This is a genomic window from Rhodoferax sp. (assembly GCF_018780565.1).
In the GTDB taxonomy this organism is placed as follows: domain Bacteria; phylum Pseudomonadota; class Gammaproteobacteria; order Burkholderiales; family Burkholderiaceae_C; genus Rhodoferax.
Genome location: NZ_JADMJN010000015.1, coordinates 1 through 56020, shown reverse-complemented (window position 1 = coordinate 56020; position 56020 = coordinate 1). Strand labels below are relative to the sequence as shown.

General features: G+C 59.4%; 58 protein-coding genes (1 of these 58 cut by a window edge). 33 read left to right on the top strand and 25 right to left on the bottom strand.

Features of this window, described 5'->3' with window-relative positions; all coding sequences use genetic code 11:
• The 3 genes from IV109_RS18105 to IV109_RS18095 form a co-directional block, all read right to left on the bottom strand.
• Window positions 1–282, bottom strand: partial view of an amino acid ABC transporter permease gene (locus IV109_RS18105; protein ID WP_296700143.1) — the beginning only. Its footprint begins 405 nt before the window's first position; 282 of the gene's 687 nt are visible here — the first part of the coding sequence; the start codon lies at window positions 280–282; the stop codon falls past the left edge of the window.
• 1 nt (window position 283) lies between these two features.
• Complete coding sequence (locus IV109_RS18100) at window positions 284–1006, bottom strand: amino acid ABC transporter permease (protein WP_296700141.1); 723 nt, start codon at window positions 1004–1006, stop codon at window positions 284–286.
• 126 nt (window positions 1007–1132) lie between these two features.
• Window positions 1133–2032, bottom strand: a complete 900-nt coding sequence (locus IV109_RS18095) for an amino acid ABC transporter substrate-binding protein (RefSeq protein WP_296700140.1) — start codon at window positions 2030–2032, stop codon at window positions 1133–1135.
• Between the two features lie 292 nt (window positions 2033–2324).
• Between IV109_RS18095 and IV109_RS18090 the strand changes: the two genes are divergently transcribed.
• Together IV109_RS18090 and IV109_RS18085 are read left to right on the top strand one after the other, a co-directional pair.
• Window positions 2325–3923, top strand: a complete 1599-nt coding sequence (locus tag IV109_RS18090; RefSeq protein WP_296700135.1) for a thymidine phosphorylase family protein — start codon at window positions 2325–2327, stop codon at window positions 3921–3923.
• Window positions 3923–4831 (top strand): ribose-phosphate diphosphokinase, encoded by a 909-nt coding sequence (locus IV109_RS18085; protein ID WP_296700133.1) that lies wholly within the window; start codon window positions 3923–3925, stop codon window positions 4829–4831. The genes IV109_RS18090 and IV109_RS18085 overlap by 1 nt, the downstream gene beginning before the upstream one ends.
• Here IV109_RS18085 and IV109_RS18080 read toward each other — a convergent pair.
• The gene (locus IV109_RS18080; RefSeq protein WP_296700130.1) at window positions 4815–6206 is read right to left on the bottom strand and encodes a phenylacetate--CoA ligase family protein; all 1392 of its coding nucleotides are present in this window, start codon (window positions 6204–6206) and stop codon (window positions 4815–4817) included. The genes IV109_RS18085 and IV109_RS18080 overlap by 17 nt on opposite strands.
• A complete protein-coding gene (locus IV109_RS18075; protein ID WP_296700128.1) occupies window positions 6203–6862 on the bottom strand; it encodes a SagB/ThcOx family dehydrogenase in 660 nt (219 codons plus the stop codon). The genes IV109_RS18080 and IV109_RS18075 overlap by 4 nt, the downstream gene beginning before the upstream one ends.
• 169 nt (window positions 6863–7031) lie before the next feature.
• Here IV109_RS18075 and IV109_RS18070 point away from each other — a divergent pair, with 169 nt between their 5' ends.
• The 5 genes from IV109_RS18070 to IV109_RS18050 all read left to right on the top strand — a co-directional run bounded on the left by IV109_RS18070 (window position 7032) and on the right by IV109_RS18050 (window position 10780).
• Window positions 7032–7343: a DUF883 family protein gene (locus tag IV109_RS18070; protein WP_296700126.1), complete on the top strand. Its 312-nt coding sequence runs from the start codon at window positions 7032–7034 to the stop codon at window positions 7341–7343.
• 13 nt (window positions 7344–7356) lie between these two features.
• On the top strand, window positions 7357–7758 hold the full coding sequence (locus IV109_RS18065; protein WP_296700123.1) for a phage holin family protein: 402 nt from the start codon (window positions 7357–7359) through the stop codon (window positions 7756–7758).
• The gene (locus IV109_RS18060; RefSeq protein WP_296700120.1) at window positions 7745–8044 is read left to right on the top strand and encodes a YqjK-like family protein; all 300 of its coding nucleotides are present in this window, start codon (window positions 7745–7747) and stop codon (window positions 8042–8044) included. The genes IV109_RS18065 and IV109_RS18060 overlap by 14 nt, the downstream gene beginning before the upstream one ends.
• Before the next feature lie 61 nt (window positions 8045–8105).
• Window positions 8106–9884 carry an alpha/beta fold hydrolase gene (locus tag IV109_RS18055; RefSeq protein WP_296700116.1) on the top strand — a complete coding sequence of 593 codons (1779 nt, stop codon included), beginning with the start codon at window positions 8106–8108 and terminating at the stop codon, window positions 9882–9884.
• Between the two features lie 20 nt (window positions 9885–9904).
• Window positions 9905–10780, top strand: coding sequence for a TIGR00730 family Rossman fold protein (locus IV109_RS18050; protein ID WP_296700112.1), 876 nt, complete (start codon window positions 9905–9907; stop codon window positions 10778–10780).
• Between the two features lie 9 nt (window positions 10781–10789).
• Here IV109_RS18050 and rmuC read toward each other — a convergent pair whose 3' ends face one another.
• Both rmuC and IV109_RS18040 read right to left on the bottom strand, forming a co-directional pair.
• Window positions 10790–12166 carry a DNA recombination protein RmuC gene (gene rmuC / locus IV109_RS18045; protein ID WP_296700379.1) on the bottom strand — a complete coding sequence of 459 codons (1377 nt, stop codon included), beginning with the start codon at window positions 12164–12166 and terminating at the stop codon, window positions 10790–10792.
• Between the two features lie 28 nt (window positions 12167–12194).
• On the bottom strand, window positions 12195–13097 hold the full coding sequence (locus IV109_RS18040) for a rhodanese-like domain-containing protein (RefSeq protein WP_296700108.1): 903 nt from the start codon (window positions 13095–13097) through the stop codon (window positions 12195–12197).
• Window positions 13098–13245: 148 nt separating this feature from the next.
• Here IV109_RS18040 and IV109_RS18035 point away from each other — a divergent pair, with 148 nt between their 5' ends.
• The 6 genes from IV109_RS18035 to IV109_RS18010 all read left to right on the top strand — a co-directional run bounded on the left by IV109_RS18035 (window position 13246) and on the right by IV109_RS18010 (window position 17460).
• Window positions 13246–13785 carry a cysteine hydrolase family protein gene (locus tag IV109_RS18035; RefSeq protein ID WP_296700103.1) on the top strand — a complete coding sequence of 180 codons (540 nt, stop codon included), beginning with the start codon at window positions 13246–13248 and terminating at the stop codon, window positions 13783–13785.
• Window positions 13786–13922: 137 nt separating this feature from the next.
• On the top strand, window positions 13923–14393 hold the full coding sequence (locus tag IV109_RS18030) for an OsmC family protein (RefSeq protein ID WP_296700097.1): 471 nt from the start codon (window positions 13923–13925) through the stop codon (window positions 14391–14393).
• A gap of 16 nt (window positions 14394–14409) precedes the next feature.
• Window positions 14410–14643, top strand: coding sequence for an HNH endonuclease signature motif containing protein (locus tag IV109_RS18025; RefSeq protein ID WP_296700092.1), 234 nt, complete (start codon window positions 14410–14412; stop codon window positions 14641–14643).
• The gene (locus tag IV109_RS18020; RefSeq protein WP_296700089.1) at window positions 14640–14870 is read left to right on the top strand and encodes a hypothetical protein; all 231 of its coding nucleotides are present in this window, start codon (window positions 14640–14642) and stop codon (window positions 14868–14870) included. Before IV109_RS18025 ends, IV109_RS18020 begins: the two co-directional genes overlap by 4 nt.
• Before the next feature lie 52 nt (window positions 14871–14922).
• Window positions 14923–15903: an alpha/beta hydrolase fold domain-containing protein gene (locus tag IV109_RS18015; protein WP_296700085.1), complete on the top strand. Its 981-nt coding sequence runs from the start codon at window positions 14923–14925 to the stop codon at window positions 15901–15903.
• A 117-nt stretch (window positions 15904–16020) separates the two neighbouring features.
• On the top strand, window positions 16021–17460 hold the full coding sequence (locus IV109_RS18010; protein WP_296700081.1) for an NAD-dependent succinate-semialdehyde dehydrogenase: 1440 nt from the start codon (window positions 16021–16023) through the stop codon (window positions 17458–17460).
• A gap of 16 nt (window positions 17461–17476) precedes the next feature.
• On the opposite strand, the gene IV109_RS18005 is transcribed toward IV109_RS18010, so the two are convergent.
• The 9 genes from IV109_RS18005 to IV109_RS17965 all read right to left on the bottom strand — a co-directional run bounded on the left by IV109_RS18005 (window position 17477) and on the right by IV109_RS17965 (window position 28308).
• Window positions 17477–20107, bottom strand: coding sequence for a cation-translocating P-type ATPase (locus IV109_RS18005; protein ID WP_296700079.1), 2631 nt, complete (start codon window positions 20105–20107; stop codon window positions 17477–17479).
• A 64-nt stretch (window positions 20108–20171) separates the two neighbouring features.
• Window positions 20172–21158 carry a D-glycerate dehydrogenase gene (locus IV109_RS18000; protein ID WP_296700075.1) on the bottom strand — a complete coding sequence of 329 codons (987 nt, stop codon included), beginning with the start codon at window positions 21156–21158 and terminating at the stop codon, window positions 20172–20174.
• A 10-nt stretch (window positions 21159–21168) separates the two neighbouring features.
• Window positions 21169–22578 carry a sodium:proton antiporter gene (locus IV109_RS17995; RefSeq protein ID WP_296700071.1) on the bottom strand — a complete coding sequence of 470 codons (1410 nt, stop codon included), beginning with the start codon at window positions 22576–22578 and terminating at the stop codon, window positions 21169–21171.
• Window positions 22579–22619: 41 nt separating this feature from the next.
• Window positions 22620–23855: a nicotinate phosphoribosyltransferase gene (gene pncB, locus IV109_RS17990; RefSeq protein WP_296700068.1), complete on the bottom strand. Its 1236-nt coding sequence runs from the start codon at window positions 23853–23855 to the stop codon at window positions 22620–22622.
• A gap of 9 nt (window positions 23856–23864) precedes the next feature.
• Window positions 23865–24491 (bottom strand): ABC transporter ATP-binding protein, encoded by a 627-nt coding sequence (locus IV109_RS17985; RefSeq protein WP_296700065.1) that lies wholly within the window; start codon window positions 24489–24491, stop codon window positions 23865–23867.
• Window positions 24491–25303, bottom strand: coding sequence for an ABC transporter ATP-binding protein (locus IV109_RS17980; RefSeq protein ID WP_296700062.1), 813 nt, complete (start codon window positions 25301–25303; stop codon window positions 24491–24493). Before IV109_RS17980 ends, IV109_RS17985 begins: the two co-directional genes overlap by 1 nt.
• Complete coding sequence (locus IV109_RS17975; RefSeq protein ID WP_296700059.1) at window positions 25300–27138, bottom strand: ABC transporter permease; 1839 nt, start codon at window positions 27136–27138, stop codon at window positions 25300–25302. Before IV109_RS17975 ends, IV109_RS17980 begins: the two co-directional genes overlap by 4 nt.
• 31 nt (window positions 27139–27169) lie before the next feature.
• Window positions 27170–27865, bottom strand: a complete 696-nt coding sequence (locus IV109_RS17970; protein ID WP_296700055.1) for a nitroreductase — start codon at window positions 27863–27865, stop codon at window positions 27170–27172.
• Window positions 27862–28308 (bottom strand): thioesterase family protein, encoded by a 447-nt coding sequence (locus IV109_RS17965; RefSeq protein ID WP_296700052.1) that lies wholly within the window; start codon window positions 28306–28308, stop codon window positions 27862–27864. Before IV109_RS17965 ends, IV109_RS17970 begins: the two co-directional genes overlap by 4 nt.
• Before the next feature lie 218 nt (window positions 28309–28526).
• On the opposite strand from IV109_RS17965, the gene IV109_RS17960 reads away from it, so the two are divergent.
• Entirely contained in the window at window positions 28527–29069 is a 543-nt protein-coding gene (locus tag IV109_RS17960) for a phasin family protein (protein ID WP_296700049.1), read from the top strand.
• A gap of 249 nt (window positions 29070–29318) precedes the next feature.
• On the opposite strand, the gene IV109_RS17955 is transcribed toward IV109_RS17960, so the two are convergent.
• A complete protein-coding gene (locus IV109_RS17955) occupies window positions 29319–30233 on the bottom strand; it encodes a patatin-like phospholipase family protein (RefSeq protein ID WP_296700045.1) in 915 nt (304 codons plus the stop codon).
• Window positions 30234–30295: 62 nt separating this feature from the next.
• On the opposite strand from IV109_RS17955, the gene IV109_RS17950 reads away from it, so the two are divergent.
• A complete protein-coding gene (locus IV109_RS17950) occupies window positions 30296–31351 on the top strand; it encodes an extracellular solute-binding protein (protein WP_296700042.1) in 1056 nt (351 codons plus the stop codon).
• Window positions 31352–31387: 36 nt separating this feature from the next.
• Window positions 31388–31873, top strand: coding sequence for a DUF1499 domain-containing protein (locus IV109_RS17945; RefSeq protein ID WP_296700040.1), 486 nt, complete (start codon window positions 31388–31390; stop codon window positions 31871–31873).
• Here IV109_RS17945 and clpA read toward each other — a convergent pair.
• From clpA to icd, 3 genes are all read right to left on the bottom strand, one after another.
• Window positions 31870–34197: an ATP-dependent Clp protease ATP-binding subunit ClpA gene (gene clpA / locus IV109_RS17940; RefSeq protein ID WP_296700036.1), complete on the bottom strand. Its 2328-nt coding sequence runs from the start codon at window positions 34195–34197 to the stop codon at window positions 31870–31872. The genes IV109_RS17945 and clpA overlap by 4 nt on opposite strands.
• Before the next feature lie 81 nt (window positions 34198–34278).
• Window positions 34279–34641, bottom strand: coding sequence for an ATP-dependent Clp protease adapter ClpS (gene clpS, locus IV109_RS17935; protein ID WP_296700031.1), 363 nt, complete (start codon window positions 34639–34641; stop codon window positions 34279–34281).
• A 169-nt stretch (window positions 34642–34810) separates the two neighbouring features.
• Window positions 34811–36064: an NADP-dependent isocitrate dehydrogenase gene (icd, locus tag IV109_RS17930; protein ID WP_296700028.1), complete on the bottom strand. Its 1254-nt coding sequence runs from the start codon at window positions 36062–36064 to the stop codon at window positions 34811–34813.
• A 220-nt stretch (window positions 36065–36284) separates the two neighbouring features.
• Here icd and IV109_RS17925 point away from each other — a divergent pair, with 220 nt between their 5' ends.
• Together IV109_RS17925 and IV109_RS17920 are read left to right on the top strand one after the other, a co-directional pair.
• The gene (locus tag IV109_RS17925) at window positions 36285–36677 is read left to right on the top strand and encodes a hypothetical protein (RefSeq protein ID WP_296700024.1); all 393 of its coding nucleotides are present in this window, start codon (window positions 36285–36287) and stop codon (window positions 36675–36677) included.
• An 80-nt stretch (window positions 36678–36757) separates the two neighbouring features.
• Entirely contained in the window at window positions 36758–37219 is a 462-nt protein-coding gene (locus IV109_RS17920) for a DUF192 domain-containing protein (RefSeq protein ID WP_296700020.1), read from the top strand.
• An 88-nt stretch (window positions 37220–37307) separates the two neighbouring features.
• Here IV109_RS17920 and IV109_RS17915 read toward each other — a convergent pair whose 3' ends face one another.
• Window positions 37308–37889 carry a Fe-Mn family superoxide dismutase gene (locus tag IV109_RS17915; protein WP_296700017.1) on the bottom strand — a complete coding sequence of 194 codons (582 nt, stop codon included), beginning with the start codon at window positions 37887–37889 and terminating at the stop codon, window positions 37308–37310.
• A 50-nt stretch (window positions 37890–37939) separates the two neighbouring features.
• On the bottom strand, window positions 37940–39286 hold the full coding sequence (gene xseA, locus IV109_RS17910) for an exodeoxyribonuclease VII large subunit (protein ID WP_296700014.1): 1347 nt from the start codon (window positions 39284–39286) through the stop codon (window positions 37940–37942).
• A 354-nt stretch (window positions 39287–39640) separates the two neighbouring features.
• On the opposite strand from xseA, the gene IV109_RS17905 reads away from it, so the two are divergent.
• The 6 genes from IV109_RS17905 (at window position 39641) to adk (ending at window position 43462) form a co-directional block, all read left to right on the top strand.
• Window positions 39641–40270 (top strand): MotA/TolQ/ExbB proton channel family protein, encoded by a 630-nt coding sequence (locus IV109_RS17905; RefSeq protein ID WP_296700011.1) that lies wholly within the window; start codon window positions 39641–39643, stop codon window positions 40268–40270.
• A 12-nt stretch (window positions 40271–40282) separates the two neighbouring features.
• Window positions 40283–40711 carry a biopolymer transporter ExbD gene (locus IV109_RS17900; RefSeq protein WP_296700007.1) on the top strand — a complete coding sequence of 143 codons (429 nt, stop codon included), beginning with the start codon at window positions 40283–40285 and terminating at the stop codon, window positions 40709–40711.
• A 4-nt stretch (window positions 40712–40715) separates the two neighbouring features.
• Window positions 40716–41762, top strand: a complete 1047-nt coding sequence (gene lpxK, locus IV109_RS17895; RefSeq protein ID WP_296700002.1) for a tetraacyldisaccharide 4'-kinase — start codon at window positions 40716–40718, stop codon at window positions 41760–41762.
• Window positions 41743–41925 carry a Trm112 family protein gene (locus IV109_RS17890; protein ID WP_296700000.1) on the top strand — a complete coding sequence of 61 codons (183 nt, stop codon included), beginning with the start codon at window positions 41743–41745 and terminating at the stop codon, window positions 41923–41925. The genes lpxK and IV109_RS17890 overlap by 20 nt, the downstream gene beginning before the upstream one ends.
• On the top strand, window positions 41922–42677 hold the full coding sequence (gene kdsB, locus IV109_RS17885) for a 3-deoxy-manno-octulosonate cytidylyltransferase (protein ID WP_296699998.1): 756 nt from the start codon (window positions 41922–41924) through the stop codon (window positions 42675–42677). Before IV109_RS17890 ends, kdsB begins: the two co-directional genes overlap by 4 nt.
• Window positions 42678–42805: 128 nt before the next feature.
• A complete protein-coding gene (adk, locus tag IV109_RS17880; RefSeq protein WP_296699995.1) occupies window positions 42806–43462 on the top strand; it encodes an adenylate kinase in 657 nt (218 codons plus the stop codon).
• Here the strand turns inward: adk and IV109_RS17875 are convergent.
• Window positions 43428–44444, bottom strand: coding sequence for an asparaginase (locus IV109_RS17875; protein ID WP_296699992.1), 1017 nt, complete (start codon window positions 44442–44444; stop codon window positions 43428–43430). The genes adk and IV109_RS17875 overlap by 35 nt on opposite strands.
• 105 nt (window positions 44445–44549) lie before the next feature.
• Between IV109_RS17875 and lexA the strand changes: the two genes are divergently transcribed.
• The 4 genes from lexA to IV109_RS17855 all read left to right on the top strand — a co-directional run bounded on the left by lexA (window position 44550) and on the right by IV109_RS17855 (window position 47967).
• Complete coding sequence (gene lexA, locus IV109_RS17870) at window positions 44550–45224, top strand: transcriptional repressor LexA (protein ID WP_296699987.1); 675 nt, start codon at window positions 44550–44552, stop codon at window positions 45222–45224.
• Between the two features lie 21 nt (window positions 45225–45245).
• Window positions 45246–45560: a hypothetical protein gene (locus IV109_RS17865; protein WP_296699984.1), complete on the top strand. Its 315-nt coding sequence runs from the start codon at window positions 45246–45248 to the stop codon at window positions 45558–45560.
• Between the two features lie 188 nt (window positions 45561–45748).
• Window positions 45749–46756, top strand: a complete 1008-nt coding sequence (locus IV109_RS17860) for a D-2-hydroxyacid dehydrogenase family protein (protein WP_296699981.1) — start codon at window positions 45749–45751, stop codon at window positions 46754–46756.
• Window positions 46753–47967, top strand: coding sequence for an MFS transporter (locus tag IV109_RS17855; protein ID WP_296699977.1), 1215 nt, complete (start codon window positions 46753–46755; stop codon window positions 47965–47967). The genes IV109_RS17860 and IV109_RS17855 overlap by 4 nt, the downstream gene beginning before the upstream one ends.
• Here IV109_RS17855 and IV109_RS17850 read toward each other — a convergent pair.
• Window positions 47942–49762, bottom strand: coding sequence for a hypothetical protein (locus IV109_RS17850; RefSeq protein ID WP_296699974.1), 1821 nt, complete (start codon window positions 49760–49762; stop codon window positions 47942–47944). The genes IV109_RS17855 and IV109_RS17850 overlap by 26 nt on opposite strands.
• Window positions 49763–49830: 68 nt before the next feature.
• Here IV109_RS17850 and IV109_RS17845 point away from each other — a divergent pair, with 68 nt between their 5' ends.
• The 5 genes from IV109_RS17845 to IV109_RS17825 all read left to right on the top strand — a co-directional run bounded on the left by IV109_RS17845 (window position 49831) and on the right by IV109_RS17825 (window position 55399).
• The gene (locus tag IV109_RS17845) at window positions 49831–51351 is read left to right on the top strand and encodes a 3-hydroxyacyl-CoA dehydrogenase (protein ID WP_296699971.1); all 1521 of its coding nucleotides are present in this window, start codon (window positions 49831–49833) and stop codon (window positions 51349–51351) included.
• A gap of 9 nt (window positions 51352–51360) precedes the next feature.
• Window positions 51361–52140 carry an oxepin-CoA hydrolase, alternative type gene (locus tag IV109_RS17840; RefSeq protein ID WP_296699967.1) on the top strand — a complete coding sequence of 260 codons (780 nt, stop codon included), beginning with the start codon at window positions 51361–51363 and terminating at the stop codon, window positions 52138–52140.
• 116 nt (window positions 52141–52256) lie between these two features.
• Entirely contained in the window at window positions 52257–52976 is a 720-nt protein-coding gene (locus IV109_RS17835; RefSeq protein WP_296699963.1) for a Crp/Fnr family transcriptional regulator, read from the top strand.
• Between the two features lie 16 nt (window positions 52977–52992).
• The gene (locus IV109_RS17830) at window positions 52993–54078 is read left to right on the top strand and encodes a phosphotransferase (protein WP_296699958.1); all 1086 of its coding nucleotides are present in this window, start codon (window positions 52993–52995) and stop codon (window positions 54076–54078) included.
• A gap of 46 nt (window positions 54079–54124) precedes the next feature.
• Window positions 54125–55399: an acyl-CoA dehydrogenase family protein gene (locus IV109_RS17825; protein WP_296699954.1), complete on the top strand. Its 1275-nt coding sequence runs from the start codon at window positions 54125–54127 to the stop codon at window positions 55397–55399.
• Between the two features lie 123 nt (window positions 55400–55522).
• Here IV109_RS17825 and IV109_RS17820 read toward each other — a convergent pair.
• Window positions 55523–56020, bottom strand: a 498-nt coding sequence (locus tag IV109_RS17820) for an HD domain-containing phosphohydrolase (protein WP_366834253.1), incomplete at its 5' end; no start/stop codon positions are given.

Here is a 56020-nt window from a genome sequence, read left to right as displayed (position 1 = left end):
GTTCGCCCCATTGGGCAGGTAGCTGTAAACCCAGCCCGGCACCAACAGGAAGAACCACAGGATCACCATCACCAGCGGCACCGAGCGCATGCCATCGACATAGATCGTTGCGGGCAACATCAGAATGCGTTTTCCAGACAAGCGCATGAGTGCCAGCACGGTGCCAAAAACAATACCGCCCAGGGTGGCAATGATCGTCAGTTGCACGCTGAAGCGCAGCCCACCCAGCACAAACTTGCTGATGATGTCCCAATTGAGAAAAGTGAGGTCCAAGCCCAGCATATCAGTGCCCCCCACCCGTTGCGCCCGCGACAATGAAGCCGGGTATTCGGACTCTTTTTTCAACCAGGCTGAATATGCGGTTCACGGCAAAGGCAGACAGCGCATAGAGCGCGGTAACCGCCAGGTAGACCTCGATGCCGCGAGAGGTCTCCTCCTGAGCCTGCATTGCGAACATGGTCAGCTCGGCGATTGACACCGCGAACGCCACGGAAGAATTTTTCAGCAGGTTCATGGATTCGCTGGTCAAGGGCGGAAAGATGATGCGAAACGCCATGGGCAGAATTACATAGCGGTAAGTCTGCGCCGTGGTGAAGCCCATGGCCATGCCAGCATAGCGCTGGCCTTTGGGCAAGGCCTGGATGCCTGCACGCACTTGTTCGGCGATACGCGCCGAAGTAAAAAATCCCAGAGCAAACACAACCAGGACAAAACCCGGCACTTGCTGGAACGCGGGAAACATCTTGGGCACGACAAAGTACCAGAGGAAGACCTGCACCAGAAGCGGAATATTGCGAAAGAGTTCAACCCACACATTGGCCAGGCGCACCAGCCACGGGCTGTTTGGCAGCGTGCGCAAGGTGCCCATCAAGGCGCCAATCACCATGGCCACGATCCAGGAGCTGCCGGCCACCGCCAATGTCCAACCCCAGGCGTCCATCATCCACTGAAGGTAGGTACGGCCGCTACCGTCGTCATTCAGAAATACCTGCCAATCCCACGTCATATTGTTCTCCGCAAGGCTTGTGCTGCCACTTGGCAACTGGTGCCTGAGCCCGGGGCATCAGGAAACACACAAAAAAAACCCGCCACCAGATCCATTGCCGGGGCGGGCTCCTGTCAAACTGCCGGCTTACTTCTTGGCGTAGGCTTCCATCGGGTTGTCGTTGGGAGTAGCCCAGGCGGCCTTGATGCTCTCGCTCACCGCCAACCCCACCTTGGTATTCTTGGGAGGAATCGCCTGCATGAACCACTTGTCATAAATCTTGGCAATTTCGCCGGATTTCATCAGATCTTTCAAGATGTCGTCAGCAAGCTTCTTGAAGGCGGGATCATCCTTGCGCAGCATGATCGCGATGGGCTCCACCGAGAGGACCTCGCCCACAATCTTGAAATCCGCCGGATTCTTGGCATTGGCAATGTTGCCGGCCAGGATAGAGCCATCCATCACGAAAGCTTCGGCACGGCCGGATTCCAGCAGCAGGAAACTGTCTGCATGGTCCTTGCCATAAACCTCCTTGAAATCGATGCCATTGGCGCGCTCGTTCTTGCGCAGCGTCTGTACCGAAGTGGTACCGGTGGTGGTGGCCACGTTCTTGCCGTTCAGCTGGACAACACTGTTGATACCCGAAGCCGCCTTGACGACCATGCGCACTTCTTCAACGAAGGTGGTTGCAGCAAAGGCTACATCTTTTTGGCGCGTCGCATTGTTGGTAGTCGAGCCGCACTCGATGTCCACGGTTCCGTTTTGAACGAGCGGAATACGGTTTTGCGAAGTGACCGACTGGTATTTGATCTCGACCTTTTTGCCCACGGTCTTTTCAAGACCGGCGATGATGCGCTGGCACAACTCAACGTGGTACCCCGCGTACTTGCCATCACCCAGTGTGTAGGAGAGTGCGCCCGACGAATCACGCACGCCCATGGTGACGACGCCAGAGGCCTTGACCTTGGCGATGGTGTCCGAGGCCTGCGCATGAGCGCCCGAGGCCACAGCAGCCATGATGGCTAACGCGAGTAACTGCTTTTTCATGATATTTCCTTGTTCCAAAGAGATGATGCTGACCAACAGACGACCAACTGGTCAATCGCCGCAATGTCAAAGTGGAATTTTGCGCCAAGCATCGCGCCCAAACACCCATGACTGCGGAAAATCAAGCCATGTACAGACTTTAACGCGCCTTGATTTCGAAATGTTCGGGGTTTACCCCTGAAGTTTATGCAATAAATGCATGCACTTAGAGAGATGCCGCACATTCGTAAAAGTACGTATTCGCGGGTACCTGCATTAGCCGGCGAGCCCCAAACCGATGTAGGCTAGCGCCATGAACACTGCCCCAGATAAATCGCAGCCCTCCGATGCGCTGCCAGCCCAAAGCCCCAACGCCTCCAACCTGGCCTTGCGCCGCGTGGCAATTGACACTTACCGCGAAAACGTTGCCTATCTGCATCGGGATTGCGCGGTATACCGGGCAGAAGGATTTCAGGCCCTGTCCAAGGTAGAAATTCGCGCCAATGGCCGGCGTATTCTGGCCACACTGAACGTGGTCGATGATCAGGCTATCGTGGGGTGTCATGAACTGGGTTTGTCCGAAGACGCATTTCTGCAACTGGACATCAAGGATGGTCATACGGCTTCGGTATCGCAAGCGGAACCGCCAGAATCCATCGGTGCGCTCTACCGCAAGATTGGCGGCGAACGGCTGACCCGCGAAAACTTCCGGGATATCGTGCGTGACATTGCCGAGCTACGCTACTCCAAAATCGAACTGACAGCTTTTGTGGTGGCAACCAACCGCGATGAACTGGACCGCGAGGAGGTCTACTTTTTGACCGAGGCCATGGTGGCCAGTGGCAGAAAACTCGACTGGCACGAGTCTCTGGTGGTCGACAAGCACTGCATTGGCGGCATTCCCGGCAACCGCACCTCGATGCTGGTGGTGCCGATTGTGGCGGCACACGGCCTGTTGTGCCCAAAGACGTCTTCACGCGCCATTACCTCGCCTGCCGGCACCGCTGACACCATGGAAGTGCTGGCCAATGTGGAACTGCCCTTTGAGCAGCTGGCGGGCATCGTGCGTGATCACCGTGCCTGTCTCGCCTGGGGTGGCACAGCCAACCTGTCTCCGGCCGACGATATTCTGATATCCGTCGAGCGACCGCTGGCGATCGATTCGCCGGGGCAAATGGTCGCCTCGATTCTTTCCAAGAAAATTGCGGCCGGCTCGACCCATCTGGTGCTGGACATTCCCATCGGCCCCAGCGCCAAGGTGCGCTCCATGCCGGAGGCGCAACGCCTGCGCCGACTCTTCGAATACGTGGCCAGGCGCATGGGCCTTTCGCTGGACGTGGTCATCACCGATGGCCGCCAGCCGATCGGCAATGGCATTGGCCCCATGCTGGAAGCCCGCGATGTGATGCGAGTGCTGGAGAACGATCCCCGGGCGCCCAACGACCTGCGGCAAAAATCTTTGCGACTGGCGGGGCGCTTGATTGAATGTCACCCGGACGTGCGCGGTGGAGATGGATTCGCCATTGCGCGCGACATCCTGGACTCGGGCCGGGCATTGAGCAAGATGAACGCCATCATGGCAGCACAAGGCCAGAAGTCTTTCGACCATAACGCGCCCCGGCTGGGCCGCCTGACTTTCGAGGTACGTGCCGGCGAGTCCGGTGTCGTCACCAGCATCGACAACCTGCAGGTCGCACGCATTGCCCGATTGGCGGGCGCACCCAAGGTGATTGGCGCCGGTGTGGACCTGTTCCGCAAGCTCGGTGACGCGGTGGCCACTGGCGACCTTTTGTACCGGGTGCATGCAGAGTACCAAAGCGACCTTGAGTTTGCCCGCCAGGGCTGTGCCAAATCAAACGGCTACGCCCTGGGCCAGGCAAATGCCATACCCCATGTTTTTGTGGAATTCTGATGAGCTCAACACCCGAGTCAAACCCCCTGCTCCTTTGCTTTGAAGACGAGCAGGACAGCGCAGAGCGCATTGCGCAGGCTGGCGGCCTGAACCTCGCCGTCATCGAACGCCACCACTTTCCCGACGGCGAACTGAAGCTGCGCCTGCCAGACAGCCTCCCCTGCCGCGTGGCCATTCTGCGTACGCTTAGCGAGCCTAACGAAAAACTGGTCGAGTTGCTGCTGGCGGCTCAAACCGCACGTGAACTGGGTGCCCATCATCTGACACTGATCGCCCCCTACCTGGCCTACATGCGGCAGGACATTGCGTTTCACCCCGGCGAAGCCATCAGCCAGCGCATCGTTGGACGCTTTCTGGCCAGCCTCTTCAACGCTGTAATTACTGTGGACCCGCATCTGCACCGGGTAGCGACGCTACAGGAGGCCGTGCCGGTGCCGCAGGCGATGGTGCTCAGCGGCGCATATCTGCTGTCGGATCTGATTGCATCGCGCAGACAGAAGCCGATGCTGGTGGGGCCGGACGAAGAGTCGGCGCAGTGGATCGCACTGGCAGCGGCACGCCATGGCTTCGATCACGCGGTTTGCCGCAAGGTGCGACATGGGGACCGGGCGGTGGACGTAGCGCTGCCGGATATTTCAATAGTCGGTCGCCAAGTGGTTTTGCTCGACGATGTGGCCAGTACCGGCCACACCGTTGCACGCGCTGCCACACTGCTGCTGGCAGCGGGCGCTGCTTCGGTCGATGTGGCGGTAACCCATGCGCTGTTCGCCGGCGACGCCCTGGAGGTGATGCACAAGGCCCATGTAGGCGAAGTGTGGAGCACCGACTGCATCAGCCACGCGAGCAACGCAGTCAGCATGGCTGAGCCACTTGCCCAAGCCCTGGCCCAGATCACCGCGACGGCTTAGCCATCACACGCTGCACCTTGCCACTGCGCCCCCGCAGGAGCGTCTGGCCCAATTCCGTCAGTATGCGAATCGGGGCCAAGCCCTGTGTTGCCGCAAAATTTTCCAGCGCGGTACGACAGCGTGCGATCGCAGCGTCGGCCTCAAGCCCCTGCAGATCCAGCCGCAACACCAGGGTGTGATCGCCCTGCTGACGGAGCTGAAAATCGAAAACACCGGCTTCATCCTCCAGCACTGTGGTGAGCGCCATTGGCAGCAGCGTGACCGGATGCCCATCCCGCCCGGCCATGACCAGCGGGTCATCACGCCGCCCCAGCACCTCGATCACCGGCAATGTGGAGCCGCACCGGCAATGCGCCGGGTGGACAGTGATCTGGTCACCTAGGTCATAGCGAATCAGCGGCTGCACGCCATTGGCCAGGTTGGTCAACAACGTGGAATAGGACTGCTGCCCCATCGGCATGGGGCGACCCTTTTCGTCAACCGGCTCCAGAATGACCCAGTCGGCATTGACATGCAGGGCGCCTTCAGCACACTCCCATCCGATGGACATGAACTCCGAGGCGCCGTAGCTGTTGCGCAGCGTGCAGCCCAGCACATGCTCCACCCGACGCCGCACCGATGCGGTCAGCGTCTCTCCACCGGTCCAGACCTCTTTGGGAGAAAAATGCAGGGCACCACGGCTGGCCTCGTCCGCCAGCAGGGCGGCCACTGTGGGATAGGTGGCAATGACGGTGGGCGCAAACGCGTTGAGTTCGCCCATCAGCGCCGGGGTCGACTGCAAAATAGAGAAGCAACGCATTGATTGCGCCAGCCAAGGGTTGAGCGCGCGCAACCTCTGCAGACTCACCAGGCTGGCGAAATGGCCGCTGGTAGCGCCCACGAAGGCGATGCGCTCGGTCAACAACAGGGGATCAAACCAGCGCTGCAGGGTTCGCGGCACGCCGCGCCGCAATGCCTCCAATGCATCAAAGACGGCCATGGTGCGCGCGTCCTGCACAAAAATGCCAGCCTGGTGGCTGGTACCCGAACTTTCCCAAACCAGGTACTTGCCCAGATACGCCTCGCCAATGCGCGAAGGGTCGGCGATAAAGGATCGAAGCTCGGCCAGCTTCAATTGCGGATCAGTTACCCAGTCGTCAAATCGCGCCATCAATTCAGCGCGCGAGACCACGGGCAAGTCACCCAGAACCGTGTTGGCCAAGGTCTTGCCTTGCAATCGCTCGCGGTAAAACTTCGAATCCTGCGCGGCCACCGCCAGCAGTTGTGCCAGCCTGGCTTTCTGACGTGCCTTGATCGCGTCCGAATGGGCCCGCCCGCTGGCGAGCACGTCCAGCGCCACAGCGCCCAGGCGCAGCGGATCAAACACCAGGCTCATGCACCAGTCGCTGTCTTGGGCATTCCTACTGTCTGCGCCAGCAAGACCTCGTTGTCAGCATCCAGCCCCATGGCTTGCGCGAGCGCGCCACGATCGAACCAGGCGCGAATCACGGTGGACAAGCCCGCAGACGCACAGTACAAATAAACGTTTTGTGCCATGGCACCGGCCGCCACCGACGCGTAGGATTCGCGCTGCGCGGCAGGTATCAACTTCATGCGCCGATGATCTGCCACGTACACCAGATCCATCGGCGCGGTATCCACAAAATCCTGATAACCGGTGACCCGCCGCACATCGGTCGCGCTCACCAGATGCAGCACATGCTTCTCGGGTTCGTAGCGGTACAGACCACCTGGCAGCGTCACATACACATCCACCTCCTGAGCGTTCATGGCACTGGGTGCCGTGCGTCCGCCCAGTGCCGGACGATTGATACCGCCAGCGGCCCACAACAGATCAGAGAGCTTCTGCCCCGGCAATGGAGCCGGATCGAATTCCCGTTGCGACTGCCTCAGTTGCAAAGCCTGCATCAACGGCAAGCCGCCCTGTGTCTTTGCAGCACGCAGCTTGATGGTCGCGGCTGAATCGCCCTCCGCGGGCTCGGGCTTAAGCTGCCCCATCAGTCCAAGTGCAAGCTTCGTCAAGGTGTTCATCGTCCGGTCCTCCTGTCAAGCATGCTAGGCCGACACGAGGGCACGGCCATTGAGGCAGATCAAAGGCACCCGAGAGCGCTGCACCTTCTGATTCTTGATTTTTGTCACGCAATGCCCCGGGGCGCTGACTACCATTCGAACCGAGTTTCAATCACATTGGAGGGATACCATGAACGAGATGAGCACAGCCCACAAAGACAAATTGATGAGCGACTTGCGGGTGGTGATTGCCGACGCCGAGGAGTTGCTGCGCATGACGGCCGATCAGGCTGGAGAAGGCGCCGCAGACGTGCGCAGCCGGGTTCAGGCCAGAATGGAACGGGCCAAGTCGGAACTGGTGCATTTGCAGGAAGTGGCCGTGAACAAAGCCCGCGCCGTCGGCCAGGCGACCGATCATTTCGTGCATGACAATCCCTGGCGTTCGATTGGCATCGCGGTCGGCGTGGGGCTGGTGACCGGGTTGCTGATCGCTCGTCGCTGACCTCGCGCCGGTCATGGCCGAACCCGTCCAGCACAGCGGCCTCTTCGCCTCCTTGCGCCGCTTGCTGGCCACCGCGCTGGAGATGGCGCAGGTGCGGCTGGAAATCATCTCCACCGAGGTCGAGTTGGAGAAACGCCGGATCTTTGACGGTCTGCTTTGGGGTGCACTGGCGTTGCTGTTTCTCGGCTTAGGCTTGGTGATGCTATGCGGTCTGGTCATCCTGATGTTCTGGGAGGGCTACAGGATGACTGCATTGGGCCTCATGATGCTGCTTTTTCTTGCCACAGGAGCCTTGCTGATGCAGCAGGCGCGGCACCGTTTACGCAATGCAACAGGCATGCTCGAGACAACTCTGGCCGAACTGAAGCAGGATCGCGTCGGAATGCCAACATTGAGCCCACATGAACCACAGTGATCTGCTCCTGCGTCAGCAGCGTTTGCAGATGCGCTCTGCCCAGCTGCGCAGGACACTGGCCAGCCAGACGCAGGTTTTCAAAACACCGCTGGCTGTCGCGGATCAGGTGCGCGCAGGCCTGCAATGGCTGCAGCACAACCCGCAGTGGCCGCTGGGTGCGGTGCTGGTGCTGGTCGCGCTTCGACCACGGCGCGTGGTGGTTTGGGGTAGCCGTCTGTGGTGGACCTGGAGGACCTTCGAAAAAGTGCGAAACTGGGCGCTGTCGATGCCATCCCTAAAGCCTTAACCCCAAACCATTCACTGGGTGGTTGCACCCCAGAATGCTGCACCCGGATCAACGCCTGACTATGAGCACCCCTAAAAAGAACACCCGTTCCGTCCCACGGGCCCCCATCACCAAGGCAGAAGAATCACCCACCCAGCGACTTGACCGGCTGGTGCACGCCGCAGCCGCACCCTTGACCGGCGGACTCTCCCCCGTGTCCCTTTCCCTTGCCATGGCCGACTGGGCCTGGCACCTGGGCGTGTCACCGGGACGTCAACTCGAACTCGCCGCCCTCGCTGCGAAGCTTTGCACCGACACCATCAAGGCCGACGGCGTTATTCCGGGCGATGCGGGTCCGGCCGACGACGACCCACGTTTTCGTCACGAGGCCTGGGCCACCTGGCCGTTCAGTCAGCTGCGCACCGGCTTTCGCAATACCGAGACCTTCTGGCACGAAGCCGCGCAGGTGAGCGGGATGACTGCCCACCATGCCAACATGACCCAGTTCTTCGCTCGCCAATGGCTGGGCATGATGACCCCGGCCAACTGGCTGACCACCAACCCGGTGGTCCTGCGCGATGCGATCGAATCGGGTGGCACGCATTTACTCAAGGGTGCGCAGAACTGGCTGCAGGATGTCTCGGGCCTTCAGACGCCAGAGGACCTGGCTACCGCCCAACGTTTTCAGGTCGGGCGCGACGTGGCAACGACACCCGGCCAGGTGGTTTACCGCAACCGCCTGATCGAGCTGATTCGCTATGAGGCACAAAGCGACAAGGTTCACCCCGAGCCGGTACTGGTGGTTCCTTCGTGGATCATGAAGTACTACATCCTTGACCTGTCGCCCCACAACTCGATGGTTCGCTATCTGGTCGAACAGGGGCATACCGTGTACATGCTCTCCTGGCGCAATCCGAAAGCTTCAGACCATGATCTGTCCATGGACGACTACCTGCGCCTGGGTGTGCTGGATGCACTGCGCGCTGTCGGATCCCTGAGCGGCAAGGCCCGGGGTGTGCATGCCATGGGCTATTGCCTGGGTGGCACGCTGCTGGCCATTGCCGCTGCAGCGCTGGGCCGCGCGGGTGGCATGTCCGACACCAAAGCCCTGCCGCCACTCAAAAGCCTGACACTGCTGGCCGCGCAGACCGATTTTTCGGAGCCGGGTGAACTGGGCCTGTTCATCGATGAAAGCCAGGTGGGATTTTTGGACAACATCACGCGTGGCAAGGGTTATCTCACCGGCGAACAGATGGCGGGCTCGTTCCAGTTTCTGCACTCGCGCGATCTGATCTGGACCCGGCGCATGCGTGAATACCTGATGGGTGAACGCGAGCAGCAAAATGACCTGATGGCCTGGAACGCCGACACCACCCGCATGCCGGCCCGTATGCACCACGAGTACCTCACCTCGCTGTACCTGCACAACGCCCTGGCTACCAGCGCCTACCGGGTTGAAGGCCGTGCCGTGTCGTTGGCCGATATTCGCATGCCTGTGTTCATGGTTGGCACCCAGCGCGACCACGTGTCGCCCTGGCCCTCGGTCTACAAGCTGCACCATTTGTGCGACGCCGAAATCACCTTCGTACTGACCAGCGGCGGCCACAATGCCGGCATCATTTCCGAGCCGGGGCACCTCAATCGCAGCTACCAGATCGACACCCGACCCGCCGGTGGCGCATGGGTCGAACATGACCAGTGGGCCGCACAGGCAGCCACCCGCGAGGGTTCATGGTGGCCCGCCTGGCACCATTGGCTTGGCGCACATTCAGGACGCAAGTTGGCCGCAACGCCCATTCCGGCCCAAGCCATCCTCGGCCCGGCACCGGGAGACTATGTGATGCAGCGTTACAAGGATTGAAATCGCACACAATCGCATCCATGGAAAAAATTGAACCGACTCCCCAGCTCCTGACCGAACGTCGCCTGGCCGACGCTTGGGCAGAGCTGCAAAATCATGCATCGCAGGGCAACGCCCTGGAAGCAGACGCCTACCGCCTGGCCTTTGCCGATCCTGAGTTTTTACTGCGACGCGAAACCCGCGGCATCCGCTTTCAGCTGGAGATGCTCAAACCCGACCTGGACCAAACCGAGCAAGGCATTGAAAACACGATTGTGGTGTTTGGCAGTGCCCGCTTCCCCGCACCTGAAGATGCCAAAGTTGCGCTGCAACAGGCACAAGACAGCGGGGACGCCAGCGCGCTGGCGGTGGCCCAGCGTCAGGTGCGCAACGCCCATTTCTACGATCAGGCGCGTCTGTTTGCCCGCCTCGTGGCCGGCTACAGCATGCACCGGCGCCCCGAAGAACGCCTGTTCATCGCCACCGGCGGCGGCCCCGGCATCATGGAGGCCGCCAACCGCGGCGCGCACGAGCTGGGTGTGCCCAGCGTGGGCCTGAACATCGCCCTGCCCCATGAACAAGGCGCCAACCCCTACATCACGCCCACTCTGAGCTTCAAGTTCCATTACTTTGCCCTGCGCAAGATGCACTTCATGATGCGGGCCAAGGCACTGGTCGCATTTCCTGGCGGGTTTGGCACCCTTGATGAGCTGTTTGAAGTGATTACGCTGGTACAGACGCGCAAATCGAAGCCCGTACCCATCGTACTGTTTGGCACAGCGTATTGGAAGCGGCTGTTCAACTTTGATGTGCTGGTGGAAGAAGGCGCCATCTCGCCCGAAGACCTCCAACTGGTCACCTACGTGGACACCCCCGAGGCCGCCTGGGACGCCATTCGCCAGTTTTACGCGCTGTAAGCGGGCGGGTCAGCTTCGCTCGGTCTCGGCGTCGCTGTCAAAGTCCTTGTCCATCGGAATCAGCGCCTGCACCTGGGTCTCTGGCAGCGCTTCCACTTTCTTCAGCGCACGGCCCATGGCCCGGCTGCGCGTCTCGGCACTGTCCAGCGTGTTGAGCACCGTTTGCGTCTGCGACTTCACCTTGGCCAGCACATCGCCAAACTTGCCAAACTCGGTCTTGACCGCGCCCAGCACCTGCCACACCTCGCTGGAGCGCTTTTCCAGTGTGAGCGTGCGAAAGCCCATCTGTAGAGAACTGAGCATGGCCAGTAGCGTGGTCGGCCCAGCCAGCGTGATGCGGTGCTCGCGCTGCAGCGCCTCCATCAGGCCGGGGCGGCGCAGCACCTCGGCATAAAGGCCTTCGGTCGGCAGAAACAAAATCGCAAAGTCGGTGGTGTGCGGCGGCTCCACGTATTTCTCGCTGATGGATTTGGCCTCCAGCCGGATGCGAATCTCCAGCGCCTTGCCCGCCGCCTCGGCCCCCGGCACATCGGCCCGACCCTGTGCATCGAGCAGGCGCTCGTAATCTTCATTCGGAAACTTGGCGTCAATTGGCAGCCACAAGGGCTCGCCATGGTCAGACCGGCCGGGCAGCTTGATGGCAAAGTCCACCACGTTTTTGCTACCCGGGCGCGTGGCCACCTGCGCCGCGTACTGGTCGGCCACAAACACCTGCTCCAGCAACGACGCCAGTTGCGCCTCGCCAAAAATGCCGCGTGTCTTCACGTTGGTCAGCAGGTGCTTGAGGTCGCCCACGCCCTGCGCCAGCGTCTGCATCTCCCCCAGACCCTTGTGCACCTGCTCCAGCCGGTCTGCCACCTGCTTGAAGCTCTCGCCCAGGCGGGTTTGCAGCGTGGCCTGCAGTTTTTCGTCGACTGTGGCGCGCATCTCGTCGAGCTTGGTGGCGTTGGTGGTTTGCAGTTGCACCAGCTGCTTCTCCAGTGTCTCGCGCACTTCGTTCAGGCGCCGCGCGTTGGACTCGCTCAAACCCGAGAGCTGGTTGTTGAGCGTGTCAGAAAGCGTCTTCTGCAGCAGCGCCAATTGCTGGCCAAAGGCGTCAATCTGGGTGTTTTGTGTGCGTGTGGCTTCGGCCCCTTGTTGCACCAGCGCCTGCTGGAAGGTGGCCAGGTTTTGCGTCAACTCCTGGCGCCCGCCACGCGATGACTCGCTGATCTCGCGGCGCAGTTCACGCTCCAGCTGCTGCATGCGCTCGGACGTGCTTTTGACTGCCAGCAGCACCTCGGCCTGGGCCTGCTGCGCCGGCCCACTGTCCACCCGGCGCAATGCCATCCACAACAACAGCAACACATTCACCACACCCAGGGCCACCACCGACCACAACACCATATTGTTCAAACCAGATTCCTCCATCCCTCTATTGTTGTGCAAAACAAGACTGACTCCACTCAAACCAGCCCCCGTCGTACACGCTGATGTTGTCCCACCCCATCAGCCACGCATAGTAAAAAGCCAGGGAAGCGCGCCAGCCTGTCCCGCAATAGAAGGCTGTCTGCAAGTCAGCATGAATGCCCTCCTGGCGCCAAAACTGAAGAATGTCGCTGACGGGCAGCAGCGTGCCATCAGGCCGGTGGAAGGCGCTCATATCGTTCACATCAGCGCCCACACTGCTGCCAGCGTGTCCCCAAAGTGCCCCCGAAATATCGCCCTTGGCCTGGATGTAGCTGTAGCCGGATGTCTTGCCAGTGAATTCATCCCAGCTCCGAATGCTGACAAGTGCCCCACCCGGCTGCAACAAAAGTGCATGTGCCTGGTGCAAGTCAGTCATGAAATGCGGATTGCCGGGAAATGGAACACCAAACTCTGTGGCGCTCGGGTAGCTCTGTGGCGCACCTGCGGCACATGGCAGCCCGGCGCGCTGCCATGCATCAAAGCCGCCATCTAACAAGCGAACGTCTTCAACACCCGCATACAACATCAAATGCGCCGCCCGCGCCGCCGCAGCCATGTTACGGCTGTACAGAATGACCGTGGTGTCGTGGCGGATACCTATGTCCAGCAGCAGCTGTAGCAACAGGTCGTCAGCGACCTTGTTCCAAAGCGGCCCATCTTCCAGGCAATGCGTGTCCAGATAGGCGGCGCCGGGTATGTGACTCTGCTCATAAGCATCAGGGGCACCGAAGTCCACCTCAAAAAGACGCCAGTTTCCAGTCGGTGCGGCCATCACCTCATCGCCGGCCAAGAGGCTGTGGAGCCAATGCGGGGATATGAGTTGTTGCCAACGAACGAGGTCGTCGCGGAAAAAGGGCTTTGTGTTCAAGGTTGTTTCGAGATCGTCCCGGAAAGGGATCCTGGAATTGACTCCATTTTGACCGAGCTTGCCCGAACCTGATGCAGCGCCGCTAAACCATCTGTACACCGGTTGATAATCTGCGCAAAGGCACCGTTGCCGCACGAAATCTCTGCCCATGAAAACCGCACTCCTCATCATCGACGTCCAGCAAGGTTTGTGCGAAGGCGAACATCAGGCGTTCGAGTCACAAGCCGTCATTGGCCGGATCAACCGTGTGTCCGCAAAAGCACGTGTCGCAGACGCAATTGTCATCTTCATACAGCACGAGGGCAAAGCAGGGTATCTGGAGTTTGGGACCGATGACTGGCAACTTGCTCATGGCCTGCAGGTGGAGCCCACAGACCTGCGCCTGCGCAAAACCACCCCGGACTCATTCCACCGCACCGAGTTGGAGGCTGTCCTGAAACGGCACGCCGTTACCCATCTGGTCATTTGCGGCATGCATACCGAGTTTTGTGTAGACACAACCACGCGCAGAGCGCTGGCCTTGGCTTACCCGGTCGTCCTGGTGGAAGACGGCCATACAACAGAAAGCAACGCACACTTGACCGCAGCGCAGATTATTCAGCACCACAATGTGACGTTAACGAACATCAGCAGCTTCGGACCCAGGGCCCAGACTGTCACCAGCGAGGATTTGCGTATCGATTTCTGAAGCAATCCATTCGTCTTGAATAACGGAAAAAACCTCTACTCCCCTCCGTGAAATAAGCATCATTAGCTACTATTTTTATAGCGAATTGGATTCACCAGGATAGCGCCCCTCATCCCATCAACCCAGAGGACCGAAACGTGGCACATCACTACACAGCCGAAACGATATGGCGCCGAGGCGAGCAGCCTTTTACCGACGACCGCTACAGCCGGGAACACATCCTGCGCTTTGACGGCGGCCTGGAGGTGCCCGGCTCGTCATCGCCGCACATGGTTCCGCTGCCGTTTTCAGTGGAAGCGGCAGTTGATCCAGAGGAAGCCTTTGTCTCTGCGCTGTCCAGTTGCCATATGCTGTGGTTCTTGTCCATCGCAGCCAAGCGGGGCTACAGGGTTGACTCGTATCACGACCAGGCCGTTGGCCTCATGCAGAGAAATGCCAACAAAAAAATGGCGATGACCCAGGTGACATTGAGACCGGAAGTCGTTTTTTCCGGTGACTCGGTACCCGCGCCAGCGATCATTCTGGAGATGCACCATAAAGCCCATGACGAATGCTTTATCGCCAACTCGGTCAAAACCGAGGTGCTGGTGGAGCCGCGCTTTAGTTAGAGATTTCCAACCGACCATGAGCAGCCTTTCTCTCACCCGTGACAAAATTTACAAAACGGTAGCCCGCCAGCTGCATGGTGTGGTGCCCTGCTGGGTATGCGGCGAGCATGTGCCGCATGCGGCGGCAACGCTGGAGCACATCAAACCGCGCAGCGAGGGTGGCAGCAGCCATACCGACAACCTGGCCATCAGCCACGACCGCTGCAACAACCAACGCCACATCCAGCCCAAGCGGGAGAGCTCGCCGTGACACCTCTGTCGCTGAGCCCGCTCAATGCGCAGGTGTGCCGCGTGCTGACTGTGCAAGGTGAGCATGTAGGCAACCTGAAGCTGATTGGCGCAAGCTGGAAGTTCAAGGCCGTCGGCTATGACGCCCAGGGCGACATCCTGCCCGGGGGCGGACCGCTGACCGATCGCCACAACATGACTTTCTCGACGCTTGACGTGTGCGAGATCAATGCCAGGCTGACGGTCTGAGCTAGAGTCGTGACCGATCCGAATCGGTCGATGGCTTGCAGGAGGACTCTCGATGCGTCGCTGGCTGAACATGATCGCCACCCGCCAACCAGCCCGGCGCATTGCGCTGGATGCCGGCATGCACGCGCTGGCCGGGCTGGCGGATTTACTGCCGGACATGAAAGAACGCATGGCCGGCTGCGAGTTGATCGAGGATGTCGAATACGCGCGTCATGGCGCTCTGCCATTGCGGCTCGATATCCTGCGCCCCAAAGGGCCGGGGCCTCATTCGGTGCTGATTTATCTGCATGGCGGCGCCTTTGCCATTGGCTCCCGGCGCACCCATCGGGCGCTGGCGGTGGCGTATGCCTCGCGGGGTTATCTGGTGTGCAATGTGGATTACCGATTGGCACCGGAACACCCCTTTCCTGCCGCCCTGGAAGATGCCTGCGCTGCCTGGTTGTGGGCGGCAGATCATGTGGATAGCTATGGCGGCAACCCCAAGCTCATGGCACTGGCAGGTGAATCCGCCGGGGCCAATCTGGCGCTGGCCGTCACGCTGGCTTGTTGCACGGCTCGCCCTGAAGCCTTTGCCGCACGCGTGTTCGAGCGCGGCTTGCACCCGGTGGCTGCCCTGCTGTACTGCGGCTTTTTACAGACCAGCATGCCCGCACGCTACCAACGCGCCGATGTATCGGCCCTGGCAGCGCGCATTGCCATCGACGCCGCCAACTCCTACCTGGGCGAAGCGGCCAGCCAGCCCGGCCCGCAACACGCACTGGCCGACCCCCTGTGTGTGGTCGAAGCCATGAGCCATGCGCCCGGCTTTCCACCGATATTCATTGCCGCTGGCCTGGCGGACCCGGTGGCAGAAGATTCCAGACGGCTCGAACAAGCCCTGGAGCGGCTGCATTCGCCTTGCAGCGCGCACTACTACCCCGGCGAAACCCACGCGTTTCATGTGATGTTCTGGCGCGAGCAGGCTGTTCGGTGCTGGCGCGACAGCTTTGCGTTTTTGGGGAAATACTTGTCGGGTAACGCAGCGCCGCCATAACCGACCCGTCACTTGTCCGGCTTGTTGGTGTGGCCCTGTTCGTGTTGAATGCCTGTCAGAAATATTGTGTGCGGGAGATTTTTCTTGAACGGGCAATTCACTATCTAGAATGCAGGCATGACTTATCCCAACACCCAACTCTTCATCGCCGGCGTCTGGCGCGATGCCTCTGACGGCAAAACCATCGCTGTGTTCAACCCCGCTACGGGCAAGGAAATCGGCCGCGTGGCGCACGCCGGCATTGCCGACCTCGACCTGGCACTGGCCGCAGCGCAAAAGGGCTTTGAGTCCTGGCGCGACATGCCGGCCATTGAGCGCGCCAGGATCATGCGCAAGGCAGCCGGCCTGATGCGCGAGCGCGCAGGCGCCATTGCGGCCCTGCTTACGCAGGAGCAGGGCAAGCCGCTGGTCGAAGCCAAAGGCGAGGCCATGGCCGCGGCCGACATCATTGACTGGTTTGCCGACGAAGGCCAGCGCGTCTATGGCCGCCTCGTGCCCTCGCGCGGCAATCTGGCCATGCGCCAGATGGTGCTGAAAGACCCGGTGGGTCCGGTGGCCGCCTTTACGCCATGGAACTTCCCCATCAATCAGGTGGTGCGCAAGATGGCCGCGGCGCTGGCCGCAGGCTGCTCCATGATCGTCAAAGCCGCTGAAGAAACCCCGGCCGCACCGGCCGAGTTGATTCGCGCATTTGCTGACGCGGGCGCGCCTGTCGGCGTGCTGGGCCTGGTCTATGGCGACCCGGCAGAGATTTCCAACTACCTGATACCGCATCCCGTCATTCGCAAGATCACCTTCACCGGTTCTACGCCGGTCGGCAAACAGCTGGCTGCGCTGGCTGGCAAGCACATGAAGCGAGTGACCATGGAGCTCGGTGGCCATGCCCCGGTGATCGTGGCTGAAGACGCCGATGTGGCGCTGGCCGTCAAGGCCGCCGGCGCTGCCAAATTTCGTAACGCCGGGCAAGTGTGCATTTCGCCCACGCGCTTTCTGGTTCACGAGAGCATTGCGAAAGAATTCACGGCAGCAATGGTCACGTATTCACAGACACTGAAGGTTGGCGACGGCGCCGTCGAGGGCACGCAGATGGGCCCGCTGGCCAACCCGCGCCGCGTGACGGCCATGGCCGAGTTCACGCAAGATGCCATCAAGCATGGTGCCACCGTGGCACATGGCGGTGCGCGCATCGGAGACGCCGGCAACTTCTGGCAGCCCACGGTGCTGGCTGATGTGCCGCTGCACGCCAAGGTATTCAACGACGAGCCTTTTGGGCCCATGGCCGCCATCCGCAGCTTCAACACACTGGAGGATGCAATCAGCGAAGCCAATCGCTTGCCTTTCGGTTTGGCTGGTTACGCGTTCACCCGCTCGCTCAAAAACGCTGACCTGCTCACGCGCCGCATGGAAGTCGGCATGCTGTGGATCAACATGCCCGCCATGCCCTCCGCCGAGATGCCGTTTGGTGGCATCAAGGACTCAGGCTACGGCTCTGAAGGCGGGCCGGAGGCGATGGAGGCGTACCTCAATACGCGTGCTGTCGCAGTCATGAACGTTTAGTACTGCACTCAACTGATCAGGCCTGGCGCCGCGCGTACCGTCGGCGCCAGGCTTTCTCCAACTCAACTGCTGCACCCACGATGGCCGCAGCGCCCAGGCAAATTCCCAGCTCCGTCAGGCTCAAGGCTTCAGTCTTGAAAATCGGGTTCAGGAACGGCACATAGATCGTGGCCATCTGCAATAAAAAGGTAAGCAGCACCGCGCCCAGCAGCGGCAAGTTGGAGCCCAGGCCAAGCTGCCACAAAGACTCGCGCTCCGACCGGATCACCATGACATGAACCATTTGCGACAGGGTCAGCACTGTGAACACCATGGTTTGCCAGTGCGCATTTCCGGTTGACAATGCCCACGCCTGAACGCCCAGGCACAGGCCGCCCATCAACAAGCCAATACCCAGAATGTGTTGCCACATGCCGTTGGAAAACAGGCTTTCATCTGGTGCGCGTGGTGGACGCTGCATCACACCACGCTCGGCCGGCTCGGCAGCCAGCGCCAGCCCGGGCAGGCCATCGGTCACCAGGTTGACCCACAGGATATGAATCGGCAGCAGCGGGATGGGCAATAGAAGCATGGGGGCCAGAAAGATCGTCCAGATCTCCCCGGAGTTGCCGGTCATCGCGTAGCGCACAAACTTGCGTATGTTGTCGTAGATGCGCCGGCCTTCCCGCACGGCCACCACAATGGTGGCAAAGTTGTCATCCAGCAGCACCAGACTGGAGGCCTCACGTGCCACATCGGTGCCCCCCTTGCCCATGGCCACGCCAATATCGGCGCGCTTGAGGGCGGGGGCGTCGTTCACGCCGTCGCCCGTCATGGCGACATAGTGGCCCAAGGCCTGCAGGGCTTCGACAATCCGGATCTTTTGTGCCGGATCGACGCGGGCATACACCCGCACGGTGCCAACGCGCTGTGCCAGTGCAACCTCGTCCAGCGTGATCAGGTCCTGCCCTGTCAATACGTCGGCCTTTTCGTCCTCCACGATGCCCAGCCGGTACGCGATGGCAAGCGCCGTGGCCGGATGATCCCCCGTGATCATGACAGGGACAATGCCGGCCTGAATGCACTCACGCACGGCAGCCCTGGCTTGCGCACGCGGCGGATCGATCAAGGCAACGAGACCCAAAAATTCCAGTTGACTCTCCACCGCATCCATCGCATTGGTGTCGGGCAGGCGTGCATGCGTGCGCCGGGCCAGCGCCAATACACGCAGGCCCTTTGCGGCCAGTGCGTTGGCTTCGGCCAGCAGCGCAGTACGATCCAGCGGCTGCAAACCCGCCGGCGTCCATCGCGTGTCGCAGCAGGGAAGCATCGACTCCGGCGCGCCTTTGGTGTAGGCCACCAAGCCCTGCGCATCCTGGTGAAAGGTGGTCATGCGCTTGCGAACGGAATCAAAAGGTTGCTCCTGCACACGGGGCGATGCTGCATCCAGTGCAGCCTTGTCAACTTGCGCGCTCAGCGCGGCGAGCACCAGCGCAGTCTCGGTGGGGTCGCCTTCCCAGACATTTGGCGCGGGGCCAGGGCCGCGATGGGAATCGTTGCACAGGGCACCGGCACGCAGCGCCTCCTGGTGGACGGCACTCGGCAACACGTCGCCCGGCACCCAGGTTTGCCCATTCGCCAACAGCAGCTCGACATGCATGCGGTTCTGCGTCAGCGTGCCGGTTTTGTCGGAACAGATCACCGTGACAGAACCCAGGGTCTCCACCGAAGGCAAGCGGCGCACCAGTGCATTCATGGCAACCATGCGCCTTGCACCCAAGGCCAGAAGCACCGTGACCACCGCGGGCAAGGCCTCGGGTATCGCGGCCACCGCCAGACTGATGGCGGTCAGGGTCATCAGCAGGGGGGATTCTCCGCGCAACACACCCACGGCAAAGATCACGATGCAGATGCCAATCACTGCGACAGCGAGCCGCTTGCCAAAACTCGCCAGTCTGCGCTGCAGGGGTGTGCTGCGGTCTGCCGTATCGAGCAAACGGGCCACCTTGCCCAGCTCGGTGGCCATGCCGATGGCCACCACCAGCCCACGTGCTCGACCATGGGTGGCGGTAGTCCCCTTGTAGGCCATATTGAGTCGGTCGCCCAAGGCGCTGTCGCCCGTATCAGGAAGGGCCGCCGTTTGTTTGCTGACAGAAACCGATTCACCCGTCAGGGCGGACTCGTCCACTTGCAGTTGTGCAATGTCAATCAGCCGCAAGTCCGCTGGCACCTGGTTGCCGGCTTCGAGCAGAACAATATCACCCGGCACCAGCGTGCGCGTAGGCACCACCTGCTGCACGCCACCACGCAGCACGGTGGCCTGCGCGGCGGCAAGGCGCCGCAGCGCGGCCATGGCCCGGTCAGCCCGCCAGCTCTGCACAAAGCCGATCACGGCATTGAGCAGCACAATCACGAGGATGGCCAGGGTGTCGATCGCATCACCAATGACGCCCGAGACAAGCGCAGCGGCGATCAGCACCAGCACCATGAAGTCCTTGAATTGCTCGGCCAGCAATGCAAGCGGCCCGCGCTGCGCACCACTTTGCAACTCATTGGGGCCATGGCGTTCCACACGGCGCTGAACCTCGGCGTCAATCAAGCCATGCGCGGGGTCTACGGCGTGCTCACGCGCCAGCTCATCAACCTCACGATGATGCCAGGCGCTCATAGGTCGAGGTGAGTTTTCATGGGTATTGCGATGCGCGGAGCAACCGGCATCCGCTCGCAATACCTTACAACGAACTCAATACCACAGGATTGAGCGGCGTCAAAGGCTTCTTGTGGGTGAAGTAGGCAATCAGGTTGTCCGCAGCCAGATTTGCCATGGCCAGGCGCGTGGGTGTGGTGGCACTTGCGATGTGGGGGGTCAACACCACATTGGGCACGGTCAGCAGGTCCGGATGCACCTTGGGCTCGCCTTCAAACACATCCAGGCCAGCAGCAGCAATGGTCTTGTTGCGCAAGGCCACAGCCAGCGCCGCGTCGTCCACAATGCCACCACGCGCGATGTTGATCAGCGTGGCGCTCGGCTTCATCATGGCCAGTTCGGCTGCACCAATCACATGGTGTGTCTGCGCCGAATACGGGATGACCAGCACCAGGTGGTCTGATGATTTGAGCAGTTCTTCCTTGCTCACATAGCTGGCCTGGCATTGCACCTCTGTCTTTGCATCCAGACGCGAGCGGTTGTGGTAAATCACCTTCATGCCAAAGCCCAGGGCACCGCGCCGGGCAATGCCCTGGCCGATGCGGCCCATGCCCAAAATGCCCAGTGTGGAACCATGAATGTCGGAGCCTACCAGCATGTCGTAGCGCCATTTGGTCCATTTGCCAGCCCGCAGGTAATGTTCGCCTTCGGCCATGCGCCGTGCAGTGGCCATGAGCAGCCCAAAGCCGAAGTCCGCCGTGGTCTCGGTCAGCACATCGGGCGCGTTGGTGCCCAGCACGCCGGCAGCCGTCATGGCGTCGAGATCGAAGTTGTTGTAGCCCACCGTCATGTTGGCGCAAATTTTGAGGGAAGGACACTGCGAGAGCACACTGGCGTCAATACGTTCCGTGCCCATGGCAAACACGCCCTGCTTGTCTTGAAGCCTGGCCACAAGCTGGCTTGGGGTCCAGACCTCATCCGTCTGGTTGGTTTCAACATCGAAGTGCTGCGCCAGCCTGGCGATCACTTCCGGGAAGATGGCACGGGCAATGAGGATTTTGGGCTTGTTCATAAATTTTTTCCTAACGGAACCAGATGAAAGTCATGACAAAAAACAGGGGTATCAGAATGGCCCCGGACCACGCCATATAGCCAAAGAAACTGGGCATCTGCACGCCCCGGTCTTCGGCGATGGCCTTGACCATCAGGTTCGGCGCATTGCCAATGTAGCTGTTGGCACCCATGAAGACGGACCCCGCAGAAATAGCCGCCAGAGTGGGTGCCAGCGCCGTCATCAACACCTGCGGATCACCGCCAGCGGTGTTGAAAAAAACCAGATAAGTCGGTGCATTGTCCAGGAAAGAACTCAGAACGCCGCTGGCCCAAAAATACATCGCGGGGTCGGGTGTGCCGTCGGGTCGGGTCACAGCCAGGACGATGGCGCTGAAGGGTCCGTTGACGCCCGCCTTCAGCATGGCAATCACCGGAATGATGGTCAGGAAGATGCCCGCGAACAGCTTGGCTACTTCCTGCATCGGCCCCCAGGAAAACTGGTTGTCCTGATGCACCCGGGAAGGTGTGAACTTGAGAGAAAGCAAGGTGACGATGATCAAACCCAGATCGCGCACCAGGCCTGGCAAGCCCACCTCGGTGCCCTGTATATGGAAGACCGTGGCTGACTTCCAGAATCCGCTGAGCAACACCAGCGCAACGATGACGCCAAGCAGCCAGAAATTGGCAGCGCCATCGAACCCGATGCGCTTGCTGTCCGGCGTGGGGTCGACCGGCAAAATCTCTTCGCGCCGGTGGTAGTACCACCCATCCATTGCATAGAAAATCGCCAGCAGCGCGCCAATCAGGAACAGGGTCTCAGGGAAGATGTGGCGCACCGTCCAAAAGAAATCCACCCCCTTGAGGAAGCCCAGGAACAGGGGCGGATCGCCCAACGGGGTCAATGAGCCGCCCGCATTCGAGACAACAAAGATGAAAAAAATCACCACATGCGCCTTGTGCTTGCGGTTGTCGTTGGCACGAATCAGCGGACGGATCATCAGCATCGAAGCGCCCGTGGTGCCCATGAAACTTGCCAGCACCGCGCCAATGGCCAATAGGGCGGTGTTCAGCCCCGGAGCACCGTGCAGGTTGCCCCGAATAAAGATGCCACCAGCGACCGTGAACAAGGCCGTCAGCAACAGGATGAACGGCACGTACTCGGCCAGCAATGCATGCACAAAATTGGCACTTGCTGCCGCAGGACCAAACACAAAGGCAAACGGCAGCAAAAACGCCAGGGCCCAGGCGACCGTGACCTTGCCGAAGTGGTGATGCCAAAACATGGGCGCCAGCAGTGGCATCAAGGCAATCGACAGCAGGATTCCGGCAAAGGGCACGCCCCACAGTGGCGAGAGCTGGCTGCCATCCAGCGTGGCGGCGCAACTCAGGCAGGGCTGCGCGAACAGGGCTGCGACTGCAAGCCAACGAAGTAATTTCATGTCTGTGTCTCCGGATCGTGACGCTGACCAAGCATAACCAGTCAGGATGGCTGTGAAATGTCAAAAACCTGACGCAAATAGGCCAGGTACTTTTCGTCATCACACATACTCTTGCCTGGCGCGTCGGACAGCTTGGCCACTGGTTGGCCATTGCAACGCACCATTTTGATGACGATCTGCAGTGGCTCGTAGCCCAGGTCATTGGTCAGGTTGGTGCCAATACCAAAGGCGAGTTGGCAACGACCCTTGAACTGCTGGTACAGCGCAATGATGCGCGGCACGGTCAACGCATCGCTGAAGATGAGGGTCTTGGTGAGCGGATCCACCCGGTTGCGGTGGTAATGATCGAGCATGCGCTCGCCCCACTGAAACGGGTCGCCACTGTCGTGGCGGGCACCGTCAAACAGCTTGCAAAAATACAGGTCGAAGTCGCGCAGGAAGGCACTCATGCCATAGACATCGCTCAGGGCAATGCCCAGGTCACCACGGTATTCCTTGGCCCAGGACTCGAAGGCGTAGATCTGGCTGTCGCGCAAACGCGGCCCCAGCGCCTGGCAGGCTTGCAGGTACTCATGCGCCATCGTGCCCAGGGGCGTAAGGCCCAGCTTCATGGCAAACAACACGTTGCTGGTGCCCGCCAGCTGGCCTGCCACACCTGTGGCCTTGCCCGGGCTCTGACCGATACCCAAACGGGCTGAGAGCACACGCAACACCTCTTCATGCCAAGCCACGGAAAACCGGCGCCGCGTACCATAGTCGGCAATCTTCAAATCAGTGAGGCCCGGCGCCCTGAGCTGGGCAATCTTTTCGTCCAGGCGTTTGCGCCCTTCCATCAGATCGGGCAATTTTTGTGTATTGCGAAAGTAGACCTCGTTGACGATGGCCAGCACCGGGATTTCAAACAGGATGGTGTGCAGCCAGGGCCCCTGGATCGTGATGTCGATCTCGCCCGAGGGCAACGCCGTTACGGTGATGTATTTTTCGTTGAGCCTGAACAGGCCCAGAAAATCGACGAAATCGCTTTTGATGAACCGGAAGGAGCGCAAGTAGTTCAGTTCGGGGTCTTTGAAATGCAGGCTGCACAGCGAGCGGATTTCGTCACGAATCTCGCTGGCATACAAAGCCAGGTTGTTCGCCGCCAGGCCGGTGGCAGGGTCGATGCCGGGGTTGCGGCATTTGAACTTGTATTCCACCTGCGCCCCGGGAAACTGGTGCAGCACCGCCTGCATCATGGTGAATTTGTAGAGGTCGGTATCGAGAAGACTGGTGATGATCATGTTTGAACTTTAGGCCTTTAGCTGCCCCGCCACCAGCGTAATTACCCGGTCTGCTCGCTCGGCCAGAATGCTGTTTTGCTCGGCCACCAGCATCGGCATGCCCTGGGCCTTGAGGGCGAGCAAGGCCTGCACCATGGATTCCACCAGCACCGGCGAGATGCCTTCACATGGTTCGTCCAGCAAAAGCAGCTTCGGCGCAGTCATGAGGGTGCGGGCCACGGCCAGCATTTGCTGCTCGCCGCCGCTCATCTGACTACTCAAGCGACGCAGCATGCTTTTGAGCGCCGGGAACAGGTCCAGCACCCGGGCTTCATTGGCCTGCACATCGCCGCGGGCTGCCACCCGCAGGTTCTCCTGCACGGTCAGTGCGGCAAAGAGACGCCGGTCTTCGGCCACATAGCCCAGACCGGCTTGCGCCCTGCGGTGCGGCTCCCACGCTGAAATACTATTGTTTTGATAGCTGATAAGGCCCGATACACGAGGGCCAATGCCCATAATGGCTTGCAACAATGTGGACTTGCCGGCACCATTGAGCCCCTGCAGCACCACCAGTTCGCCGGGGGCCACTTGCAAGGACACGTCAAACAAGGCCTGCGCCGCGCCGTACCAGGCCTTGAGGTTTTTTACCACTAGCATTAGCGCCCCCCTCCCCCGGCACGGTCTGACAGGGCGGCATGGCCAGCCCGGCCCAGGTAGCGCGTGCGCACCGTCTCGTTTTGCGCAATCTCATGCGGTGAGCCCTGTGCGGCAATCTGCCCGTCGATCAGCACCAGTACCCGATCGGCCACACCAAACACGGCATCCATGTTGTGCTCGGTGTAAAGCACCGCCACACCAGCCCGTGCATCAGCCTTTGCATGGGCCAGCGACTTGACCAAGGCCATCAGATCAGCCCGCTCGGGGCCGGCCAGGCCTGCGGCGGGCTCGTCCAACAGCAGCAAGCGCGGTCCTGCGGACTTGATCTCGCCCATGACACCGGCCAGGGCCATCGCCAGCTCCAGCCGCTTCTTGGCGCCATACGGCAGCCCCAACACATCGGCCTGGGCTACTGCTTGCAGACCCACCTGCGCCAGCAGGGCCTGGGCCGCATCCAGCTGCACAGTATCCAGTACATTCCAGGCCGCAAGCCCTCGTGGCGCCTGCAGAAGCAGCTGCACATTTTGTAGCACGGTCAGCGCTTCAAAGGTCTGCGCCACCTGAAACGTGCGGGCCACGCCGCGTGCCAGCCGCTGGGCCGGGTCAAGGCGGTCGATGCGCTCGCCCGCCCACAACACCTCGCCGCGGGTCAGGCGGTGTTGCCCGGCAATGCAGGCAAAGCAGGTGGATTTGCCCGCGCCGTTGGGGCCGATCAGGGCCACACACTCGCCGACCTGGAGTTCAAAACTCACGCCTTGCACGGCGTGCACACCACCAAAGTGCTTGACCAGGTTTCTGACCTGAAGCGTCATGGCCGTTTGCCTTTCTGCAGCCATCCCAACAAGCCGGAAGGCGACGCCACCATGATCAGCATCACAAACACGCCCAGGGCTCCGCGCCAGTAATCAAAGCCACGGCCCAGTTCAGCACCAGCCCACACCAGCACCGCACTGCCTGCCGCCACGCCCCACAGCTGGTGCACCCCGCCCAGCAAGACCACCAGCAGTGCATCCAGCGAGGTCGCCACACTGGCAACCGACGGGAAAACTGCGCCCTTGTGCGCCGCAAACAGCCCGCCCGCCAGACTTGCCAGCACGGCGCTCTCACAAAATATGCGGTACTTGATCCAGTTCACCGGCAAGCCACTGGCTTGCGCGCGCATCGGCGCATCACGCACCGCCTGCAATGCCGCGCCCAGGGTGGATCGACTCAAACGGCCCAAGGCCCAGACACTGAGCAAGGCCAACATCGAGAGCAGCAGGTAAAACGCAGGGCGCGTGTCCTGCACCACCAGATTCAGGCCGATCACGCCGTTGTCACCGCCCGTCAGACCTACCCACTGCGTGGCCATGGCCCACACCACCTGGGCCAGCGCCAGCGAGAGCATGGCCAGGTAGACGCCGCCACTGCGCACCACCACGGCACCAAACAGCGCAGCCACCGCCAGCGCCAGCGCACAACCGGCGGCCAAGGCCCACGGCAGCGAAGCGTCCCAACTGCGGTGCGCCAATGCTGCGCCATAAGCCCCCAATCCAAAAAAAGCCGCATGCCCAAAGCTGACCAGCCCCCCCAGAGCCATCATGGCCTGCAGGCTGATGCCAAAGATCATCAGGATCAGCGCATCCGCCGCCAGTGATTGCCAGTATGGCCCCGCCAGCCAGAGCACCGCCAGGCACAGACCAAACGCTACGAAAGTCATAGCTGACCATGAAGATTGGGCGGGGGCCAGAATGAATTTTTGTGCAATTTCCTTGGGGCCAGAGCCCAGTGGCTTGCCCAGCAGCCCCATCGGCCGCAGCGCCAGCACAACTGCCATGGTCAGGAATACCAGCACCAGCGTGGCCTGCGGAAAAAAGCTAATGCCCAGAGCGTGCACCAGCCCAATCAGCAGCGCTGCGAAAAACGCCCCGGCAATGCTGCCCAGGCCACCGGTCACCACCACGACAAAGGTTTCCACCACCACATTCACGTCCATCTGCAGGTTCGCAGGTTCGCGCGGCAACTGCAGCGCCCCACCCAAACCCGCCAGCATGCAGCCCAGCACCACAGCCCCCAGCATCAGCGGCTTGGGGTTGACGCCCAGCGCTGCGAGCATGGCGCGGTCTTGCGTGGCGGCGCGCAAGCGCTGGCCAAACAGGGTGCGGTGCAACAGCCCATGCAGCCCAAGCCACACCAACGGGCCCAGAATGATAGTGAGCAGCTGGTACTGGGGAAAATAGTCACCCCACAATGCCATCGATCCCTTGAGCCCCGGAAAACGCGGTGCAAACACTTCCTCTGGCCCAAAGCCCCAGCGCATCGCATCGTGCAGCGCCAGCGTGAGACCGAAAGTGGCCACCAGCTGGTACAACTCGGGTACGCCATACAGCCGTCTTAACAGGAAAAATTCGGCCATTGCCCCCACAATACCTGCGCAGATAGCTCCCAAAAGCATAGCAATCGCATACAGCGTGGCGCTCTCCCCCCAGGATGGATACCAGTGCGTGATCCAATGCGCCGTGAACAACGCACCCAGCATGAAGAAGCTGCCGTGGGCAAAGTTCACGATGCGGGTGACGCCAAAAATCAGCGTCAGGCCCGCCGCCATCAGGAACAGGGTAGTGGCATAGCTCAGGCCATTGAGAGCCTGGATGGCAATGAAGGTCATCAGGCTGTTACCCGCAGCGCGTCAGCGGATATCAGTCCAGCCAGTGCGTGAACTCTGCCACCGGCACACGTGGCGTGTGAAAGGTATTCACGATCTCGGACTCGTCCGCATAGCCCAAGGCCATGCCGCAGACCAGCATCTCGTCGGCACCCGCGCCAATGTGCGGCAGGATGATCTTGCCAAAGCCATTCCACGCCGCCTGCGGGCAGGTGTGCAAACCGTGGCCGCGCGCGGCCACCATGATGTTTTGCAGGAACATGCCGTAGTCCACCAGCGAGCCGCGCCCCATCACGCGGTCCATCGTGAACATCAGGCCCACCGGTGCGTCAAAGAACTTGTAATTGCGCTGGTGCTGCAAATGCATCTTGTCCTTATCACCCTTGCCAATGCCCAGCAGGCTGTAAAGGCCCCAGCCGTTCTCGCGGCGGCGGTCAATGTAGGGGCTGACCCACTTTTCCGGGTAGTAGTCGTACTCTTCGCGATAGTCCGCCGCCAGCGCCGGGTTGGCGCGAATGGCATCGTGTGCAGCGCAAACCTTCTCCACCAGCGTAGCGCGGGTACTGCCCTGCAACACATACACCTTCCAGGGCTGGGTGTTGGTGCCCGACGGTGCCCGGCTGGCCACCTGTAGCAGCTCAGTGAGCGTCTCACGCGACACAGCCTGCTGGGTGAAGGCGCGTGCCGACATGCGCGAGGTGATGGCAGCATCTACGATGGTTTGGGTCATACAAGGGTTTCCAGGACGGTTTTGAGATCCAGCGGCAAAGGCGTCGGACGGCGGGTTTTCTGATTCACGTAGACATGGATGAAGTGGCCCTTGGCAGCCGTCAGCGGCTCGCCCTGGGCAAACAGGCCCACTTCATAGCGCACGCTACTGGAACCCAGACGGGCCACACGGATGCCGGCCTCCACCGTCTGCGGGAAGGCCAGCGAGGAAAAGTAATTGCACTGGGTTTCAATCACCAGCCCAATGGTCTCGCCATGGTGGATGTCGAGCACGCCCTGCTCGATCAGGTAGGCATTCACAGCCGTATCGAACCAGCTGTAATAGACCACGTTATTCACGTGCCCGTAGGCATCGTTGTCCATCCAGCGGGTGGTGATGGTGCGAAACACCTTGTAGGCGCTGCGCGGCTCGGCTTGGGGTTTGTCAGTTTTTGTTTCACTCATGGGACCCGATTTTGCCAGTGCGCGCAGATTGTTTCGCCATGGTGACAAAACCCGCTTTCTAGAATACGCAGACTAATTTGCTGCAGTGCAACAAAAATAGCTTGCATCCCCCGTCCATCTCCCTATAATTCGAACCATGCTGCACTGCAACATAAACCATATCAGGGATGGGTTCGGCGCAGATACTGTTTTACCTTAACTCTATTGGAGAAATTACTATGCTGACCGTCGAACAAATCATGGCTTCCAACAAAGCAAACATGGAAACCCTGCTGGGTCTGACTTCCAAGGCTTTCGAAGGCGTTGAGAAGATTGTTGAACTCAACCTGACTGCTTCCAAAGCTGCTCTGGCTGAGTCTGGCGAACACGCCAAGGCGCTGTTGAGCGTGAAAGACGCACAAGAGTTGTTGGCCCTCCAATCCGGCCTGCTCCAGCCTCTGGCTGAGAAGACCGCCGCCTACAGCCGTCATCTGTATGACATCACCACCAGCTCCACTGCGGAATTCAGCAAGGCTTTCGAAGGCCAGGCTGCTGAAGCACAGCAAAAATTCATGGGCTTGGTGGACAACGCTGCCAAGAACGCACCCGCCGGTTCTGAAACCGCTGTTGCCGTGATGAAAAGCGCTGTAGCTGCTGCCACCAACGCTCTGGAATCCGTGCAAAAAGCTGTCAAGCAGGCTACTGATGTTGCTGAAGCCAATTTCAATGCCGTTGCTGCGACCGCAGTGAACGCATCCAAGCCAGTTGCCAAGAAGCGTTAATTGATTCACGCTTGGATAGAAAAAGTAGCGCCATATCGCTTTTCTGGAGCGTCAACTCTATAAAATCAGGGAAAACCCTGAGATACTCTACCCAAGTTAAGTTTTTAGGGAACGAATAGGTTTTTAACCGTTCCTACTGGTTGTCTCCTCGGGTCCTTTCGAAACCTTCAGGTTCAGGGATCCCTTAAGGGCTGGTCGCAAGACCAGCCCTTTTTTTATGCCCCGTCGATTCTGCCCAACGCTGAATCCTCATTTCGATTTTGCCGCCAAGGCTGCACGCAACTGGGGCAGCAGGTTCTGCATTGCCACGCGACCTGCCTCGATCGCACGGCGCCGGGCGGCAAAATCCGAGCTCGCCACACCGGCCAGAGCAGGGCGCACCACGATATCCGCCTCGCGCAATTCAAAGCTGTTGATACTCTTGCCCATGATGGCGAAGGTCTGCAGCAGAATTTGCAGTGTGTCATGGGCAGCATTGCCTTCCGGCGCACTGGAAATATCCACCGCAATGATCAACTCGGCCCCCATCTGGCGGGCATACCGTACCGGCACGGGCGACACCAGTCCGCCATCCACGTACTCCCGCGCACCAATCCTGACCGGCTGAAACAGGGCTGGCACCGAGCTTGATGCACGCACCGCCGTGGCCGTATCGCCGCGCTGAAACAATACACCCTGCCCACTGTTGAGGTCGGTGGCCACAATTCCCAAAGCCATGGGCATGCTTTCAATCGGCCGGGCATTGACCTGAAAACTCACGTAGCGCGCAAAAGCCTCTCCACGCAACATGCCACGACTGAAGATGGGCAGCGTCCAGTCGGCAAAGGCAGCCTCCTCCATGGTGTCAGCCACCTGCTGCAACTGGGCGCCACTCTTGCCGCTGGCATACAGAGCCGCCACCAGACTACCCGCAGACGTGCCCACCACCAGAACCGGACGGATGCCCGCTTCCTCCAGCACCTGGATCACACCCACATGGGCAAACCCACGAGCCGCACCACCACCCAGGGCGAGACCGACTCTGGGCAAGATCCTGGGTACATCCTGAACCTTGGGCGGCGTATCTACCGGCAACTGCGGTGCGGGGACCGATGCGCAGGCCACCAAACCCAGCAACGCCAACATCATCAGATAAGGCCGGAAATTCCTGTCGAGACTGTTCATTTATTAAGAATGATTCGCGTTTATGTTAAAATGAAGCATCAATTTTCGGATAGCGCACAACCATGTTCAGTACCTTGTTCAGAAAACACATCGGGGCCGCTGGCGCCATTTTGCTCGCATGCACGGCCGTATCGGCGCAGGAGCAAGTTCTCAACATTTACTCGGCCCGTCACTATCCGACCGACGAAGCGCTTTACAGCAATTTTTCCAAAGCCACCGGCATCAAAATCAACCGGGTCGATGCCGATGATGCCGGCATTCTCGCGCGACTCAAGGCCGAAGGTGCCGCCTCCCCCGCCGATGTGATCTTGCTGGTGGACGCCGCCCGGTTGTGGCGCGGTGAATCTGAAGGACTGTTCCAGCCAGTGAAATCCAAAGTGCTGAACGATGCCATTCCCACACAGTTTCGTGGCAATCCCAATGCCGACGGGGCCTCGCCCTGGTTTGGCTTCTCGACCCGCGCCCGCGTCATCGTTTACGACAAGGTGAAGGTCCGCAAGGATGACGTCGATACCTATGAGGAACTCGGTGACCCCAAAAACAAGGGCAAGCTCTGCATTCGCTCAGGGTCACATCCCTACAACCTGTCCCTGTTCGGCGCGGTCACAGAACACTTGGGAGCGCAACAGGCTGAGATCTGGCTCAAAGGCATGGTTGACAACATGGCACGCTCGCCCAAAGGCGGTGACACCGACCAGATCAAGGCGGTTGCCGCCGGCGAATGCGGCATTGCCGTGACCAACACCTATTACCTTGCCCGCATCATGCGCTCGGACAAGCCGGAAGACAGAAACATGATGGACCGGGTGGGCGTGGTCTTCCCGAACCAGGCATCCTGGGGCACGCATGTGAACATCGCGGGCGGAGCCGTGGCCAAGAATGCCAAGAATCCGGCCAATGCGATCAAATTCCTGGAGTATCTCGCCAGCCCTTCCGCTCAGGAGCACTTCGCCAACGGCAACAACGAATGGCCGGTCGCCAAAGGCGTCAAACTCAGCAATCCAGCCCTACAGGCCATGACTGGAGGCAACTTCAAAAGCGAAACAATCCCGATCAGTGTCGTCGGGATGAATCAGGTCAAGGTGCAGCAAATGCTCGACCGCGTCGGCTTCAAATAGCAAAAGCTGACCAGCTTCTCCCGGCAAGGACACAACATGAAAATCATCGGCTACTTACTGGTTTTTCTGATGGCGCTGGCGATCGCTCTGGTAATCGCCGGGCAATTGGGTGCACTCAGCGGCGCAGCGCCCCAAAAACTCGGCGTGACCGACGGCAAACTACGCCCACCCTCCAGAACACCCAACAGTGTCAGCAGTCAGGCGGACCTGTACCCCGATCATCCACAAAAAGACTATGCCGGCATTGCGCCCTTGCGTTACACGGGCGACGCCAGCGCTGCCATGGAAAAGCTGGCGAATTTACTGGATAAATCAGAGCGAACTGTCATCGTCACCCGGGAACCGGGCTATATCTATGCGCAAAGCAGCACAGCCTTGTTCAAGTTCACCGACGATATGGAGTTCTGGCTGGACCAGCCCAACAAGGTGATTCAGGTGCGCTCGGCCAGCCGATTGGGCCGCAAAGACTTTGGCGTCAACCGGGCACGTATGGAAGCCCTACGCACCCGGTTTTCCGGTTAACCTGCAGCCGCTTCCTGCGCCTCAGGCTTGGGCTTGCCCTCTTTCTTGGGCAAGGGCTGGATATCCAGCAAAACCTCGGTCTTGCTCTCATCCTTGTCGTCCAGGTCCACCGTCAGGCGGCCACCTTCGGTCAGGCGACCAAACAGCAACTCATCTGCCAGTGCACGACGGATCGTGTCCTGAATCAGCCGCTGCATAGGACGCGCGCCCATCAGCGGATCAAAGCCCTTCTTCGCCAGATGCTTGCGCAGCTTGTCGGTGAAGGTAACTTCCACTTTCTTGTCAGCCAACTGGGTTTCAAGTTGCAGAAGGAATTTGTCCACCACGCGAAGAATGACGGTTTCATCCAGCGCCTTGAAGCTCACGGTGGCATCCAGACGATTGCGGAACTCAGGCGTGAACAAACGTTTGATGTCCGCCTGCTCATCACCCGCCTCACGCGGATTGGTGAATCCAATCGAGGCCTTGTTCATGGTCTCGGCTCCCGCATTGGTGGTCATGATGATGATCACATTGCGGAAGTCGGCCTTGCGTCCGTTGTTGTCCGTCAGGGTGCCGTGATCCATGACCTGAAGCAGCACATTGAAAATCGCAGGATGCGCCTTCTCGATCTCATCAAGCAGCAAAACACAATGCGGCTTCTTGGTGATGGCTTCCGTCAACAGACCACCCTGGTCAAAGCCGACATAGCCCGGAGGCGCACCAATCAAGCGGCTGACCGCGTGTTGCTCCATGTACTCGCTCATATCAAAGCGAATCAGGTCAATGCCCATGATGTAGGCGAGCTGCTTGGCTGCTTCCGTCTTGCCCACACCCGTGGGGCCACTGAACAGGAATGAACCAATTGGCTTGTCACCCTTGCCCAAACCCGAGCGCGCCATCTTGACGGCGGACGCCAGCATATCAATCGCCTTGTCTTGACCAAACACCACGTTGCGCAAATCACGCTCCAGGGTTTTCAGTTTGCCGCGATCATCATTGGACACATTGGCTGGCGGAATGCGGGCAATCTTGGCCACAATTTCCTCAACCTCGGCCTTGCTGATGATCTTCTTGCGCCGCGACGGGGGCAAGATTCGCTGCGCAGCACCAGCCTCATCAATGACGTCAATGGCCTTGTCTGGCAAATGACGATCGTTGATGTACTTGGCGCTCAGTTCAGCCGCAGCCTGCAACGCAGCTACAGCGTACTTGACGTTGTGATGCTCTTCAAAACGGGACTTGAGGCCCTTGAGAATGTCCACCGTCTGCTCGATGGTCGGCTCGACCACATCCACCTTCTGGAAGCGGCGAGACAAGGCGGCATCCTTTTCGAAAATGCCACGGTACTCGGTGAAGGTCGTCGCACCAATGCACTTGAGCGCACCGGAACTCAATCCAGGCTTGAGCAGATTCGATGCATCCAGCGTTCCGCCCGATGCAGCGCCGGCACCAATCAGGGTGTGGATTTCATCAATGAACAAAATCGCATTGGGCTTGTCCTTCATGGACTTCAATACGCCTTTGAGGCGCTGCTCAAAATCACCCCGGTATTTCGTCCCGGCCAGCAACGCACCCATGTCCAGCGAATAAACGACCGCTTCAGCCAGGATTTCCGGCACGTCCTTCTGAGTAATGCGCCAGGCGAGCCCTTCAGCAATCGCTGTCTTGCCGACCCCCGCCTCGCCCACCAGCAAAGGATTGTTCTTGCGGCGGCGGCACAAAATCTGGATGACCCGCTCCACCTCGTACTCACGCCCAATCAGCGGATCGATCTTGCCATCCTTGGCCATCTGATTCAGATTTTGCGTGTACTGCTCAAGCGGAGATTGCTTCTCGTTCTTCTCGCCACCGGATTCATCGCTTTCGGCTTGCGCCTCGCTGGACTTGCCGGTTTCTGGTGGGTCGCTTTTCTTGATGCCGTGCGCAATGAAGTTCACCACATCCAGACGGGTCACACCCTGCTGGTGAAGATAGTAGACGGCATGCGAATCCTTTTCGCCAAAAATGGCGACGAGCACATTGGCCCCGGTAACTTCTTTCTTGCCGCTGCCAGTGGACTGCACATGCATGATGGCGCGTTGAATGACACGCTGGAAGCCCAGCGTGGGCTGCGTATCCACATCATCCGAACCCGCAACCTGCGGCGTATTGTCCTTGATGAAATTGGCCAGTGATTTGCGTAAATCGTCAATATTGGCTGAACAGGCCCGCAACACTTCTGCCGCACTGGGGTTGTCCAGCAGGGCCAGCAACAAGTGCTCGACCGTAATGAACTCATGACGTTGCTGGCGAGCCTCGACAAACGCCATATGAAGGCTGACTTCCAATTCTTGGGCAATCATGTGATTTCCTTTCTAGCCTTACTTTGATGATTAACTGTAATCCGATTTCGATACCATTTACAAAGAAATGACATCAGCCGCTCAAAATTCCACCGGCTCGCTCACACACTTCAAGGGATGCCCGGCCTTTGCCGCAGCCTCCAGAACCTGATCTACCTTGGTTGCAGCCACATCCCTCGAATACACCCCGCAAACACCTTTGCCATCCAGATGGATCTTGAGCATGATCTGGGTCGCTGCCTCCAGGTCCTTTCCGAAGAACTCCTGGATCACGACCACCACAAATTCCATGGGCGTGTAGTCATCATTGAGCATGACCACCTGGTACATCTGAGGTGGCTTGGCCTTCTGAGTCCGTCGTTCAAGTACAACAGAGCCACCTTCTTCCCGGTCGGGTTGCTGGATCGGCGGTGCGGGGGGAATTACAGGAGATTTGGTTGCCATAATTTCATTCTATCGAGCGTACTGAAGCACTGCACCGCCAAAGTGAATTGGTGGCAGTTTTCCCACATTCAAGCAACGCAAAGAAAAAAACCGCCCAAGCTATTCAGCCTGAGCGGTCCGCATGCTGCAACAGGCCCATGCCTGCGCAGCAGTTAGTTTCAGCCTGCGACTACATGTGGTCAATCATCACCTGGCCAAAGCCGGAGCAGCTGACTTGGGTGGCACCATCCATCAGGCGGGCGAAGTCATAGGTCACTTTTTTGCTGTTGATGGATTTTTTCATGGAGCTGATGATCAGGTCCGCAGCTTCGATCCAGCCCATGTGGCGCAACATCATCTCGGCAGAAAGGATCTCGGAGCCGGGATTCACATAGTCTTTACCGGCATACTTGGGTGCTGTACCGTGAGTCGCTTCAAACATGGCAATGGTGTCGCTCAGATTCGCGCCCGGGGCAATACCAATACCACCCACCTGTGCTGCAAGCGCGTCCGAGACGTAGTCGCCATTCAGGTTCAAGGTGGCAATCACGCTGTACTCGGCAGGACGCAAAAGAATCTGCTGCAGGAAAGCATCGGCAATGCTGTCCTTGACGATGATCTCCTTGCCGGTCTTCGGATTCTTGAACTTGCACCAGGGTCCACCGTCAATCAGTTCGGCGCCGAACTCTTTCTGAGCCAGGTTGTAGGCCCAGTCACGGAAGCCACCTTCGGTGTACTTCATGATGTTGCCCTTGTGAACAATCGTCAGGCTGGGCTTGTCATTGTCGATGGTGTATTGCAAAGCCTTGCGCACCAGGCGCTCGGTGCCTTCGCGGGAAACAGGCTTGATGCCGATACCCGAGGTGTTGGGAAAACGGATCTTCTTGACACCCATCTCATCCTGAAGGAACTTGATCAGCTTCTTGGCCTTGTCAGACTCGGCCTCGAACTCGATACCGGCATAAATGTCTTCCGAATTTTCACGGAAGATGACCATGTTGGTCTTCTGCGGCTCTTTCACGGGGCTGGGCACGCCGTCAAAGTACTGAATGGGGCGCAGGCAAACATACAGGTCAAGTTCCTGACGCAACGCAACGTTCAGCGAACGGATACCGCCACCCACTGGCGTGGTCAGGGGACCCTTGATGGACACCACATAATCGCGGATGGCGTGCAGGGTTTCTTCGGGCAACCAGACATCCGGGCCATACACATTGGTGGACTTCTCACCGGCATAGACTTCCATCCAGTGGATCTTCTTTTTGCCGCCATAGGCCTTGGCAACCGCGGCGTCCACTACCTTGAGCATCACAGGCGTAATGTCCAAACCAGTGCCGTCACCTTCAATGTAAGGAATAACCGGCTGATCCGGCACATTGAGTGACATGTCGGCGTTGACGGTAATTTTCTGGCCTTGTGAGGGCACCTTGATGTGCTGGTACATGTACTTGTGTCTCCGTTGATTGGTTCAATGTGCGCGATTCTTGATGCTGAATCCACCGGAAAATCCCTTCTTGTACGGGGATCTGGTGGCGCTTTTGGATTCTAGTCCGAAAAAATTACTGTTTTCTGTCAACCCGGGGCAAACCAGCCCCGTTACGGACAAGCCTTCCAAAGTTTGGAGGGAAATTTTTGAAATAACGTTATCTCAAGGAAATTGAAAAATGAACAAACTTCTCGCCGCTTTGGTTGCTGGTCTTTTCGCTGCTGGCGCTTTCGCTCAAGCTGCCGCTCCAGCTGCTGCTCCTGCTAAAGCCGCTGCACCTGCCGCCGCTGCTGCACCTGCTGCTGCCGCTCCAGCTGCTGCTCCTGCCAAGGCCGAAGCCAAGAAAGAAGAAGCCAAGGTAGACGCTAAGGCTGACAAAGCCGCTGCTGCCAAGCAAGCCAAAGAAGAAAAAGCTGCTGCCAAGAAAAAAGCTAAAGAAGAAAAAGCTGCTGCTGCCAAAGCAAAAGCTGAAGAAAAAGCTGCTGCCAAAAAAGCAAAAGCTGAAGCCAAGCCTGCTGCCGCAAAAGCAGAAGAAAAGCCTGCTGCCAAGAAAGAAGAAGCCAAGAAGTAATTCTTGACAACTTTATAAAAATGCCCGCTTCTGCGGGCATTTTTGTTTCTGGCCCCTCCAAGTTGCATCAGAATTGAGTCATGAAACTCGTCAAATTTATTTCAATTGGGCTTTTGGGATTAGCGGCCGTTCTGGGTAACACCCTTCAGGCGCAGAATACTCCGCAGCTCGATCTGCCCCGCATCAAGCTCTCAGCGGGCATGCATCTGATCGACACGACCGTTGCGGCAACCCCAGAGCAACGTTCTACCGGCCTGATGTTTCGCAAGGAGATGCCGACGGCAGAGGGCATGCTGTTCGTCTTTGAACAGGCCGAGGTCCAGTGCTTCTGGATGAAAAATACCCTGCTCCCGCTGACAGCCGCTTTTGTCGCCGACGATGGCACCATCGTCAACCTGGTGGACATGAAGCCCCAGACGCTGGATTCGCACTGCTCCAAACAACCGGTGCGCTTTGTCCTGGAAATGAACCAGGGCTGGTTCGACAAAAAAGGCATCAAGGCCGGCTTCAAGCTTGGCGGAAGGCCTTTTGAAAAGAAATGATGTTGTCGGTTCACCCCTTACGACCATTCCACCCCCTTGTATGAAAAAAGCCACCTTTCGGTGGCTTGTTCGCATCTAGCCCGGAACTTCAGGCGAAGTTGGCTTCAGCAAAACCCCAGTTCACCAGTTTGTCGAGGAAAGTCTCGACGAACTTGGGGCGCATGTTGCGGTAGTCGATGTAATAGGCGTGCTCCCAGACGTCAACCGTCAGCAGTGCCTTGTCGGCAGTGGTCAGCGGGGTGCCTGCAGCACCCGTGTTCACGATGTCTACAGAGCCATCGGGTTTCTTGACAAGCCAGGTCCAGCCGGAACCGAAATTACCCACTGCGGACTTGACAAATGCCTCCTTGAATGCCGCGTAAGTGCCCCACTTGGCGTTGATTGCGGCTGCCAGCGCGCCGGAAGGTTCACCGCCACCGTTGGGCTTCATGCAGCTCCAGAAAAAGGTGTGATTCCATATCTGAGCCGAATTGTTGTAGATGCCGCCGCTGGATTTCTTGATGATCTCTTCCAGGGTCATGGACTCAAACTCAGTGCCCTTTTGCAGGTTGTTGAGGTTTACGACATAGGCATTGTGGTGCTTGCCATGGTGGTACTCCAGAGTTTCCTTGGAGTAGTTGGGCGCCAGGGCGTCGATTGCATAAGGCAGGGGGGGCAGTGTATGTTCCATGATGTCCTCGCGAGTTTGTTGTTGGAAAGGGCCGATTGTAGAAACATTGCTCAGGGAGACTGTGACACCTGCAAATCAACCTCGCCGTCAGCAAGGGTGGCCTTCACCAATTGACCGGCGTGGACTTGCCGCACGCTTGTGATGGTCTCCCCTTCCTGACTGCTTAACCAGGCATAACCGCGCTGCAACACCAGGGTCGGATCGAGCAGGCCGAGTCGCAATTCAGCCCGCGCCAGCCGGTCCTGTTTTCGATCGAGATCCCGCCGCCGCGCATCTGCCAGGGCAAGTTGCAGCCGCGGCAGGGCCTGCTGCCTTTGGCTCACAAAAAGCCGGGCCGCAAACTGCAAGCTTTGTGCGCTGGCGGCAATTCGCAGGCGCTGCCGACCCACCAGTGCGGACGGCCGCCCGAGTCGGGAGACGGTCATATCAAGCCGCTGGCTTTGCTGGTCCAGATGCCGCAATGCGGCATCCTGCAGCCGGCGCGCCACACCATCGATGGCACCCAACCAGACATCGCGAGGCTGGGCAACCAGCTCGGCCGCAGCGGTTGGGGTCGGCGCCCGCAAATCGGCCACAAAGTCCGCCATGGTGAAATCAGTTTCATGCCCGACACCGCTGACGATGGGCACTGGACTTTGCGCCAGGGTACGCGCAAGTTGCTCGTCATTGAACGCCCACAGATCTTCCATCGAGCCCCCGCCGCGAACCAGCAGGATGACATCGATGACAGGGTCTGCATCGCTTTCGATCTTCGTCAAATTTCGAACCAAATCGGACTCATGCCCTCGTCCTTCTTGCGTGAGCTGGTATAAATTTGATAGCGCCCTGTTCAACTCCTGTGGGGCACTGTTACCCTGGACCGCGGCTGGCGCCAGCACCACCGGGATGTGGGGGACACGACGCTGCAAGGCAGTCACAACGTCATGCAGGGCGGCAGCACCCAGCGATGTCACCAGACCGATGCCGCGGGGCATCACGGGCAAGGGCCGCTTGCGGACCGCATCAAACAGGCCCTCGCCTTCGAGTTTGGCCTTGAGCCTGAGAAACTGCTCAAACAAGGCGCCTTGCCCGGCTCGGCTCATGCTCTCAACAATCAATTGCAGATCACCGCGCGGCTCGTAGACACCCAAACGACCGCGCACCTCAACCAGTTCACCATCACGCGGCGAAAAATCCAGCAGACTGGCCGCCCGGCGAAACATGGCGCAGCGAATTTGCCCGCTTTCGTCCTTGAGCGAAAAATAGCAATGTCCGCTGGATGCGCGCGAAAAGCCCGAAATCTCCCCGCGCACCGCAACCGGATTGAATCGAGCCTCCAGTGCGTCAGCAATGGCGCGGCATAGCGCTCCAACCTGCCAGATTCGCGGCGCCGATGCTGGTGAATTGAACTCAGACATCAGCGTTCACGGGGCTTGCGACGAGATCGGAGGCGAAAGTGTTCCACAGCACACACCCTTGCATGCCATGAGATGGAGAAATCGCCCGAGCGCACAGCGATATGGTGTAACTTGTTGATTTCATTGAATAATTTGCTGCCTAATTTGTCATCGTTCTGTCACAACGCAAGCCCAGCGCGGCTTGGAGACAGTTACCCGCATAGTTCTTCACAAAGTTATCCACATATTCTGTGGGCCGGAGGTGCACCGGGGTCATCCAGCAAAGTATTGCCTGCGCAAGCTTGCAAGCCTACAAAAAATGCAGGTGCGTAGGCCATAATCGCGAGGCATTTCTCATCTGCGCGGAGATTCCATTTGTTTTCAATCATACAAGCCGCAGGCTGGCCGATCTGGCCTCTGGTTGCCTGCTCCATTCTGGCCCTGGCACTCGTCATTGAGCGCTTCATCAGCCTTAAAACATCCAAGATCGCGCCTCCCCAATTGCTCGAAGAAGTCCTGAGCGTCTGCCGCACCTCGGTGCCCGCGCCGGATGTGGTGAGCCAACTGGAGAAAAATTCCGCCCTGGGCGAGGTGCTGGCCAGTGGATTCAGGGCACTCAACAATAGCCCACGCTGTAGCGAAGACGATCTTCGTTCCTCCATGGAGGGCGCAGGACGGGTTGTCGCGCACCGCCTGGAACGCTATCTCAGCGCACTGGCCACCATCGCGTCGGCCGCACCGCTGATGGGCTTGTTTGGCACCGTCGTCGGGATGATCGAGATTTTTGGTGCCCAGACACCTGCTGGTGGTGCCACCGGCGGCAATCCGGCGCAGCTGGCACACGGTATTTCGGTAGCGCTGTACAACACCGCCTTTGGTCTGATCGTGGCCATTCCGTCCCTGATTTTCTGGCGCTATTTCCGGGCCCGGGTTGACGAATACCTGTTGACGCTGGAATTGGCCTCCGAGCGGCTGGTCCGTCACCTCAACGCGCTGCGCAAATAGGCGTCATCAGCCATGAACTTTCGTCCCCGTTTGCGTGAAGAGCCCGAAATCAACCTGATTCCGTTCATCGACGTGCTGCTGGTGGTGCTGATCTTCCTGATGCTGTCCACCACTTACAGCAAGTTCACCGAACTGCAACTCAAGCTGCCGGTGGCCGATGCCGACGCACAGCGCGACTACCCCAAGGAAGTTCTGGTCACGGTGACGAGCGAAGGGGCCTATGCGGTGAACAAGCTGCCTGTGGCCGGACGCAGCCTGGATGCCCTTTCCGCCGCCCTGCTTGAAGGTGCCAAGGCAGGCAAAGAGTCGGTGGTGATCATCAGCGCCGACGCCAGTGCCAAGCATCAGGCTGTGGTCACGGTGATGGAAGCCGCCCGGCGCTCGGGCCTGACGCAAATCACTTTTGCCACCCAGTCCGCCTCCCAAGCCGGGGCAAAGTGATTCCATGACCGGGGCGACGCAGCCATCCGTGTTGCAGCGCCATCTGGTGAGTGCCTGGACCCGGCGTGGCCCACTGGCCTATCTGTTGTGGCCGATTTCCCTGATCTACGGCGCACTGGCAGCGCTCAGGCAGGCCCTGTACCTGAGTGGCATTCTGAAGATGCAGCATGTACCCGTACCGGTGATTGTGGTGGGCAATGTGGTGGCCGGTGGTGCGGGTAAAACGCCCATCGTCATGGCACTGGTGCGCCATCTGCAGGCTCGCGGGCTGCACCCTGGGGTCATCTCGCGCGGCTATGGTCGCCGTGCCAGGGACTGCCGCGAGGTGCTGACCGACAGCGCCATTGCCGATGTGGGTGACGAACCGGCCCTGATCAAGAACGCCACTGCCGCACCGGTCTTTGTTGCGGCTAGGCGGTTTGACGCAGCCCAATCGCTGCTGGCACGTTATCCGGACACGCAGGTTATCGTCTGCGACGACGGCCTGCAGCACTGGGCACTGCAACGTGATATCGAGATTTGTGTTTTTGACGACCGTGGCACCGGCAACGGCTTTCTGCTGCCCGCCGGCCCCCTGCGCGAGCCCTGGCCTCGCAAGGTGGATCTGGTACTGCACACTGGCCTGCACCCTGCGTTTGCCGGCTTCGCCGCCCGGCGCACACTGGCCCGGCACGCCCTGCGGGCTGATGGGAGCGAGATGGCGCTGGATGACCTCCTGGCAGCGAACGCCAAGCCCTTGCTGGCCGTGGCGGCGATCGCCCAGCCGGATGAGTTTTTCAGAATGTTGCGCGCTCAGGGGCTGAACCTGGCCCAAACCCTGGCATTGCCGGATCACTATGATTTTGATAGCTGGATGCAAAGTAAATACGAAGGCTATACCGTGATTTGCACCGAAAAAGATGCTTTCAAGCTGTGGCCCAAACAAGCCGATGCGCTGGCCGTGCCACTGGATATTGCGCTGGAGCCAGCCTTCACCGCGCAACTGGACACCTTGCTGGCAAAGCCGCTGGCCTCAACGCTATCATCTCCCCATGGACACACGACTTCTTGAACTTCTGGTTTGCCCTGTTACCAAGGGGCCGCTGGAATACGACCGCGAAAAACAGGAATTGATCTCGCGCAGCGCACGACTGGCCTATCCGGTGCGCGACGGTATCCCTGTGCTACTGGAAAACGAAGCCCGAACCCTCACCGACGAGGAACTTGGGCTTTGAGTTTCACGATTCTCATCCCGGCACGCCTGGCATCGACCCGCCTGCCCAACAAGCCCCTGGCCGACATTGGCGGCGTACCGATGGTTGTACGGGTGGCCCAGCGCGTGATGTCACTCCAAGGCCCCGCCGGACCGGTCCGGGTGGTCGTGGCCGCAGACAGCGCGGAAATCATGGCAGCTTGCCAGGCGCATGACGTGCAGGCGGTACTGACCCGTCTCGACCACCCTTCGGGCAGCGATCGTCTGGCCGAGGCCTGCCAATTGCTCGGGTTATCGGACGAGGAAATCGTCGTCAACGTTCAGGGTGATGAACCCCTGATCGATCCCTCGCTGGTGGGTGCGGTCGCTGACTTGCTGCTCCAGCGGCCTGAAGCCAGCATGAGCACTGCTGCGCATACGATCGACAACATGGCGGACTTCGTCAACCCCAACGTGGTGAAAGTGGTGCTCGACGCCCGCGCGCTGGCGCAGTATTTCAGTCGCGCGCCTATCCCCTGCTGGCGCGACCAACCGCAAGCTCTGCCCGTCCCCGCGCCCTTGCGGCATATCGGCATCTACGGCTATCGCGTCGGCTTCTTGCGGCAATTCCCCGGCCTTGCACAATCCCCGCTGGAGTTGACCGAGGCGCTGGAGCAACTGCGTGCGATGTGGCACGGCCACCGGATTGCGGTGCATGTCTCTCCGCATGCACCCGGCCCGGGCGTGGACACGCCGGAAGACCTGGAGCGGGTCCGCAAGCTGTACCCGGGCTGAGCAAGCACCGCTGTAAGCAGATCTGAAGCCGGCGCATGATATTCTTCATGCCAATCAGGCATTGCGGGTGAGCTGCAAAAAAGCCCCGACAATACGGCCCGACTTATATTCAATTCCGAAGGACATCCATGAGACTCATTCTGTTGGGCGCACCCGGCGCTGGCAAAGGCACGCAAGCCACCTTCATCTGCCAGAAGTACGGTATTCCGCAAATCTCCACAGGTGACATGCTGCGTGCAGCGGTCAAGGCCGGCACCCCCCTGGGACTGCAGGCCGATGCGGTCATGAAGTCCGGCGGCCTGGTCAGCGACGACCTGATCATCAATCTGGTCAAGGAACGCATTGCCCAGCCCGACTGCGCCAAGGGTTTCCTGTTCGATGGCTTTCCACGCACCATTCCCCAGGCCGACGCCATGAAGGCTGCAGGCGTCAAGCTGGACTATGTGCTGGAAATCGATGTGCCCTTTGACGCCATCATCGAACGCATGAGCGGCCGCCGCTCGCATCCGGCTTCAGGCCGCACTTACCATGTCAAATTCAATCCGCCAAAGGTCGCCGGTGTGGACGACCTGACAGGCGAAGCACTGGTGCAACGTCCCGACGACCAGGAAGAAACCGTCAAGAAACGTCTGGACGTCTACAGTGCCCAGACCCGTCCTCTGGTGGACTATTACTCCAACTGGGCCAAAGCCGATCCCGCATCAGCGCCCCAATACCGGGCCATCAGTGGCACCGGCGGCGTGGACGAAATCACCGCCCGCGCCTTTCAGGCCTTGGCGGGCTGATCAGCGCCAGCAGCATGGCCACCCGTGCCTTCACGGGTGACAAGCCTTCAGAATCGGGCAACGCATCGCCCGGCGTCGGCAGCACACTGCCACTGGCGCAACGCGTGGAACGTACCACCCTGACGCCACGGGCCTGCGCCCTGACCAAAGCCGCTTCAAGATCATGGTGCAGGGTGCCGTTGCCGGTGCCCGCCACCACCAGACCACGCACCGGCTGAGCATCGGGCGCATGCCCCTGAGACAACAATGCATCCACCACGGCGCCGCTCGCGCCGACGTGGTTCATCAGGATCTCAACACGTGGCCAGTTGTCCAGATTAGCTATATCTTCAATAGCATGTTGAGCAATATTCACGAAGGCCACTGGCCAATTTCGTGTCAAACGAACCCCGCCATTTTCCACGTAGCCCAGCGGCCCGAGCTCGCCTGAGCTGAAGGCATCAAGCCTTGAGGGGTGCACCTTTTGCACCTCCTGCGCGCCATGGACGACGCCGGCACACACCGCAAGCACGCCACAGGCCCCCACAGTGATGGCAAGCGCCACCGCATCCATCACGTTCTGCGGACCGTCCGCCGAACTGCTGGTGGCCGGACGCATGGCACAGGTCAGCACCACGGCCTTGGTCGCAACCTGTGCCGCCGGCAACACCGCATGCAGGAAATACGCTGTTTCTTCCAGCGTGTCCGAGCCATGCGTGATGACAATGCCCGTGACATCCGACTGCGCCAGATGGTGCTGCACCCGCAACGCCAGCTGCGTCCACACCGAGAAACTCATGTCCTTGCTGTCAACCTGGGCCACCTGCTCGGCCACCAATGTTCGCCCCTGCAGCACGGTGGCGAGTCCCGGTATCGCAGTCAACACGTCCTGCACACTCAGCTGGGCGGCGGTGTAGCCAAGGTTGTCTGAAGCCGTGGTCGCCGTCCCGGCAATCGTGCCGCCGGTCCCCAGGACCACCACCTTTTCAACTTTATTTTTCAAGGTCACTTGCAAACTTTCAGAAACTGGTTAAAAATACAGCTACTGGATATCAAGACAGTGTGTATAGACCGACAGTAAGACCCAACGTACTTCAAAGGAGTCGTCATGCTTGAAAGCCCCAAACTCACAGCCCGCCAACAGCAAATTCTGGATTTGATCCAGAGCGCCATCGCACGTACCGGTGCGCCGCCTACCCGGGCGGAGATTGCCACCGAGTTGGGGTTCAAGTCAGCCAATGCGGCCGAGGAACACCTGCAGGCCCTGGCCCGCAAGGGCGTGATTGAGCTCGTCAGCGGCACATCACGCGGTATCCGCCTCAAAAGTGACGCCCTGCGTTCCATCAACGAATCCCGTAACAAGCAATACTCCCTGTCATTGCCAGGTCTGGCCCAGCTCGCCCTGCCTTTGATCGGGCGCGTCGCCGCCGGCTCGCCCATTCTCGCGCAAGAACACGTCGATCAGACCTATTACCTGGAGAACAGCCTGTTCCAGCGCAAGCCGGACTATCTGCTCAAGGTACGCGGCATGTCCATGCGAGACGCCGGCATCATGGATGGTGACCTGCTGGCCGTGCAGTCCACCAAAGATGCCAAAAATGGCCAGATTGTGGTCGCCCGCCTCGGTGATGAAGTCACCGTCAAGCGCTTTCGGCGCAATAAGCACCTGATCGAGCTGCACCCTGAAAACCCCGATTACCAGACCATCGTGGTGGAGCCTGGGGAGCCTTTCGAAATCGAAGGACTGGCCGTCGGCCTGATCCGCAACACCATGCTGATGTAGTCATCAATCAAGAGGTTTCAAATGAGCACTGCACAATTGGCTATTCCCGTAATTTTGGCGCCTCTGCATGATTTGTGGCGCTGGCTGATGCCTGCCAGCGCAGACAGAAGCAAGCGCGATATTGCTATGCATTCAATAGCTGGCGGCGTAAGCTGTGCGAAGTCAAGCACCCGAAATTCATCTAAGAATCTCGTATCCCGGCCCTTGCGCATCGTGCGGGTGATGGAGGCGGGTCAAGCGCCGGCTCATGTGGGGCGAATGGTGATATCCGGTCGCATGGCCGACGTGTGCGCCGAATTGGATCGCCTCGCGGCCCGCGAAGCAGCCCTTCACTGAATACCAGGCTGGCGTTGACTCAGGCGCCAGCGCCCAGGATGCTGCTACAAATCGGCAGACTCTCCGGCGACATGGAAATTGACACCGGCAAGCTGCACAAATAAATTTTGTAAGCATTGATGCCAACCGTATCAAGCGAGAGACCCGTCGGCGCAATCATCGCCCATGGCAAGGCACAATCACTACCTATGAATATAGTGATTCTTGATGATTACCAGGATGCAGTTCGGAAGCTCGAATGTGCAGCCAGACTGGAGGCCTACCAGGCCAAGGTGTACACCAACACAGTCAAAGGACTGGGACAGTTGTCAGTTCGGCTCAAAGACGCTGACATCATTGTGCTCAACCGCGAGCGCACCCACATGCCACGGCAGTTGATCGAGAAGCTGCCCAAACTCAAACTGATTGTGCAAACCGGACGTGTCGGCCCACACATTGACGTTGCGGCGTGCACCGAGCGTGGCATTGCCGTGGCAGAGGGCACCGGTTCACCGGTGGCGCCCGCAGAGTTGACCTGGGCACTGATCATGGCAGCGATGCGTCGCCTGCCCCAGTACATTGGCAATCTCAAGCACGGCGCCTGGCAGCAGTCGGGCCTGAAGGCGGGCTCGATGCCGCCCAACTTTGGACTGGGCAATATCCTCAGGGGCAAAACCCTGGGCATCTGGGGCTACGGCAAGATTGGTCAACTGGTTGCAGGCTACGGCCGGGCGTTTGGCATGAGGGTGCTGATCTGGGGCAGCGAATCTTCACGCGAAAGAGCCGCCATGGACGGCTATGAGGCAGCGCCCAGCCAGGCTGTTTTTTTCGCGGAATGCGATGTACTGTCCCTTCATCTTCGCCTGATGGAAGATACCCAGGGCATTGTCCGCCTTGATGACTTGGCACTCATGAAACCCACCTCCCTGCTGGTCAACACCTCTCGTGCCGAATTGATCGAGCCCGACGCCTTGATTGGCGCACTCAACCGGGGCAGGCCCGGCATGGCGGCCATCGACGTCTTTGAAACCGAGCCGATCCTGCAGGGGCATGCCCTGCTGCGGCTGGAAAACTGCATTTGCACGCCGCACATCGGGTACGTCGAACAAAACAGCTACGAGATGTACTTTGGAGCGGCGTTTGACAACGTCATCAACTTCATCAAGGGCACGCCCACCAACATCGTCAATCCCGGCGCATTGCAGGTTCGCCGTTGAAGCAGGACGATCCATCGGCTGGCAAAGCCCTGCCCTCTGTTTTGTGGGCATTGATGTTCGGCAACTTTGTCATTGGCACGGGCATCATGCTTGTGCCCGGCACACTGAACGACATCAGCAAGGACCTGATGGTCTCCGTGCCCGTAGCAGGCCAGCTCATCGCCATTGCAGCGCTGCTGATGTGTCTGGGTGCCCCCCTGCTGGTGACCGTGGTGGCACGCTGGGATCGCCGGCGTCTACTGGCTCTGTCAATGCTCTGGTATGGCGCATTGCACTTGCTCAGCGCCACCATGCCCAGTTTTGCATCACTCCTGGTTGTTCGTGTGCTGACTGTCATTTCGCCTGCTGTTTTCACACCCCAGGCCGCCGCCTGCGTCGGACTTCTGGTCCCTGCGCACCAGCGCGGCAGGGCGATCAGTCTGGTCTTTTTGGGTTGGTCCGTTGCCTCGGTTCTGGGCATGCCTTTGGGCTCGTGGATCGGTGAAGCGGTCGGTTGGCGCTATGCTTTCGCGCTGGTAGGCTTGCTGGCTTTCTTCAGTGCTGCCTGGGTCTGGAAGACCATGCCGGATGCAGTGATTCCGCCCACTTTTTCACTCACAACGTGGCGCGAGACACTTCAGTCAAAGCCGCTGATGCTGTGTGTCGGGGTCACCGTGCTTTACTCGGCCGGGCAGTTCGTTCTTTCGTCCTACCTTGCCCCCTACTACAAAGCCATTTTTGACATCACCCCCACGCAGCTCAGCCTGATGTTCATCTGGTTCGGCGCCTTTGGATTTATTGGCAATTTCTGGGTGTCCCGCAACATTGATCGCTTGAGTGCACCGCGCACCGTCATGATGGCCGTCTCCGGCATGGCCCTGAGCATGCTCCTGTGGCCGCTGGGCACCAGCCTGCCGCTGATTGCCCTGGTGATCATTCCCTGGGGCTTGGGCTGCTTCGCCGCCAACTCTGCGCAACAAGCGCGCCTGACCAGCATCGCACCCGCACTGGCTTCAGGCTCCATCGCACTCAATACATCGGCCATGTACGCGGGGCAAGGCCTTGGCGCCGCCAGCGGTGGCTGGTTGATTGCCCATGACCAAATGTCGATGCTGCATTGGGTCGGTCTGACGGGATTGCTGCTGTCCATGCTGGTGAGTTGGCTGGCAACCCGTACCCACAAAAAACAAACGCTGCTCTCGTCAATCAGGTCGTCAGATCAGGGAAGTTGATATCCAGCAGCGGCTGCTGGGGTTTCGCTGAGGGGGCTTCCGGGGTCCAGTCCAGATCATTCTGCGCTGGCATCACATTTTTCACCAGGGCATGCAGGGTCAGCAGGTCGCGAAAAGCACAAAGGTCGAATGAATTGGTGACCTCCGGGTGCGGGCTGCGAAGCAGAAAGTCCCCGATGACTTCAAGCGTAAGCCGCGAAGGCCACAGGTCAACGATGGTGGACATTGCTTCAGGGTAGGTTTCCAGACCATTGCCTTCATTGCTGAAGGTTGCGTAGTCTGGAACGCAGCCGCTGAACAAGGCATTGAAGCGTTGCCTGAGTTTTTGGTAATCGGCCTTTCGCGCCAGCGTATGAAACAACTGCAGCAGGTCCAGGTACACCAGCGGACTGGTTTCACCCTCCATGCCGATGCATCGCTCAAGCACCTCGATGGCTCGCTCGTACTGCCCAAGGGCAATGAAAAACTCGGCTTGCTGGCGCGTGTCGAAAAGCTCCTGCGTATTGAGCGTCAACAACGATGCGGACATGCTGTGCGAAAAATCGCGTCCCATCGAAGCCCGTACCGGGGTGCCCAGCATCGCACTGTCCAAACGTGGAGGGGGGCTTGCGTCAAGGGGTTTGGAGGGGCTATCCAGCGCCAGGTGCGTCGAACTGAGATCAATATCCAGATGTTCCAGCTCTGGTCGCACCGCCCTTGATGCTGACGCGGGCTCCGGTGCCGGTGCAAGCTCAGGAACAACAGCCGAAGGTAGCGCATCAACGGCATCGGGCTTCGGAACCGTCGCACCCGCTTCGGCCAAATCGGCCACAGCGGCAAAGTGTGAACCTTGCCACCAATTGTCACCTGCGACACGTTCGCGCTGCTGTCGACGCCACAGGTAGACCAAGCCCATGATGCCACCCAACAGCAGCACCAGAAGACCGTATACCAGCCCATTGGCAAAACGCTCAGACTGCGCTTTTTGCAGGCGGGCGTTCAACTCGGCCAGACTCGCTTGGTTCTTGAGTCCCAGCGCCTGCAGCGCCTTCAGGTCTTCCTGCAGCCCCTGCAGCCGTCGAGCGTCACTCAGCACATCCTGCGTCTGCATATTGAGCGCCTTCCACAGAGCTGCGGCCTGCGCACGGCGCCCTCCGGCCTCAGAGGGAACACTCAGTAACTCTGAGGAAGACCTCAGCACCGGATCACCCTCAGGCAGCAGCTCCAACGCATCCAGCTTCAATCGGGACTTGCTCGTCACCTTGTTGCGCCCCCGACCCCGCTCGGGCGCCACGCCTCGGGCCGAAGAAGGTATCGCAGCAGTTCGTTTGACCGGCGCCAATACCTTTCCGGGCGAGGTCACGACTTGATTCACCGAGCGCAGGGAAAGTGCACTGGCCAGCAAGGACGCGGCAGCGGGCCTGGCCACCTCGCTGGGCAAGTCCGCCAGCAGCACATAGCGACGGGACACGTTCTGGGAACACCCCGCACGCAGATTGACTGACACCACTGGTTCTTCGATGACGGTTGATGAGGCAACCCGCACATGGGCTGTGTTGGGCACCGATGTCGCCTCCAGGGTGACCCGCACACGGCTGGCCTCCTGACGGCTATCGGCATAAAAGACGTCGGCATCAAAACACGATGACGTGACGTCTTCATCCGGCTCAAACTGAACCTGAATACTGACACTCAAAGGCTGTCCCAGCAGCACCGCACCACGCACGCGCCCAAGCGTCAAAGCGGAACTGGACAAGGCAACATGGAGCAGCAGGACAGCCACCCAGAATGATTTGATTTCGAAAAGGCGCTTCATGTAATGACGCCATTTTCTCACAGCGGGTTCGTCGCCAGCACCGGGTACACCGGGTCATAATCTCCGGCATGAAACCAATTTTCTCCACCGTTGGCATCGTAGGTGCCGGAGCCATGGGGCGCGGTATCGCCCAAATTTCAGTCCAGGCAGGCAGTACCGTGCTGCTGTTTGATATGCAGGCGGACGCCACGCGCGCTGCACAAACTGCCGTCTTTTCGCAATGGGACAAACTGGGCGAGAAGGGTCGCCTGGATCCCGCCCAAGTGGCTTCCTACAAATCGCGACTGCTGTGTGCGCAGACACTACCTGCCCTCTCTGATTGCGATTTGATCGTCGAGGCCGTGGTCGAACGGCTGGATATCAAGTCGGGGTTGTTCGCGGAGCTGGAAGACATCGTGCGACCGACGGCTGTTCTGGCCACTAACACGTCATCACTCTCCGTCACCGCCATTGCGGCAAAGCTCAAACGGCCCGGGCAGTTTGCCGGCTTTCATTTCTTCAACCCAGTCCCTCTGATGAAAGTCGTGGAGGTGATCGCCGGACTCAAGACCCACCCGGATGTGTGCGCCGACCTGGCGGCTTACACACGGCAGATGGGACACACACCAGTCCAGGCGCAAGACACACCCGGCTTCATCGTGAACCATGCAGGCCGCGGCTATGGCACGGAAGCCCTGCGTATCGTCAGTGAAGGCATTGCGGACTTCGCCACCATCGACCGCATCCTGAAAGACCAGATCGGCTTCAAGCTCGGACCGTTCGAGCTGATGGACCTGACGGCACTGGATGTGTCCCATCCGGTCATGGAATCGGTTTACCACCAATACTACGAAGAGCCACGCTACCGGCCCAGCGTGATCACCGCCCAGCGGCTGGCCGGCGGTATTGTTGGCAAAAAGGTGGGGGAAGGCTTTTACCGCTACGAAGGTGGCATGGCCCAGATAGCGCCCGAGCCCCCGCCACCGCAAGTTGATGAAATGCCTCCGGTATGGGTCTCGACCCGTGCCGCGCGTCGCGCTGAGCTGTACCAGTTGCTCAAAAATCTGGGGGCCAAAGTCGAAACCGGCACCTCGCCATCTCCCGCAGCGCTCACCCTGGTGGCGCCACTGGGTTTTGACATCACCACCGTTGCTGTGGTGGAGCGTCTGGACCCCGCCCGCACCATCGGAATTGACATGATGGTGGACGACAACGCCACCAAGCGCCGGGTACTGGCTACCAATCCCGCCACCCGTCCCGACATGCGTCAGGCGGCCCACGCCTTGATGGCCCGCGACGGCAAAGCCGTGAGTGTCATACGGGACAGCGGTGGTTTTGTGACCCAGCGGGTGGTGGCCACCATCGTCAACATTGCAGCCGACATGTGCCAGCAGGGCATTTGCTCGCCCAAGGATCTCGAAACTGCGGTCACTCTGGGCCTGGGATACCCGATGGGGCCCTTGGCCATGGGCAATCTGTACGGACCAACCAACGTTCTTGAGGTGCTGTTCAATATGCAAACCGTGTACGGCGACCCCCGCTACCGCCCCAGCCCCTGGCTGCGTCGGCGTGGCGCCATCGGCTTGAGCCTCCTGCACGAAGAAGAATAGGTCCCAATCATGACCGCCGAACTCAAACGAAGCAGCCAGGGCCAGACGCTGGTACTGACCCTCTCCAACCCGGAGCACCGCAACGCCCTGGGGCCTGAAATCTACACCGCAGGCATTGAAGCCCTGGGCCTGGCCGAAAGCTCCGATGAAACCCGGTCTGTGGTCATTGTCGGTGAAGGAAACCTGTTCAGCGCTGGAGGCAACCTGCAGCGCCTGCAGGCCAACCGGCAACAACCGGAGTCGGTACAGGCACAAAGCATTGAGGCCCTACACAACTGGATCGAAGCCATCAAGAGCTTTCCCAAGCCTGTCATTGCGGCGGTCGAAGGTGCTGCCGCCGGTGCGGGGTTTTCCCTTGCGCTGGCCTGCGACTTTATCGTCGCAGCCGAGAACGCGGCCTTTGTCATGGCTTACAGCAACATCGCGCTCTCACCCGACGGCGGCGGCAGCTGGAGCCTTGCCCAGTCGCTGCCGCGTCAGCTCGTAACCGAATTGTTGATGTGCGGCGAGCGCGCCACTGCAATCCGACTGCATACGCTTGGCATAGTCAACCGGGTCACTGCCCCGGGGATGGCGCTGTCGGAGGCGCTCGCCCTTGCCAAGCGGCTTAACGAACGGGCACCCAATGCCTTGACCAGCATCAAGACCCTGATCAGCGAAGCCCCGCAGGCCACACTGATTGAGCACCTGACACGCGAACGTGATCATTTCGTGCGCAATCTTCACCATCCCAATGCAGGCATCGGTATTTCGGCATTCCTCGGCAAAACGACACCACGCTTTGAATAAAAACCGATGCACAAGCCCGTGGGAAGGCATGCAGACACCCAAGCGACAACCCTAATTTCAACACCTCGTCCCGCGCGCGACAATGGGGATGTTTTCAGTCACTAAAAAGACAGGCCATGGACGATCCTATTCTTACCATCGAAGAACGCGAGGCGATCAACTCAGGTCGCTGGTTTTCATCACTGTCACCTTCACTGCGACACGACATCCTGCGATGCGCTTACGTCAAAAGATACAAGGACGAAGAACTGATATGTGCCCGGGGCGAACCGCCAGAGGAATGGATTGCCTGTGCCCGTGGTGCAGTACGGGTCAGTTCAACGTCCATTTCGGGCAAGCAGATCACCTTGACGTATGTGGAGCCGGGCATCTGGTTCGGCGATGTGTCTATCTTCGACGGGGAGCGGCGGACGCACGATTCTTACGCGCACGGCGACAGCACCATTCTGTGCGTGGCCAGAGCCGACTTCAAAAAAATTCTCTCGATCCACGCCGAACTCTACGAAGCACTGCTGCGTTTGCATGCGCGTCGCATCCGTCAGCTGTACGGGCTGGTGGAAGACCTCAACACCCTGCCCCTGCGCGCCCGGCTGGCCAAGCAACTGCTGCACCTGGTTCGGAGCTACGGCGTGCCCTCACTGAGCGACGCGGGCGAAACCCGCATTGGCCTGCAGTTGGCGCAAGAAGAGCTGGCGCAATTGCTGGGGGCTTCGCGCCAGCGAGTGAATCAGGAACTGAAGTCCATGGAGCGGGAAGAAGCGATTCGTATCGAGCCGGGTGGCCTGGTCATTCGCGACCGCAGCGCGCTGATGCGCATCATTGAATCCGATAACTAAAATCAAATACCTACCCATGAGCGATTTTGACCATTTCACCGGCACACGCCCTGTTTCCGACAACCAGTCGTTCGACATTGCCGCCCTTTCGGCGTGGCTGCAAAAAAACCTGCCTGGCTTCGCCGGTCCTTTGACCGTTGAGTCTTTCAAAGGCGGGCAGTCCAATCCCACCTACAAGCTCAATACGCCATCCCAAAGCTATGTGATGCGCGCCAAGCCCGGCCCCGTCGCCAAATTGCTGCCCTCGGCACATGCCATTGAGCGTGAATTCGCCGTCATGACGGGCTTGCAGGGAACCGACGTACCGGTGCCCCGCATGTACTGTCTGTGCGAAGACGAGAGCGTGATTGGTCGCGCCTTCTATGTGATGGAGTTCATGCAAGGTCGCATCCTGTGGGATCAGACCTTGCCGGGCATGAGCAACCCGGAGCGCGGCGCAATCTACAACGAAATGAACCGTGTCATATCCGCCCTGCACACGGTCAAATTCGCCGACCGCGGGCTGGCTGGCTATGGCAAACCCGGCAACTATTTCGAACGCCAGATCGGTCGATGGAGCAAGCAGTATGTCGCCTCCATCACCCAACCCATCGAAGAGATGGACAAGCTCATGGCATGGCTGCCCCAGCATATTCCAGCCATGGCACGGGCCGAAAACATGGTCAGCATCGTGCACGGCGATTACCGCCTCGACAACGTGATGTTTCACCCGACCGAGCCGCGCATCGTGGCGGTACTGGACTGGGAACTGTCCACGCTGGGTCATCCCCTGGCCGACTTCAGTTACCACTGCATGGCCTGGCATATTCCACCCGGCTCTTTCCGCGGCATCGGCGGCCTGGATGTGGCCAGCCTGGGGATTCCCACGGAAGCCGAGTACATCCGCCTCTATTGCGAGCGCACGGGCATAACAACACCCGAGGCACTCAAGGCCGACTGGAATTTCTACCTGGCCTACAACCTGTTCCGTCTTTCCGCCATTTTGCAGGGCATTGCCAAGCGTGTTGAAGCGGGCACTGCTTCCAGCGCACAAGCGGTGAAGTCGGCAGCCGGCGCAAGACCACTTGCCCAAATGGCCTGGAAATTTGCCCAGCAAGCCTGACCCGACAACGTAGCCAATTTTTTAACCTTACATCACTGGAGATCTCATGGATTTTGACTATTCACAGAAAACAAAAGACCTGCAAACCAGATTGCTGTCCTTCATGGACGAGTACATCTACCCTTCCGAAGGCGCTTACCACGCGGAAATTGCAGCCAATACGGCTGCAGGCAAACGCTGGACACCCCTGCAAACCATCGAAAATCTCAAGCCCAAGGCGCAGGCTGCCGGCTTGTGGAACCTGTTTTTGCCCGTGGACAGCGCAGCAGCGTCCGGCTACACCGGCGCTGGCCTGACCAACCAGGAGTACGCACCCCTGGCCGAGATCATGGGTCGCGTCATGTGGTCCAGCGAAGTATTCAATTGCTCGGCACCTGACACCGGCAACATGGAAACGATTGCCCGCTACGGTTCGGAAGAAAACAAGGCACGCTGGCTCAAACCCCTGCTCGAAGGCAAGATCCGCTCTGCCTTCGCCATGACCGAACCCGAAGTGGCCTCCGCAGATGCAACCAACATCCAGACCAGCATTGAACGCAAAGGCGATGAGTACATCATCAACGGTCGCAAATGGTGGACTTCCGGTGCGGGTGACCCACGTTGCGCGGTCTACATCACGATGGGCAAGACAAACCCCGAGGCTCCCCGTCACTCCCAGCAAAGCATGGTGATCGTGCCTGCCAACACCCCTGGCATTACGGTGGTTCGTGCACTCAACGTCATGGGTTATGACGATGCCCCACACGGCCATATGGAAGTCCTGTTCGAGAACGTTCGGGTGCCGGTTTCCAACATTCTGCTCGGCGAAGGCCGCGGCTTCGAAATCGCACAAGGTCGTCTTGGACCTGGCCGTATTCACCATTGCATGCGCCTGATTGGCCTGGCAGAGCGGGCGCTGGAGCTGATGTGCAAACGCGCCTCCTCACGCGTTGCCTTTGGCAAGACAATTGCGTCGCAAACCGTGACTCAGGAGCGAATCGCCGAAGCCCGTTGCAAGATCGACATGGCCCGTTTGTTGACCCTCAAAGCAGCCTGGATGATGGACGTAGGTGGCAACAAGTTCGCCAAGAACGAAATTGCCATGATCAAGGTAGTGGCACCAAGCATGGCTTGCCAGGTGATCGACTGGGCCATGCAGGTGCACGGCGGCGGCGGCATGTGTGACGACTTCCCATTGGCTTACAGCTATGTCAACGCGCGCACCCTGCGCTTTGCGGATGGTCCGGACGAAGTGCACCGCAATGCCATCGCCAAGCTGGAGTTGGGCAAATACGCTGTCAATGCCAAGCCGGTCGAAATGCCGATCACACGCGGCTGCTAAACCATAATGCATCGGCCTTGGTAGCCGATGCTTTCATTTTGATAGCAAATAGCGCACAGCTCGCGAGGGCTGTGCGCTATTTATCTTGGGGCCAACTTCTGATGGCAACGACAATGAAAACGCTCACCAAGGAGCTTTGGGCAAGCCGGACCACAGCTCATTGAGGTCGGAAAACCGCCACTTAGCAGGGTCTTCACGGCCGGCAATTTTTTCCGTGCCATCCGTGCGCGACAAGTCGATGACCTGAGGCACGATGCGCATATTGGATTTGGTAGAAAAGAAAACCTTGACGCAAGGCGTGGTCAGTGATTTGGCCGTTTGCTCAATCACCACGCCAATGCGCCCGGACGTCAGGCGAACCAGAGAACCCACGGGGTAAATACCCATGCTTTTCACAAAAGCCTGGAAAATCTTGGGATCAAAATGACCGTTGGTCCACTCGGCCATCTTTCGCAGGGACTCGGCCGGATCCCAACCCGATTTATAGGGCCGGTTGGATGTGATGGCGTCGTACACGTCGCATACGGCCCCCATTTTGGCGTAAAGACTGATTTCATCGCCCTTCAGTAAGCGACCGACGAATACCGTTCTTGCGGACGGTTGAATGTCTGGGCAATATCT

Excerpts from the sequence above, each read along its gene's own strand:
- IV109_RS18100 (WP_296700141.1), bottom strand. The coding sequence starts at position 1,006 with ATGACGTGGGATTGGCAGGTATTTCTGAATGACGACGGTAGCGGCCGT.
- IV109_RS18095 (WP_296700140.1), bottom strand. The coding sequence starts at position 2,032 with ATGAAAAAGCAGTTACTCGCGTTAGCCATCATGGCTGCTGTGGCCTCG.
- IV109_RS18090 (WP_296700135.1), top strand. The coding sequence starts at position 2,325 with ATGAACACTGCCCCAGATAAATCGCAGCCCTCCGATGCGCTGCCAGCC.
- IV109_RS18085 (WP_296700133.1), top strand. The coding sequence starts at position 3,923 with ATGAGCTCAACACCCGAGTCAAACCCCCTGCTCCTTTGCTTTGAAGAC.
- IV109_RS18080 (WP_296700130.1), bottom strand. The coding sequence starts at position 6,206 with ATGAGCCTGGTGTTTGATCCGCTGCGCCTGGGCGCTGTGGCGCTGGAC.
- IV109_RS18075 (WP_296700128.1), bottom strand. The coding sequence starts at position 6,862 with ATGAACACCTTGACGAAGCTTGCACTTGGACTGATGGGGCAGCTTAAG.
- IV109_RS18070 (WP_296700126.1), top strand. The coding sequence starts at position 7,032 with ATGAACGAGATGAGCACAGCCCACAAAGACAAATTGATGAGCGACTTG.
- IV109_RS18065 (WP_296700123.1), top strand. The coding sequence starts at position 7,357 with ATGGCCGAACCCGTCCAGCACAGCGGCCTCTTCGCCTCCTTGCGCCGC.
- IV109_RS18060 (WP_296700120.1), top strand. The coding sequence starts at position 7,745 with ATGAACCACAGTGATCTGCTCCTGCGTCAGCAGCGTTTGCAGATGCGC.
- IV109_RS18055 (WP_296700116.1), top strand. The coding sequence starts at position 8,106 with ATGAGCACCCCTAAAAAGAACACCCGTTCCGTCCCACGGGCCCCCATC.
- IV109_RS18050 (WP_296700112.1), top strand. The coding sequence starts at position 9,905 with ATGGAAAAAATTGAACCGACTCCCCAGCTCCTGACCGAACGTCGCCTG.
- rmuC (WP_296700379.1), bottom strand. The coding sequence starts at position 12,166 with ATGGTGTTGTGGTCGGTGGTGGCCCTGGGTGTGGTGAATGTGTTGCTG.
- IV109_RS18035 (WP_296700103.1), top strand. The coding sequence starts at position 13,246 with ATGAAAACCGCACTCCTCATCATCGACGTCCAGCAAGGTTTGTGCGAA.
- IV109_RS18025 (WP_296700092.1), top strand. The coding sequence starts at position 14,410 with ATGAGCAGCCTTTCTCTCACCCGTGACAAAATTTACAAAACGGTAGCC.
- IV109_RS18015 (WP_296700085.1), top strand. The coding sequence starts at position 14,923 with ATGCGTCGCTGGCTGAACATGATCGCCACCCGCCAACCAGCCCGGCGC.
- IV109_RS18010 (WP_296700081.1), top strand. The coding sequence starts at position 16,021 with ATGACTTATCCCAACACCCAACTCTTCATCGCCGGCGTCTGGCGCGAT.
- IV109_RS18005 (WP_296700079.1), bottom strand. The coding sequence starts at position 20,107 with ATGAGCGCCTGGCATCATCGTGAGGTTGATGAGCTGGCGCGTGAGCAC.
- IV109_RS18000 (WP_296700075.1), bottom strand. The coding sequence starts at position 21,158 with ATGAACAAGCCCAAAATCCTCATTGCCCGTGCCATCTTCCCGGAAGTG.
- IV109_RS17995 (WP_296700071.1), bottom strand. The coding sequence starts at position 22,578 with ATGAAATTACTTCGTTGGCTTGCAGTCGCAGCCCTGTTCGCGCAGCCC.
- pncB (WP_296700068.1), bottom strand. The coding sequence starts at position 23,855 with ATGATCATCACCAGTCTTCTCGATACCGACCTCTACAAATTCACCATG.
- IV109_RS17985 (WP_296700065.1), bottom strand. The coding sequence starts at position 24,491 with ATGCTAGTGGTAAAAAACCTCAAGGCCTGGTACGGCGCGGCGCAGGCC.
- IV109_RS17980 (WP_296700062.1), bottom strand. The coding sequence starts at position 25,303 with ATGACGCTTCAGGTCAGAAACCTGGTCAAGCACTTTGGTGGTGTGCAC.
- IV109_RS17975 (WP_296700059.1), bottom strand. The coding sequence starts at position 27,138 with ATGACCTTCATTGCCATCCAGGCTCTCAATGGCCTGAGCTATGCCACT.
- IV109_RS17970 (WP_296700055.1), bottom strand. The coding sequence starts at position 27,865 with ATGACCCAAACCATCGTAGATGCTGCCATCACCTCGCGCATGTCGGCA.
- IV109_RS17965 (WP_296700052.1), bottom strand. The coding sequence starts at position 28,308 with ATGAGTGAAACAAAAACTGACAAACCCCAAGCCGAGCCGCGCAGCGCC.
- IV109_RS17960 (WP_296700049.1), top strand. The coding sequence starts at position 28,527 with ATGCTGACCGTCGAACAAATCATGGCTTCCAACAAAGCAAACATGGAA.
- IV109_RS17955 (WP_296700045.1), bottom strand. The coding sequence starts at position 30,233 with ATGAACAGTCTCGACAGGAATTTCCGGCCTTATCTGATGATGTTGGCG.
- IV109_RS17950 (WP_296700042.1), top strand. The coding sequence starts at position 30,296 with ATGTTCAGTACCTTGTTCAGAAAACACATCGGGGCCGCTGGCGCCATT.
- IV109_RS17945 (WP_296700040.1), top strand. The coding sequence starts at position 31,388 with ATGAAAATCATCGGCTACTTACTGGTTTTTCTGATGGCGCTGGCGATC.
- clpA (WP_296700036.1), bottom strand. The coding sequence starts at position 34,197 with ATGATTGCCCAAGAATTGGAAGTCAGCCTTCATATGGCGTTTGTCGAG.
- clpS (WP_296700031.1), bottom strand. The coding sequence starts at position 34,641 with ATGGCAACCAAATCTCCTGTAATTCCCCCCGCACCGCCGATCCAGCAA.
- icd (WP_296700028.1), bottom strand. The coding sequence starts at position 36,064 with ATGTACCAGCACATCAAGGTGCCCTCACAAGGCCAGAAAATTACCGTC.
- IV109_RS17925 (WP_296700024.1), top strand. The coding sequence starts at position 36,285 with ATGAACAAACTTCTCGCCGCTTTGGTTGCTGGTCTTTTCGCTGCTGGC.
- IV109_RS17920 (WP_296700020.1), top strand. The coding sequence starts at position 36,758 with ATGAAACTCGTCAAATTTATTTCAATTGGGCTTTTGGGATTAGCGGCC.
- IV109_RS17915 (WP_296700017.1), bottom strand. The coding sequence starts at position 37,889 with ATGGAACATACACTGCCCCCCCTGCCTTATGCAATCGACGCCCTGGCG.
- xseA (WP_296700014.1), bottom strand. The coding sequence starts at position 39,286 with ATGTCTGAGTTCAATTCACCAGCATCGGCGCCGCGAATCTGGCAGGTT.
- IV109_RS17900 (WP_296700007.1), top strand. The coding sequence starts at position 40,283 with ATGAACTTTCGTCCCCGTTTGCGTGAAGAGCCCGAAATCAACCTGATT.
- lpxK (WP_296700002.1), top strand. The coding sequence starts at position 40,716 with ATGACCGGGGCGACGCAGCCATCCGTGTTGCAGCGCCATCTGGTGAGT.
- IV109_RS17890 (WP_296700000.1), top strand. The coding sequence starts at position 41,743 with ATGGACACACGACTTCTTGAACTTCTGGTTTGCCCTGTTACCAAGGGG.
- adk (WP_296699995.1), top strand. The coding sequence starts at position 42,806 with ATGAGACTCATTCTGTTGGGCGCACCCGGCGCTGGCAAAGGCACGCAA.
- lexA (WP_296699987.1), top strand. The coding sequence starts at position 44,550 with ATGCTTGAAAGCCCCAAACTCACAGCCCGCCAACAGCAAATTCTGGAT.
- IV109_RS17865 (WP_296699984.1), top strand. The coding sequence starts at position 45,246 with ATGAGCACTGCACAATTGGCTATTCCCGTAATTTTGGCGCCTCTGCAT.
- IV109_RS17860 (WP_296699981.1), top strand. The coding sequence starts at position 45,749 with ATGAATATAGTGATTCTTGATGATTACCAGGATGCAGTTCGGAAGCTC.
- IV109_RS17850 (WP_296699974.1), bottom strand. The coding sequence starts at position 49,762 with ATGAAGCGCCTTTTCGAAATCAAATCATTCTGGGTGGCTGTCCTGCTG.
- IV109_RS17845 (WP_296699971.1), top strand. The coding sequence starts at position 49,831 with ATGAAACCAATTTTCTCCACCGTTGGCATCGTAGGTGCCGGAGCCATG.
- IV109_RS17840 (WP_296699967.1), top strand. The coding sequence starts at position 51,361 with ATGACCGCCGAACTCAAACGAAGCAGCCAGGGCCAGACGCTGGTACTG.
- IV109_RS17835 (WP_296699963.1), top strand. The coding sequence starts at position 52,257 with ATGGACGATCCTATTCTTACCATCGAAGAACGCGAGGCGATCAACTCA.
- IV109_RS17830 (WP_296699958.1), top strand. The coding sequence starts at position 52,993 with ATGAGCGATTTTGACCATTTCACCGGCACACGCCCTGTTTCCGACAAC.
- IV109_RS17825 (WP_296699954.1), top strand. The coding sequence starts at position 54,125 with ATGGATTTTGACTATTCACAGAAAACAAAAGACCTGCAAACCAGATTG.